The organism is Hyphococcus sp. D3-15, assembly GCF_055809375.1.
The window spans coordinates 2236727-2292768 of the sequence record NZ_CM147910.1 but is presented as its reverse complement, the minus strand read 5'-3'; the positions used below and the strand labels follow the sequence as shown (position 1 = coordinate 2292768).

Annotated in this window: 54 protein-coding genes (2 of these 54 running past the window's edge); 18 read left to right on the top strand and 36 right to left on the bottom strand. The window is 60.5% G+C overall.

What is annotated here, in order from left to right; translation table 11 throughout:
- Positions 1–467, top strand: the final stretch of a protein-coding gene (hpnH, locus tag AC0L8G_RS11320) for an adenosyl-hopene transferase HpnH (RefSeq protein WP_473384302.1). It extends 688 nt beyond the left edge of the window; the window shows 467 of its 1155 coding nt (coding positions 689–1155); the start codon falls outside the window, past its left edge; the stop codon is at positions 465–467.
- Here the strand turns inward: hpnH and AC0L8G_RS11315 are convergent.
- The 5 genes from AC0L8G_RS11315 to hpnC are packed head-to-tail and all read right to left on the bottom strand — an operon-like array spanning position 411 to position 4735.
- Complete coding sequence (locus AC0L8G_RS11315) at positions 411–1163, bottom strand: phosphorylase family protein (RefSeq protein ID WP_473384301.1); 753 nt, start codon at positions 1161–1163, stop codon at positions 411–413. The two genes, hpnH and AC0L8G_RS11315, sit on opposite strands and share 57 nt — an antisense overlap.
- 28 nt (positions 1164–1191) lie before the next feature.
- Complete coding sequence (locus tag AC0L8G_RS11310; protein ID WP_473384300.1) at positions 1192–1623, bottom strand: hypothetical protein; 432 nt, start codon at positions 1621–1623, stop codon at positions 1192–1194.
- Positions 1624–1645: 22 nt separating this feature from the next.
- Positions 1646–2926, bottom strand: coding sequence for a hydroxysqualene dehydroxylase HpnE (gene hpnE / locus AC0L8G_RS11305; protein WP_473384299.1), 1281 nt, complete (start codon positions 2924–2926; stop codon positions 1646–1648).
- Complete coding sequence (gene hpnD / locus AC0L8G_RS11300) at positions 2923–3822, bottom strand: presqualene diphosphate synthase HpnD (RefSeq protein WP_473384298.1); 900 nt, start codon at positions 3820–3822, stop codon at positions 2923–2925. The genes hpnE and hpnD overlap by 4 nt, the downstream gene beginning before the upstream one ends.
- 4 nt (positions 3823–3826) lie before the next feature.
- Positions 3827–4735, bottom strand: a complete 909-nt coding sequence (gene hpnC, locus AC0L8G_RS11295) for a squalene synthase HpnC (RefSeq protein ID WP_473384297.1) — start codon at positions 4733–4735, stop codon at positions 3827–3829.
- Positions 4736–4845: 110 nt separating this feature from the next.
- Here hpnC and AC0L8G_RS11290 point away from each other — a divergent pair, with 110 nt between their 5' ends.
- Positions 4846–5997 (top strand): glycosyltransferase, encoded by a 1152-nt coding sequence (locus tag AC0L8G_RS11290; RefSeq protein ID WP_473384296.1) that lies wholly within the window; start codon positions 4846–4848, stop codon positions 5995–5997.
- A gap of 28 nt (positions 5998–6025) precedes the next feature.
- Here AC0L8G_RS11290 and AC0L8G_RS11285 read toward each other — a convergent pair whose 3' ends face one another.
- The 5 genes from AC0L8G_RS11285 to AC0L8G_RS11265 form a co-directional block, all read right to left on the bottom strand.
- Positions 6026–6508: a universal stress protein gene (locus tag AC0L8G_RS11285; protein WP_473384295.1), complete on the bottom strand. Its 483-nt coding sequence runs from the start codon at positions 6506–6508 to the stop codon at positions 6026–6028.
- A 102-nt stretch (positions 6509–6610) separates the two neighbouring features.
- The gene (locus tag AC0L8G_RS11280) at positions 6611–7477 is read right to left on the bottom strand and encodes a phytanoyl-CoA dioxygenase family protein (protein ID WP_473384294.1); all 867 of its coding nucleotides are present in this window, start codon (positions 7475–7477) and stop codon (positions 6611–6613) included.
- Positions 7478–7519: 42 nt separating this feature from the next.
- On the bottom strand, positions 7520–8506 hold the full coding sequence (locus tag AC0L8G_RS11275) for an NAD-dependent epimerase/dehydratase family protein (RefSeq protein ID WP_473384293.1): 987 nt from the start codon (positions 8504–8506) through the stop codon (positions 7520–7522).
- The gene (locus AC0L8G_RS11270) at positions 8503–9573 is read right to left on the bottom strand and encodes a hypothetical protein (protein WP_473384292.1); all 1071 of its coding nucleotides are present in this window, start codon (positions 9571–9573) and stop codon (positions 8503–8505) included. The genes AC0L8G_RS11275 and AC0L8G_RS11270 overlap by 4 nt, the downstream gene beginning before the upstream one ends.
- Entirely contained in the window at positions 9554–10702 is a 1149-nt protein-coding gene (locus tag AC0L8G_RS11265) for a sulfotransferase family protein (protein WP_473384291.1), read from the bottom strand. The genes AC0L8G_RS11270 and AC0L8G_RS11265 overlap by 20 nt, the downstream gene beginning before the upstream one ends.
- Positions 10703–10970: 268 nt before the next feature.
- Here AC0L8G_RS11265 and AC0L8G_RS11260 point away from each other — a divergent pair, with 268 nt between their 5' ends.
- Both AC0L8G_RS11260 and AC0L8G_RS11255 read left to right on the top strand, forming a co-directional pair.
- Positions 10971–12758, top strand: coding sequence for an autotransporter assembly complex protein TamA (locus AC0L8G_RS11260; RefSeq protein WP_473384290.1), 1788 nt, complete (start codon positions 10971–10973; stop codon positions 12756–12758).
- Positions 12758–16564, top strand: coding sequence for a translocation/assembly module TamB domain-containing protein (locus AC0L8G_RS11255; RefSeq protein ID WP_473384289.1), 3807 nt, complete (start codon positions 12758–12760; stop codon positions 16562–16564). Before AC0L8G_RS11260 ends, AC0L8G_RS11255 begins: the two co-directional genes overlap by 1 nt.
- Positions 16565–16741: 177 nt before the next feature.
- On the opposite strand, the gene rpsI is transcribed toward AC0L8G_RS11255, so the two are convergent.
- From rpsI to AC0L8G_RS11235, 4 genes are all read right to left on the bottom strand, one after another.
- Complete coding sequence (gene rpsI / locus AC0L8G_RS11250; RefSeq protein WP_473384288.1) at positions 16742–17233, bottom strand: 30S ribosomal protein S9; 492 nt, start codon at positions 17231–17233, stop codon at positions 16742–16744.
- A gap of 3 nt (positions 17234–17236) precedes the next feature.
- On the bottom strand, positions 17237–17710 hold the full coding sequence (gene rplM, locus AC0L8G_RS11245; protein WP_473384287.1) for a 50S ribosomal protein L13: 474 nt from the start codon (positions 17708–17710) through the stop codon (positions 17237–17239).
- 280 nt (positions 17711–17990) lie between these two features.
- Positions 17991–18137, bottom strand: coding sequence for a hypothetical protein (locus AC0L8G_RS11240; protein WP_473384286.1), 147 nt, complete (start codon positions 18135–18137; stop codon positions 17991–17993).
- 26 nt (positions 18138–18163) lie between these two features.
- Entirely contained in the window at positions 18164–18295 is a 132-nt protein-coding gene (locus tag AC0L8G_RS11235) for a hypothetical protein (protein ID WP_473384285.1), read from the bottom strand.
- Between the two features lie 288 nt (positions 18296–18583).
- Between AC0L8G_RS11235 and AC0L8G_RS11230 the strand changes: the two genes are divergently transcribed.
- Positions 18584–19327 (top strand): sulfite exporter TauE/SafE family protein, encoded by a 744-nt coding sequence (locus AC0L8G_RS11230; RefSeq protein WP_473384284.1) that lies wholly within the window; start codon positions 18584–18586, stop codon positions 19325–19327.
- 184 nt (positions 19328–19511) lie between these two features.
- Positions 19512–20576, top strand: coding sequence for a hypothetical protein (locus AC0L8G_RS11225; protein WP_473384283.1), 1065 nt, complete (start codon positions 19512–19514; stop codon positions 20574–20576).
- 65 nt (positions 20577–20641) lie between these two features.
- Here AC0L8G_RS11225 and AC0L8G_RS11220 read toward each other — a convergent pair whose 3' ends face one another.
- The gene (locus AC0L8G_RS11220) at positions 20642–21679 is read right to left on the bottom strand and encodes a COX15/CtaA family protein (RefSeq protein WP_473384282.1); all 1038 of its coding nucleotides are present in this window, start codon (positions 21677–21679) and stop codon (positions 20642–20644) included.
- A gap of 75 nt (positions 21680–21754) precedes the next feature.
- On the opposite strand from AC0L8G_RS11220, the gene AC0L8G_RS11215 reads away from it, so the two are divergent.
- Positions 21755–21976, top strand: a complete 222-nt coding sequence (locus tag AC0L8G_RS11215; RefSeq protein WP_473384281.1) for a DUF2842 domain-containing protein — start codon at positions 21755–21757, stop codon at positions 21974–21976.
- An 82-nt stretch (positions 21977–22058) separates the two neighbouring features.
- The gene (locus tag AC0L8G_RS11210; protein WP_473384280.1) at positions 22059–22601 is read left to right on the top strand and encodes a DnaJ domain-containing protein; all 543 of its coding nucleotides are present in this window, start codon (positions 22059–22061) and stop codon (positions 22599–22601) included.
- Positions 22602–22604: 3 nt separating this feature from the next.
- Here AC0L8G_RS11210 and AC0L8G_RS11205 read toward each other — a convergent pair whose 3' ends face one another.
- The 3 genes from AC0L8G_RS11205 to AC0L8G_RS11195 all read right to left on the bottom strand — a co-directional run bounded on the left by AC0L8G_RS11205 (position 22605) and on the right by AC0L8G_RS11195 (position 24129).
- The gene (locus AC0L8G_RS11205; RefSeq protein ID WP_473384279.1) at positions 22605–23063 is read right to left on the bottom strand and encodes a hypothetical protein; all 459 of its coding nucleotides are present in this window, start codon (positions 23061–23063) and stop codon (positions 22605–22607) included.
- Positions 23064–23217: 154 nt separating this feature from the next.
- Entirely contained in the window at positions 23218–23814 is a 597-nt protein-coding gene (locus tag AC0L8G_RS11200) for a rhomboid family intramembrane serine protease (protein ID WP_473384278.1), read from the bottom strand.
- Positions 23815–23847: 33 nt separating this feature from the next.
- On the bottom strand, positions 23848–24129 hold the full coding sequence (locus tag AC0L8G_RS11195) for a BolA family protein (protein ID WP_473384277.1): 282 nt from the start codon (positions 24127–24129) through the stop codon (positions 23848–23850).
- A 72-nt stretch (positions 24130–24201) separates the two neighbouring features.
- On the opposite strand from AC0L8G_RS11195, the gene AC0L8G_RS11190 reads away from it, so the two are divergent.
- Together AC0L8G_RS11190 and cobS are read left to right on the top strand one after the other, a co-directional pair.
- Positions 24202–24837 carry a J domain-containing protein gene (locus AC0L8G_RS11190; protein ID WP_473384276.1) on the top strand — a complete coding sequence of 212 codons (636 nt, stop codon included), beginning with the start codon at positions 24202–24204 and terminating at the stop codon, positions 24835–24837.
- Positions 24838–24938: 101 nt separating this feature from the next.
- Positions 24939–25928 carry a cobaltochelatase subunit CobS gene (cobS, locus tag AC0L8G_RS11185; protein WP_473384275.1) on the top strand — a complete coding sequence of 330 codons (990 nt, stop codon included), beginning with the start codon at positions 24939–24941 and terminating at the stop codon, positions 25926–25928.
- A gap of 70 nt (positions 25929–25998) precedes the next feature.
- On the opposite strand, the gene AC0L8G_RS11180 is transcribed toward cobS, so the two are convergent.
- Positions 25999–27654 (bottom strand): zinc metalloprotease, encoded by a 1656-nt coding sequence (locus tag AC0L8G_RS11180; RefSeq protein ID WP_473384274.1) that lies wholly within the window; start codon positions 27652–27654, stop codon positions 25999–26001.
- A 204-nt stretch (positions 27655–27858) separates the two neighbouring features.
- Between AC0L8G_RS11180 and AC0L8G_RS11175 the strand changes: the two genes are divergently transcribed.
- The 3 genes from AC0L8G_RS11175 (at position 27859) to AC0L8G_RS11165 (ending at position 30793) form a co-directional block, all read left to right on the top strand.
- Complete coding sequence (locus AC0L8G_RS11175) at positions 27859–28428, top strand: hypothetical protein (protein ID WP_473384273.1); 570 nt, start codon at positions 27859–27861, stop codon at positions 28426–28428.
- Between the two features lie 119 nt (positions 28429–28547).
- A complete protein-coding gene (locus tag AC0L8G_RS11170) occupies positions 28548–29180 on the top strand; it encodes a porin family protein (RefSeq protein WP_473384272.1) in 633 nt (210 codons plus the stop codon).
- A 197-nt stretch (positions 29181–29377) separates the two neighbouring features.
- Positions 29378–30793: an amidohydrolase gene (locus AC0L8G_RS11165; RefSeq protein WP_473384271.1), complete on the top strand. Its 1416-nt coding sequence runs from the start codon at positions 29378–29380 to the stop codon at positions 30791–30793.
- Between the two features lie 383 nt (positions 30794–31176).
- On the opposite strand, the gene prfB is transcribed toward AC0L8G_RS11165, so the two are convergent.
- From prfB to AC0L8G_RS11150, 3 genes are all read right to left on the bottom strand, one after another.
- Positions 31177–32287 (bottom strand): peptide chain release factor 2 gene (gene prfB / locus AC0L8G_RS11160; protein WP_473384270.1). Its coding sequence is split into 2 segments (ribosomal slippage): positions 31177–32217 and positions 32219–32287, totalling 1110 coding nucleotides; the frame shifts between segments, so codons are not numbered across the junction.
- A gap of 85 nt (positions 32288–32372) precedes the next feature.
- On the bottom strand, positions 32373–34874 hold the full coding sequence (locus AC0L8G_RS11155) for a penicillin-binding protein 1A (RefSeq protein WP_473388855.1): 2502 nt from the start codon (positions 34872–34874) through the stop codon (positions 32373–32375).
- Positions 34875–35494: 620 nt separating this feature from the next.
- Positions 35495–36784: an N-acetylmuramoyl-L-alanine amidase gene (locus AC0L8G_RS11150; RefSeq protein WP_473384269.1), complete on the bottom strand. Its 1290-nt coding sequence runs from the start codon at positions 36782–36784 to the stop codon at positions 35495–35497.
- A 761-nt stretch (positions 36785–37545) separates the two neighbouring features.
- Between AC0L8G_RS11150 and AC0L8G_RS11145 the strand changes: the two genes are divergently transcribed.
- From AC0L8G_RS11145 to AC0L8G_RS11135, 3 genes are all read left to right on the top strand, one after another.
- Positions 37546–40296: an Rne/Rng family ribonuclease gene (locus AC0L8G_RS11145; protein WP_473384268.1), complete on the top strand. Its 2751-nt coding sequence runs from the start codon at positions 37546–37548 to the stop codon at positions 40294–40296.
- A 186-nt stretch (positions 40297–40482) separates the two neighbouring features.
- Positions 40483–41907 (top strand): M48 family metalloprotease, encoded by a 1425-nt coding sequence (locus AC0L8G_RS11140; RefSeq protein WP_473384267.1) that lies wholly within the window; start codon positions 40483–40485, stop codon positions 41905–41907.
- A gap of 55 nt (positions 41908–41962) precedes the next feature.
- Positions 41963–42805 carry a DsbA family protein gene (locus tag AC0L8G_RS11135; RefSeq protein ID WP_473384266.1) on the top strand — a complete coding sequence of 281 codons (843 nt, stop codon included), beginning with the start codon at positions 41963–41965 and terminating at the stop codon, positions 42803–42805.
- Here AC0L8G_RS11135 and ccmD read toward each other — a convergent pair.
- The 5 genes from ccmD to ccmA are packed head-to-tail and all read right to left on the bottom strand — an operon-like array spanning position 42802 to position 44989.
- The gene (gene ccmD / locus AC0L8G_RS11130) at positions 42802–42951 is read right to left on the bottom strand and encodes a heme exporter protein CcmD (RefSeq protein ID WP_473384265.1); all 150 of its coding nucleotides are present in this window, start codon (positions 42949–42951) and stop codon (positions 42802–42804) included. The genes AC0L8G_RS11135 and ccmD overlap by 4 nt on opposite strands.
- Positions 42948–43691: a heme ABC transporter permease gene (locus AC0L8G_RS11125; protein WP_473384264.1), complete on the bottom strand. Its 744-nt coding sequence runs from the start codon at positions 43689–43691 to the stop codon at positions 42948–42950. Before AC0L8G_RS11125 ends, ccmD begins: the two co-directional genes overlap by 4 nt.
- Positions 43692–43707: 16 nt before the next feature.
- Positions 43708–43890: a hypothetical protein gene (locus AC0L8G_RS11120; protein ID WP_473384263.1), complete on the bottom strand. Its 183-nt coding sequence runs from the start codon at positions 43888–43890 to the stop codon at positions 43708–43710.
- Positions 43884–44375, bottom strand: a complete 492-nt coding sequence (locus AC0L8G_RS11115) for a heme exporter protein CcmB (protein ID WP_473384262.1) — start codon at positions 44373–44375, stop codon at positions 43884–43886. The genes AC0L8G_RS11120 and AC0L8G_RS11115 overlap by 7 nt, the downstream gene beginning before the upstream one ends.
- Positions 44372–44989: a heme ABC exporter ATP-binding protein CcmA gene (ccmA, locus tag AC0L8G_RS11110; protein WP_473384261.1), complete on the bottom strand. Its 618-nt coding sequence runs from the start codon at positions 44987–44989 to the stop codon at positions 44372–44374. Before ccmA ends, AC0L8G_RS11115 begins: the two co-directional genes overlap by 4 nt.
- A gap of 110 nt (positions 44990–45099) precedes the next feature.
- On the opposite strand from ccmA, the gene ccmE reads away from it, so the two are divergent.
- Positions 45100–45546, top strand: coding sequence for a cytochrome c maturation protein CcmE (ccmE, locus tag AC0L8G_RS11105; RefSeq protein WP_473384260.1), 447 nt, complete (start codon positions 45100–45102; stop codon positions 45544–45546).
- Between the two features lie 5 nt (positions 45547–45551).
- Here ccmE and upp read toward each other — a convergent pair whose 3' ends face one another.
- Positions 45552–46187: a uracil phosphoribosyltransferase gene (gene upp / locus AC0L8G_RS11100; protein ID WP_473384259.1), complete on the bottom strand. Its 636-nt coding sequence runs from the start codon at positions 46185–46187 to the stop codon at positions 45552–45554.
- A gap of 74 nt (positions 46188–46261) precedes the next feature.
- On the opposite strand from upp, the gene AC0L8G_RS11095 reads away from it, so the two are divergent.
- Complete coding sequence (locus tag AC0L8G_RS11095; protein WP_473384258.1) at positions 46262–46708, top strand: nucleoside deaminase; 447 nt, start codon at positions 46262–46264, stop codon at positions 46706–46708.
- Between the two features lie 20 nt (positions 46709–46728).
- Here the strand turns inward: AC0L8G_RS11095 and leuB are convergent, their stop codons facing one another.
- The 8 genes from leuB to ilvD form a co-directional block, all read right to left on the bottom strand.
- Positions 46729–47766 carry a 3-isopropylmalate dehydrogenase gene (gene leuB / locus AC0L8G_RS11090; protein WP_473384257.1) on the bottom strand — a complete coding sequence of 346 codons (1038 nt, stop codon included), beginning with the start codon at positions 47764–47766 and terminating at the stop codon, positions 46729–46731.
- A gap of 4 nt (positions 47767–47770) precedes the next feature.
- A complete protein-coding gene (gene leuD, locus AC0L8G_RS11085) occupies positions 47771–48343 on the bottom strand; it encodes a 3-isopropylmalate dehydratase small subunit (protein WP_473384256.1) in 573 nt (190 codons plus the stop codon).
- Positions 48343–49773, bottom strand: coding sequence for a 3-isopropylmalate dehydratase large subunit (gene leuC / locus AC0L8G_RS11080; protein ID WP_473384255.1), 1431 nt, complete (start codon positions 49771–49773; stop codon positions 48343–48345). Before leuC ends, leuD begins: the two co-directional genes overlap by 1 nt.
- On the bottom strand, positions 49770–51368 hold the full coding sequence (locus AC0L8G_RS11075) for a 2-isopropylmalate synthase (RefSeq protein ID WP_473384254.1): 1599 nt from the start codon (positions 51366–51368) through the stop codon (positions 49770–49772). The genes leuC and AC0L8G_RS11075 overlap by 4 nt, the downstream gene beginning before the upstream one ends.
- A 120-nt stretch (positions 51369–51488) precedes the next feature.
- Positions 51489–52043 (bottom strand): acetolactate synthase small subunit, encoded by a 555-nt coding sequence (ilvN, locus tag AC0L8G_RS11070; RefSeq protein ID WP_473384253.1) that lies wholly within the window; start codon positions 52041–52043, stop codon positions 51489–51491.
- Positions 52040–53836, bottom strand: coding sequence for an acetolactate synthase 3 large subunit (locus AC0L8G_RS11065; protein ID WP_473384252.1), 1797 nt, complete (start codon positions 53834–53836; stop codon positions 52040–52042). The genes ilvN and AC0L8G_RS11065 overlap by 4 nt, the downstream gene beginning before the upstream one ends.
- Positions 53837–53859: 23 nt before the next feature.
- Complete coding sequence (gene ilvC, locus AC0L8G_RS11060) at positions 53860–54870, bottom strand: ketol-acid reductoisomerase (RefSeq protein WP_473384251.1); 1011 nt, start codon at positions 54868–54870, stop codon at positions 53860–53862.
- Positions 54871–54892: 22 nt separating this feature from the next.
- Positions 54893–56042 carry the 3' portion of a dihydroxy-acid dehydratase gene (ilvD, locus tag AC0L8G_RS11055; RefSeq protein WP_473384250.1) on the bottom strand. The gene runs 530 nt beyond the window's last position, so 1150 of the gene's 1680 nt are visible here — the last part of the coding sequence; the start codon falls outside the window, past its right edge; it ends in the stop codon at positions 54893–54895.

Sequence of the window (56042 nt, the reverse complement as noted above, 5' to 3'; positions counted from 1 at the left end):
AGCGCGGGCGCAAATGGAACCTGTCGCACTCATCGCTGTTCCTCAACTTCCTCGCGGGCAATGAAGAATATCTGTGCACGCCCTGGGGCTCGCCGACGCGCTCCGTCTTTGGCTGGCAAAAGCCATGCTACCTGCTCGGCGAAGGTTATGTCTCCAGCTTTAAAGAGCTGATGGAGACGACCGAGTGGGATCAATACGGCACCGGCAAATATGAGAAATGCTCAAACTGCATGGCCCATTGCGGCTATGAGCCGACAGCGGCCATGGACGCGGTGAAAAACCCGTTCAAGATGTTCAAGATCCCGAACATCTTCAAAATCCCGACCGAAGGCCCGATGGCGCCGGAAATCGATCTGACCAATGCGCGCCCGGCGGAAGACGTGCATGAAAAACTCGTCGAAGCCGAGATGTCAAAGATCGAAGCTGAGAAAAAGGCGAAGAAAGAGCGGGCCGAGGTCGCGGCGTAAGGTCTTCGTCGCGGCGGCGCTATCGCTGCCAAGTTTCATTAAATCCGGAAACTGTTTGGGGTCGCGTAACGCGGCCCCAAGTGTTTTTAGGACGCGCGTGGAACCGTCCGGCGCAACCGCGCCCAGCGCCGCTGGCGGCAGCGCCCGGTCCGCCGGGTCTGCAATGGCGCGAATGGCGAGAAACGGGGCGCCCGCATGCGCCGCCGCCCTTGCAGCCCCATGGCTTTCCATATCGACCGCGACCGCGCCGTGATTTTGAAACAAGGCCGATTTCTTCATCGCGCTGTCGATGATCTCGCCTGCGCCGAAGAGGGTTTTTAAAACATACCCTCCCCGCTCATTCCCGCGCAGGCGGGGATCCAGAGTCTTTTTCTTTACTGGGTCCCGGCTTTCGCCGGGATGAGCGGAGGTGATAGCCGCAAGCAAATATCTGTCAGACCCATAGATTGAGCCGTCATCGGCGATGATCGTCTCGCCGATGATGAGGTCGCCGGGCCTCAGCGCCGGATCGAGCCCGCCGGAAACGCCAACGGATATGATTGCGCTCGCGCCCTCGTTGCAGAAGTCCCGTGCAATCTCTTCGGCGCGCGCCGCATTGGCGCCGGAAACGCCGATGCGGATTTTAGACGCGTCGACGCTCGCCGACACCGCTTCCGCTTCGGATTTCAAGCCGCAAATGACGCCGATGAAAGCCATGGATTCACCTTCTGAATGCCTTCGCGGCCTAGCGCTGGCCCACCTTCATGGCGCTGAACGAGCATCTGCTCAGCACCTCAAACGCAACTTCCGGATCGAGCTGGGCCAGATAACTAAAATGCACGCGAAGGCGCCCTTGTTCATCCCGGAGATCACTCGGAATGCCCGGCTCATGACCAATCGGCCTTGCTCGCCATTGCCATTGCTGGGCGAGAACGGCGACCGGCTCCAGCGAGACACCGACCCATGTCGCATTGCCGCTGCCGATCGTAGGAAGATACTTCTGCTCTAAGATCGCATTAAATATCGCCGTCCAAGTCGGTTCAATTTTTACATGCAGCAGCTTTTCATGCGGCGCATCAAAATCGTCACCGGCCGCCACGCTATCTCTGGTGAGTCTGAGATCAAGTGCGATTTTCTTGTTACTCGCAAGCGAACCAAAAAGCTGAAACATGCTCATCACCTATGCCACAGAATAGCGCTTAAGCCTGCCGCGAGATGGATTTAAGCGCCAATTCAGCCGCTCGGTCGCCCGACCGGATCGATCCTTCAATCGTCGCGGGCACGCCCGTATCCGTATGGTCGCCGGCAAGGAAGAGGTTGCGCCACAGGGTCTCTTGCTTCAGACGCTTGCGCGCGCCAGCGGGCGACTGGTCCGGCGTCGCGCGTTTTTCGCGGATGACGCGCACGCGCTCATACTCCGTGTCGCCAAGATCAAGCGCCACTTGCGTTTCGCGCCAGATTTTCGAGACCACATCGTCATTAGGCAGATCATCGGTGCCGATCGCGTGCGAGGCGGAAGTGGTAAGGCTGATGACGTCGTCGCGCACAAAGGCCCATTGCCCGTCGGAACCGATCATCCCGATGAACGGCCCCTCGCCCAGCGCCCTTTTCGGGACCGGTTTGCCGAGGCGGTAATGAATATTCAAAATGCTGGCGTCGTCATCGGGTGGGTCCACATCGGGCAGCAAGTCCTTCAACCGCGTCGGCGGAATGGCGAAGATGACCTTGTCGCCTTCCTCCAGCGTCACAGTCTCGTCAGCAAAGTTGAGCGTTGTTACTTCGCCGCCTTCCATCCAGACGCTGCGCACCCGCGCATTGAGGCGCACGGTCCCGCCATGGGCGGTGATGAATTTCACCGCCGGATCGATAAAGGCATGGCCGAGACCGGTCTTGGCCGTCAGCGGAATGGACGCCTGCCCGCCCAGTAAAAATGTTTCGCGAATGACATGCCAGAGCATCTTCGCCTGTCCGATCTCAGGCGTCGTATTCAGGACAGCGAGCGTCAGCGGCTCCCAGAAGCGCTCATAGAGAACACTGTTCCTGTCGACCACATCGGCGACCGTCTTGTCGGCGCCGGCAAACGCAATCACGCCCGCCTTCACATAATCCATCACACCTGTATCGGGCACGCGCCATTGTTTGTCGAACACCCAGAACGGAATGAAGCCTTCATTGATGCGCACGGTCCAGCGTTGACCGGTTTTCACATCCACAAAGGGATACATGGCGAAGGGCGGGCCGGTTAGCGGGTCTTCCGCACCAATGCGGTTGAGATAAGACAGCGCCGACTTGTTGCCGGACATGATCAGGTGATTGCCATTGTCGATTTCGCGCTCAAGGTGTTTGTCATAGAATGTGCGGCAGCGCCCGCCCGCCTGGCCCGCGCCCTCATAGACCGTCACCGGCACATCATGTTCGATCAGGCGCACCGCAGCGGCGAGACCCGAAAGCCCCGCTCCAATGATATGTACACGGGTCATTGCGCCGGCGCCTCGCGGGTGAGTTTCGGCGCAATGAGCCAGCGGATAGCAATCATCGCTTTTTCAGCTTTTGAAATCGTCACCCGTGCTTGGCCATTGGCCCAGCCGCGCGCGCACATTTTATCGAGATAGCGCTCATAAACGCCCATCATCAACAGCGCCGGACGCAACACGCGCCAGTCGAGCGACTTTAACGCCGTGCGCGCGGCGGCGAATTTCGCTCGCGCCAGCTCGGCCAGTTCCGCGCGCACAGCCGGCAATCCCGGCGCGGTCGCAATCGTCTCCGGCGTCAGCGGGCATCCATGTTTTTCCAGTAATTCGCGCGGCAGATAGAGCCGGCCTTCTTCGGCGTCCTGCTCCACATCGCGCAAAATGTTGGTGAGCTGCAATGCATCGCCCAGCGAGATCGAAAAATCATCGGACGCCTTACCCTGCGGCGCGCCGAAAACCGGCATGGAAAGCTGACCCGCCGCCCCCGCGACGCGGCGCGTATAGGCGAGCAATGTTTCCATGGACGGCGCGACGATCGGACCTTCGGCGTCCATTTCCATGCCTTCAATCATCAACAGGAATTCGTCTTTAGACAGATGAAACTGTGTCACCGGCTCTAGCAAGGCGACGCCGGTCGGCGTTTGCGGCTCTCCCTTGAACAGGCGGTCGATCTCCGTGCGCCATGCGGCGAGGCCTGCGCGCTTTTCCTCGCGCGCGCCGCCTTCATCGGCGATGTCGTCCACTTCGCGGCAGAAGGCGTAAACCGCATACATGCCTTCGCGGCGCGGCCTGGAAAGGATGCGCATGCCCGGCCCGAAAGAGGTGTTCGACCGCTTCACCGTTTCTTCGGCGTGACGACGCGCGTCTTCCAGCGTGATGCTCGAAACATGCATGGGGGCGTTCATGGGTTTAATCCGCGCCCCTGCCCGCTTCGAAAAAACCGGCGACCGCCCCGCGCAGGCCAGCCGAAGCGAAGTCGAGTTTGCTGAGCGATACGCGCGTCGCCAGCGGGTCGCCCCTGCGAAGGCGCGTGATCAACCGGTCCGCAAGGCGCACAATGATCGCCGATTCCATGGCGAGATGTTTTGAGGCGAGCGCTGCGGGAAGTTTGCGCGCATCGAGCATCAACGCCTCGCAGCCATCGAGCATGCGGTCCATCACCGCGCGCAAGCCTTCGCTCAGGGCGGGCTTGTCGATGTCTTCAATGGCGCCGCGTTCTTCCGCCAGCCAGTCGGACAGCACATAGACCCGGTCGAGATCGCGTTTGTCCTCGCCGCAATCCTGCAAATGATTGACGATCTGCAACACCGTGCACAGCGCATCGGAATAGCGATAACCTGATTGATCCTCGCCATGCAGGTCGAGCAGATAGCGCCCGACCGGATTAGCGGAGAGCGCGCAATAGCCGAGCAATTCGTCCCATGTGGCGTAGCGATTTTTCTCGCAGTCCTGAATGAACGCCGCGATCAAATCCGAGCCATGTTTTGTGGTGACGTTTGTCTCCGCCATGCTGGCGCGCAGGGCGTAGGCCTTTTCATACTCGGCGCCGTAACCGGGCTCGCCGGTCAGCGCGCCGTCAAAAGCGCGCAGGCGTCTGATTTTCTCTTCGGGCGCCAAATCCGGGTTGTCGGCGATATCGTCAATCGCCCGGGCGAAATCGTAATATTTCGCCACATGGGGGCGCAGATGTTTCGGCAACAGGAAGGAGCCGACGGGAAAGTTCTCGTCCTTCGCCCCCTTGCCGGAGGGGGTTTCCGCGCCGCCCGGCGCGGAACTCGCGACAGGCGCGGCGGCGTTGATTTCCTGTGCACTGGACATAGCCCGCACCTTACGGATTTCGCTGACTTTTCCAAGGCGGAACACCGCCCGGAGCGGCGCTTTATAGCCGGCCCTTTGCGTATCAAGCGGGGCCGGGCTATCAGCGATGCATGTTGACCTTTATCGCATTTCTCGCGCTGGCCGCCTGGGGCTGGCTGACGCTCCTGCGGGGCGGCTTCTGGCGTGCGTCGCAATGGCTTGGGGATCCGTCTGCGCCGGCGCACTGGCCAGAAATCGTCGCCATCATTCCAGCGCGGGACGAGGCTGAAACCGTCGGCTCGGTGATCCGCGCCCATATGGCCGCCGACTATCCCGGCAAGTTCACCCTGCTGCTCGCGGATGACGGCTCGACCGACGCGACTGCGGATATCGCCTGCGCATCGGCGGCAGATTATAACCGCCCGTTTGAAGTCGTCACGGTTCCGCCCTTGCCCGATGGCTGGACCGGCAAGATCTGGGCGGTTGAGACCGGCCTTGCCCGCGCGCGCGAAATCGCCCCGGAAGCGAAATATGTTTTGCTGACCGACGCCGACATCGCGCTTTCCCGCGATGCGCTGTCGCGTTTGGTCGCGAAGGCGGAGAAAGAAAATCTGGCGCTGGCCTCGCTAATGGCGCGGCTCGATGCGCGCGGGCCCTGGGCGTCCTTTCTGATTCCCGCCTTCATCTATTTCTTCCAGAAGCTTTATCCCTTTCCGCTTGCAAACGACCCGGATGAAAATCTGGCGGCGGCGGCTGGCGGGTGCATGCTGGCGCGCCGCGATGCGATAGAAGCGATTGGCGGCGTCAGCGCGATAAAGGGCGCGTTGATCGACGATTGCGCCTTTGCAAAAGCGATCAAAGACCTGTCGCCGACGACGAAAATCTGGATCGGCCTGGCCAGCGACGAAGCGGTCAGCTTGCGCGACAATCGCGAGCTGTCGTCGATCTGGAATATGGTGGCGCGCACCGCCTATGCGCAGCTTGGATATTCGCCCCTATTGCTGGCGGGCGCCGTGTTTGGCATGGCGCTGGTCTATCTCGCGGCGCCGCTGATTATTTTAAGCGCGTTCTCCCATTGGAACTTCGCTGCGCTGCTTTACGCGGCGGGGGCGTGCGCGCTGATGGGCTACATCTATTGGCCGACCCTCAGGCTGTTCGGGCGCGCCCCATGGGAGGCCGCACTGTTGCCCGCTGCGGCCGCACTATATATGGCGATGACCGTCAGTTCGGCGTTGCGCCATTGGCGCGGCGAAGGCGGTCAGTGGAAAGGCCGGACCTACTAGGCCCCGCCCTTTTCAGGCCCAGACGTTTTCAGGTCTTGTGCTTTTCGGCGAAGGCCTTGGTCACGAGAAACACCGCACAAGGCGCCTCGCGCACCAGCTCCATGCTGGCGCTGCCCTGAAAAAGCGCGCCCCAGAAATTGCGTTGATGCGACCCGGTGACGATCACATCGGCGCTGATTTTCCGGGCATAGTCCGCAACCGCGTCCGGCGCTTCGCCGTCGAGCACCACGGCCTTGGCCGACGGCGCCATGCGTTCGGTCAATCCTTCAAGCTGGGCGACGCAATCCTTGCGGCCTTCACGGTGCTGATCCATCAGCGCTTCCGTCACGACGGCCGAATTGGCGCCAAGTTCGGCGGAAAAGCCCGGCGAGTTGGCGGCCAGCGGCGGCCATACGGTGACGATCTGCAATCCGGCGCCGTCTTTATGGGCGAGGCTTGCCGCAGCGCCCACTACGCCTTCCGCGAGATCATCATCAAGGTCAATGGCGGCGATAATCGACTTGAACTGCATAAGCATGCTCCTTTGTCTCTTGCCTGCAAGACACTCTACCTAAGCATCCCAAACCAAGATTAAACCACTCACGCGCAGGGCAATTTGATTATGATCAAACCGTCAGAATTCAAGCAAACGCTTGGGATGGCGGCCGTCTACATAGCCCATAAAGGGCGGATAGATTGAATAACCCAGCAATTCCTGCGCCCGCGGCGGCAGGTTTTTCGCGGTTTGCGGCGGCACGGCGAGCGACATGTTTTCAAGCGTTCTGGTCCAGCCCGCGCAATATTGCGGTGTAATGATCAGCCGGTCCTCATCAGACGTATTCGCGCCGCCGCGATGCCATAGCGTTCCCTTGGCGATCATCAGCGAACCGGCAGTCAGCACCGCTTTCATCGCATCTGCGCGCGCGCCCGGATTGCCCTCACGTCTGGCGGTCTTGGAAAAATCATCCTCTCCAATGGCGCCGTCGATGAATTCATCCGCCCACAGATGGCTGCCCGGCAGAATTTCCGTCGCGCCGTTGGTTTCGGTCGTGTCGGTGATCGCCCAGAAGGTGGAAACCCCCAGCGCTGGACGCGGGCGCGGCCATTTACAGTGGCTGTCGTCAAAATGCCAGGGTTGCGCGGTTTCGCCCGGATGCAAATTTATCGCGAGGCAGGCCGAGAGCAGGCATTCGCACCCGAGATCGGCCTCGACAAAGGCCATGGCCAGCGGATGAATCACCAGATCGGCGAAGACGGGCGATTTTCCCAGCATGGCGTAGACGCGGTTTGACTCGCGGCCTTCAAACTCGTTGCGTCCCTTGATGTTCTGACCGAGATGCGGCGCCAGCGCATTTTTGATTTCGTCCAGCTCGGATTGCGTCAGCACATTCTCGAAGATCACATAGCCGTCACGGTCGAACTGCGTGCGCCAGTCATCGAAACTGCGTCCGCCAAGCCATTTGGCAATATCGGCGTCACGGATGGTAAGGTTTGCGTTCATATCGCTCCTCGCCCCGCGATGATGACGCTTTTTTGTGACGGGTTAAACCGGTTTCAACAGTCCCTTGTCATTCGCCCAGTCCAGCATGGCCGCAAGCGCCGGTTCCGCAGGCGCCGCGCGCCAGTCGAGCTCGCGCGAGGCTTTTTCAGATGAGAACGAAACCTGCCGCCCGGCAAGGCGCACGCCGGTCAGCGGCGCCTTTGGCGGCTTGCGGGTAAATGTTGAAACCAACCCCGTATCAACAGCGCCGGCGGCGAGCGCGACCCAATAGGGCATTTTGGTTTTCGGCGCGGGGCGTCCTGACCGCGCTTCGATCAAGGACAGCAAGCGAACCATGGGAATATTCTCGCCCCCCAACAGATAGCGCGCGCCGCGCCGTCCGCGCTCGCGGGCTGCAATCAGCCCTTCGGCGAGACTATCCACCGGTACGAAATTCAAAATGCAGTCGATGTAAGCCGGCGTTTTTCCATTGGCGAAATCGAGGATCATTTGCGTCGGCGGCGTGATTGCGTCATCGCCCGGCCCGAGGGGTTCGGTCGGCAGCGCGATCACCGCGTCCAACCCGTCTTGCACCGCCGCCTCGACAGCGCGCTCGGCCAGCAATTTCGACCGCGGATAGAGGCCGAGCATGTCTTCCGGCGCCCAATGAAGGTCTTCATCCGCATTCGACGCGCCGATCGGCGTTTTCTCACCGACCAAAGTCGTCAGGCTCGAGCAATGCACCAGCCGCGCGGTCGCTTGTCTCGCCGCAGCAGCGACCAGCTTCGTTCCCTGATGATTGATTTTTTCAAACACCGAACTGTCGGGCGCCCAGAGCTGCGCATTGCCGGCCAGATGGAACACGCTGGCGACGCCCTCCATCGCGCTTGCAACCGCTTCTGCGTCCGTGATTGATCCTTGTACGTCATCTTCATGGGCGGGCGGCGCAAGATCAAAGCTCCGCACCCGTTCGCCGCGCGCGCGAAGTTTTTCAACCAGCGCCTTGCCGACAAACCCCGCGCCGCCGGTCACCAGCGTGACAGCGCTCATGAAGCCGCCTGACAGACCAGCAAGCCTTCATCGGTCACCGATCCGGCGGCGAGGCCTTGCTCGGTTTCAATCGCGACGGTGGCCGCGCTGAATAAGTCGCCCTTCGCGTCGTCAAACAAGATCTCGACCGCGCCGGATTCCGGCTCCGCCTTGACGATGCGCGCCGGGGCTTTGGCCATGCCGAATTTGCGGTTGACCATCAGCTTGATCATCGAAGGGTGGACCGCGGCAACGATGGCCCCATCCGCCGCGATGGTGAGATTATCCGGCCCGCCGGGAAGCGCGATGCGCGCATCTTCGGTGAACGCGTCGCCGCCAAGAAAAACCAGCGCTTCCTCTCGCGTCGCCGCCATCGCCAGCTTGTTATCTGCAAGACCAGTGATCCCGTTGGCGAAGGAGGCTTTTGAAAAAAGCTTCACCCCGCCGCGCTCGACGCCGCTGCGCTTTAGCCCGAAGACATTTTCCAGCGCGCCGCCAAAGCCGCAGGAGCCGTGATCGAAACTTGCGAGCGCGCCGTCCGCGTCTGCGACAACATTATTCGCGGCGCAATGCACCGGCTCGGGCTTGCCGACAAACACTTCGCCATTGGCGCCGATGCGCTGAAGTTGCGGACGCATCACCCATTTGCGCCCCTCGCGCAGATAGGTGCGGTTGATGAACAAGAGCTCGTGGTTCACCGCATCATAGGAAAGACCGTGCGGGTGCAATCCGCCGGTAAAGTCGGAAGGCGCCGCCAGCGAGGCGACGTTCAACGCCAGAACTTCCGGATTGAAAAGATCATCCAGCGAAACCGAATAGAGCCCGCCCTGCGGCAAAGCCTCGCGGCGCTTGCTCACGGCCTTTTCAACCGCGCGCCGGTCATAAGCGGAAATGAACAGGCGACCGTTATCTGCGTCGAGCGCGAAATCTTCTGCGCCGCGCAAGGCGTCGCCGCTCGCCACATCAATCAGGGCGACCCGTCGGCAATCACTGGCGGAATATTTTGCGGCGCCGATTTCTTCTTTGGCGCAGGAAGCCGCAAGCGGCGCAATCATAACAGCCGCCAGTTTACGCAGCGTTTTCCCCATGACGCGCCCCTTTGCCGTCTTCATCCCCAGCGGATTTCACCGCCTCGCGGCCCGGCCGCTGATAGTCCCATTTCTCGATAAAGGGCTTGAGACGCGCCTCTACTTTGGCCGCCGCTTCATCGGAATAGTCGAACTTATTCTTCTCGAAGCTCGCGATGGAGGCAAGATAGGATTCGAATTTAGGGCGGGCGGCGTCAAAGCCCGGCAGCGATAATTGCTCATAAATCCAGGCGATTGAGGCCAACGGGTCCGCATCGAGCTCGTCATAGCGCAGTTCCGCAAGCTGGCCGGGCGCCATGCCCTGCGCATCACGCAGATAGGCGGTCATCATGCGCTCATAGACTGACAGGATCGTCTCATCGATATCCACATGATCATATCCCTGCAGCGCGAACTGCTTCAGCAGCTTGGCGTAGAAATTCCGCATAGAGACGAAAACGTCATAGGGATTGCGGTGAATGTGAATGAATTTCGCATCAGGAAACATTTCCTTCAGCATGGCGAAGCGGCCCGTATAGACCGGGTTCTTGATCAGCAGCGGTTTCTCGCCCTGAAACAGATAGAGCTTGCGCAGAAAATAAGAAAACTGCTTGCGCCAGCTACGGATTTCCGCGGTCGAACATCCGTCGAAAAACAACCCGCGCGATACATTTTCCGCGAACGCCTTCGGGAAATAAATGCCGTGATAAAACGACAGATCCGACATATTGGCGATGGCGATTTCATCTTCCTGCGGGCTGGTCGGCGTCACCGGAATGTTGTCGATATAGCGGTGTTTGGGCAGCGCCTTTTCAAGCAGCGGATTGAAGACCCTGGCGATGCCGAATAGGTCCCATGGCAGCCCGGTCGCAACCGGCGGCACAAAACCCCAATCGCCGCTCTCGCACATGATGTTGTAAAGATGGGTCGTGCCCGAGCGCCAATGACCGAGGATGAACACCGGCGGCGGCATATCCTCAAGCCTCGGCAGCTTCGATTCCATGATCAGCTTTTCGGCGGTCGAAAACGGCCAGCGCCCCAGCCCGGCGAGCCCGATCGCCGCCCCGGCGAGCGGATGGCTGGGCAGGCCGGAACGGCCGATCACCGTCGCCAATGTTCCGAGATTTGCGCCGCTCAGTGGATGCGCCATGGAATGTTTCGCCTTTCGTCCTGTTGCCTTGATACGGGCTTAATCAGCGGGCATAGCGCAATCCTTCCGGACGGGCCAGAAGCGCGCAACCGGCAAATCGCCGCAAAGCCGCGCAAAATATGGGCTTTGGGCCAGTAAATGGGCGTAGAAAGGACCATTTCGAAGCACATGGTTAACCATGGCGTGACAGGGTGCTGGGAAACACCTCATGGAGGGAGCGGCCGGGGCCCGAACAGGGTCGCGGCGCAGGCGTGAATTGAGCGAGAGCATGTTGCGTTTCCAGCGGCGATCTTACTGGCGAGCGGCGATTTTTTGCGGGCTCGCCGCATGTCCAGTCGTCACCAGTCCCCCCGTTTCCGCCGCCCAGGCGGCGCCCGACCTTTCCTACAAAACGGAAATTGAAGGCGCCCCGAACGGGCTCAAGCCGAAACTCGAAATGATTTCGGAGTTGATCAAGGCGCGGCGCGACTATCCGACGGCCGCCGCCTTGCGCCGCGCTGCCCGCCGCGACGTGGAAGCCTTCGACAACGCCCTCTCCGCCGCCGGCTATTATGCGGGCAAGACCGACTTCACGCTGGTTCAAGATGAGCAAGGCGGCGCGCCGAAAGTGGTGTTTCAGATCACGCCGGGCGCCGCGTTCAAAGTCGTCGAATATGACATCCTGTTTCAGGACGAAGTCGAAGGCCGGCCGACCTCGCTCGAGGATGCAGGCGTCAAATCCGAAGGCCGCGCCGATGGCGCCAGCCTGCGCGATCTGCAGGACGCGTTTTTGACCCATCTCTGGAACAATGGCTATCCATCGGCGGAGAACATCAATCGCCGCGTCATCGCCAATTTCGAAACCGGCGAGGCGAACGCCGTCTTCGTTTTCAAGAGCGGGCCAAAGGCGCAATTCGGCGAACCGCGCGTTTCCGTCGACGGCAAATCCGATCCGAAATTCGTCGCGCGCATGAAGACCTGGAAAGCCGGCGAAGAATTCGACCGCGAGAAGATGACCGCCTATTATGACCGTCTTCAAAAAACCGCGCTCTACACAAAAGTCGATGTGCGCCCGGGACCGCTGGATGAAAACGGCGTCGCGCCGATTCTGGTCGAGCTTGAAGAACGCAAACAACACACGGTCGGCGCGGGTGTCTCCTATTCGACGGCGGAAGGTCCGGGCGGACGGCTGTTTTTCGAACATCGCAATATTCTCGGCCATGGCGAGAACGGGCGGGTCGAACTGCGCGGGTCGCAAATCGAGCAATCGGCTAATCTGGCCCTCACCCGCCCGATGCCGCGCTTTCGCGGCGACGCTTACGCCAATGCAGCCTTCACCAACGAAACCACAGACGCCTATAAGGCGCGCACGCTGGAGCTGTCGGGCGGCTTGTCAAAGAAATGGATGAAAGACCGGCTGGAAACCCGCGGCACGCTGGCGCTGGAGACATCGAATGTCCGCAATGATGGCGACGAGGAGCGGAACTATCTCGTCTCCCTGCCGCTATCGGTGATCTGGAATTCCGAGGACGACCTGCTCGATCCCTCCAAGGGATTCCGCAGCTCCTTCACCATCGCGCCTTATACGGGATCGAAAAACTTCACCCAGATGGATCTCGCCGCGCGCGGGCGCGTGCATATCGGCAAGAACGATATGGTGACGCTGGCGGCGCGAGCCGCATTAGGCGCAACCTACAATATCGGCTTTAGCGACTTGCCGCTCAACAAACGCTATTATGCCGGCGGCGGCGGGTCCGTGCGCGGCTACAGCTATCAGGAAGCCGGACCGCTCGACGCCGACAATGATCCGATTGGCGGACGCTCACGCATTGAAGGCGCCTTTGAAGCGCGGGTCAAAATTCTCAAGAACCTGCAACTCGCCGCTTTTACAGACGCCGGCTCGGTTTCAACGCGGTCCATTCCCGACTTCACCGACGAATATTTTATCGGTTATGGCGGCGGCATTCGTTATCTGACGCCGATTGGCCCGATCCGCGCTGACATCGCCTTTCCCATGGACAAACGGGCAACCGACAGCGATTTCCAGATTTACATCGCGCTGGGGCAACCATTCTAATGCGCCATATCGCTGTCATATCGCTCTATGCCCTCGCCGCGCTGGTTGCTTTGATCATCGGCTCCTGGGTCGCGCTGTTCTATACGCCGCCGGGTCGGGAGTTCCTTGAGGAGCTGGTTGAAAGTCAGATCAGCACGCAGCTCAACAGCGAGACCGATATTGGCGCGCTGAAGGGCGCGCTGCCCGGTCATATCATTCTCGATGGCGTGACGCTTTCCGACGGCGCCGGCCCGTGGCTGACCGCAGAGAAGCTGGAACTGCGATGGCGCCCCCTCGCCCTGATCGGCAAACGGATCATCATCGATGACGCGACTTTCTCTGGTGTGAAGCTGCTGCGCGAACCGCCGGAAGGCGAGCCGAAAGCAGAGGAAGCGCGCCAGCTCAAAATTTTCGGCGAGGCGCCGCATATCGACATCAGCCACCTTGTCATCGACAATTTCACAGCGACGGTCGACGGGGTTGAGCGCCGCATTGACGGCGAAGGCGCGCTTCGTCTCGATGGCCCCGCCATCGCGTTGCAGCTTGACCTCAACAGCGAGGAAGGCGCCGACAAGGCGGATATCCTTTTCGACAAGTCGCCGCAAAGCGGGCGCTTCAAGCTGGACGCAACCGTCACCGGCGAACCGGGCGGCGCGCTGACCACGCTGATCGGCCTTGAAGGGCCCTTGTCCCTTCGCGCGGCGGGCGACAGCCCGGTCGACAAAGCCGAAATGACCATTGAAGGCTCTATCGGTTTTTATGGCGACATCACCGCAAACATCATCACGGATCTCGACGGCTTTAACGGCGCGGATATCAACTTGCAGCTCGATCCCGGCGCGCGGCTCAACACGATCACAGAGCTTTCCGGCCCGGTGACGCTGGATGCGCGCTATGACGCGAAGGTTCGCGGCGGCGCCCTGACTATCCACAAGCTCACCTCTGCACTGGGCGAGATTGACGGCGCGCTCGCCTGGCAGGCGCCGCGCGGGTTTGTCAACAAACTGACCGCGAATTTGAATGCGCGACTGGCGGAGACCTATCGCCCGGAAATTCAGGACATCGCCGGCGACGAATTGGCGCTGAAGGCCGCGCTCGACTGGCGGCGCGACGATTACGCATTGGCCGGCACGCTTAGCGGTCCGCTGGCGACCTTGATCCTGCAAAAAGGCGCCACCGATTTGCGCAGCCGCGTTTCCGGAGAGGCCAGCTTCGCCGCTACGCCGCGCGACAATGCGCCGATCTGGCTGGAAAGCGGCTTTTCACTGGATGCAACGCTCGACGCCGATTTCGAAACCCTCGTGACGGTCAAAAAGGCGCGCGCGCAAATCGGCCTTGGCGCGCGCTTTACCGGCGACGGCGCCTTCAGCTTCGCCGATGAAGCGGTGACGCTGAAAGGCGACATCCTGCTCGCGCCTGCCTTCGTTGAAAAATTGATGCCCGGCGCGGAAGCAGCCGGCGACGTGACTGGCGATATCGATCTTGCCGGGCCGCTCGACATGTTCACGCTGACAACCGCATTTGAAACGCCGTTGCTGAAACTCAATGACAGCGCGTTGCCGCCAATGAATGTGGAAGCGGCGCTGTCCGGGCTGCCGAACCTTCCCAGCGGCGCGGTGAAAGCCCGCGCCAGCAATGGCGCGCCGCGGCGCCTCGATGTGCAACTTCGCGCTTCGGAAGACGGCGCGATCCGCATCCCGACCCTGTCTTATGGCGGGCGCGGCTTCTCGCTTGGCGGGACGGCGCGCATTGAGCCCGGCCGCCAGACCGTCAATCTCGATCTGCGCTATACGGGCGAGGAAGACGGCGAACCCTGGCCCGGGATCGCCGCCGCCGGAGATCTGTCGGCGAAAGGCGTGTTGTCGCGCGACGGCGCGCTGAACCGGATGGAAGCGACCGCAAACGCATTGCGCATCAATGACCTCCTGCTGACCGGCGCGCAGGTGACGGCGGAAGGCCCGCCGGGCGCCGTGCGGCTCACCGTATCCGGCGACGCTATTGAAACGCCGCAGACCGGCGTCATCGAAGCGCTTTCCGCGCGCGGCCAGCTGAATGCGCAGGGAGCGCCGACGCTTTCGCTCAACGCCTTTGAAGCGGTCATTCGCGACAACAGGGCGAGGCTGACCGAGCCCGCGCATTTCGACTTCAAAGACGGCGTCGATATCCGCAATCTCCGCCTAACTTATGGCCGGCAGGGCGTGATCTCGCTCGATGGCGGTTTCAGCGCGAGACGCTGGCGCGCCGACGCCGCCCTGACTGATGTGAATATTCCGGATGCGGACGGACAGGTGACGGCGACCATCGCCCTCGACACCAATGCGCAGACACCGGCAAGCGGCGAGTTCTATTTGCGGTCGCTTCTGCTCAACAATGAAGAAGCCTCCATCGACGGAAAATTCATCTGGGACGGCAAGACTTTCCGGCTTTCCGATCGCGGCGACGGCTCGGCGCTCGATCTTGATGTGCGCCTTCCCGCCCTGCTGCGCAAAACACCGAGCATCGCCATAGACACATCGGGCGACATGGCCGGGCGCGTGCGGTACAATGGCGACATTCAAGCCCTCGCCGCCTATATGCCGCCGGTGCTGCAAAGCATTGAAGGCGATCTGACGGCGGATTTCACCCTTGGCGGCAAGCTCGCGGCGCCTTCGGTTTCAGGCAGCGCCAATCTGACAAACGGCGCCTATACCGAAATCGAGTCCGGCTTTTCACTGGCGGGCCTGCATGCGGAGGCGCAAGCCAATTACGGCGCCGACGCCAGCACGATGAGCATTAAAGGCGGCGCGCGCGGCGCCGACCAGTCACGCGCCGACACCATCACTTTCGCCGGTGATCTTAAAATCGGCGACGCGTCAAATCTCGACTTCAAGGTGAAACTCGACGGCGCGGAACTATCGGCGCATCCGGTGAACCAGTTGCGCGCCGATGGCGACCTGACCGTTTCCGGCCCGCTTGATGCGCTGACTGCGAAAGGAACCGTGTCGATCACCGAGCTTGATGCGGAGATCGTCGCGCCGGAAACAACCGGGCTCGTCAATATCGAAGTCATCGCCTTTAACGAAAACGAGCCAGCCGCGCCGCAAGCGCTGGACCCGCCCAAAAGCGCCAGCCTCGATTACGACATTCATGTTGAGGCCGATGACCGGATCTTCATCCGCGGCCGCGGCCTTGAAAGCGAATGGGCGGCGGATGTGAACGCCGTCAATGGACGCGAGGCGCCGCTGGTGCTGGGCTCGCTCACCCTGCGCCGCGGCTGGCTCGATTTTTCCGGCCGGCGTTTCGACCTGACCCGGGGCGCGATTAATTTCGACCGGCTGGCGGCGAATAACCCGCAGCTCGATATTCGCGCCGAGCATCAGGCCCCGGACGGGGTGACCGCCGCCATCGTCATCTCCGGGCGCGCCGCCAACCCCGCCATCGCCCTGACCTCTACGCCCGTCCTGCCGTCGGAAGATGTGATGGCCCTCGTGCTGTTCGGAAAACCGGCGCAGGATCTGTCGGCCTTTGAATCGCTGCAGGCGGCCGAAGCGCTCGCCTCGTTAAGCGGCGTCGGCCCGTTTGGCGGCGACGGCATCACCGGAAGGCTGCGGCGCACAGTCGGGCTCGATCTGTTGAATGTGGACATCGATCCGGAAAATGGCGGCGGCTCGCTCACTGTCGGGAAATACGTTGCAGACGGATTTTTCGTTTCCGCCAGCCAGGATGCGGAAGGGCGCAATGGCTCGGTCTCGGTGAAATACGAGATCACCGACAACATCGTCGTCGAAACGGAAATCGAACAGGATGGCGACCAGACCGTGTCCGCCAACTGGAAGAAAGATTTTTAGGACAGTCCTGAAACAGGCCTGAAAAAGAAAACGCCGCCCTGGGGGACAGAGGCGGCGTTTTCGAGATAGTCGTGTCTGGACGGAATAAATCCATCCAGCGCGCAAGAAATGCAAATTACAGAGCCAAAATCTAGACCGCAAAGGTTAAGCTTTGGACAGTCAGGCCCTGAAACCCGCTTAGCGCTTGGAGAATTGGAAGCTTCTGCGGGCTTTTTTCCGGCCGTATTTCTTACGCTCGACGGTGCGCGAGTCACGGGTCAGGAAGCCGCCTTTTTTCAGGCTGGTCCGCAAAGAAGGTTCATAATAGGTCAGCGCCTTGGCGATGCCGTGACGCACGGCGCCCGCCTGGCCTGAAGGGCCGGAACCGGCGACGGTGCAGACCACGTCAAACTGGGTGGCGCGATCGGTGGCGATCAGCGGCTGCTTGATGATCATCTGCAAAACGGCGCGACCGAAATAGTCTTTCTGGTCTTTGCCGTTGACGGTGATCTTACCGGAGCCGGGCTTGATCCAGACGCGGGCGACGGCGGTTTTACGTTTGCCGGTTGCGTAGGCGCGGCCGAGGGAATCGATCTTCGGCTCGGGCAATTCAGCGACTTCCGGCGCTTCTGCGATGACGCCGGCTTCTGCGGCGGCGTCTTTCAGACCTTCAAAAGATGTCGTGCTCATGGCTTATGCGTCTTTCTTGTTCTTAACGTTCATCGCGGCGACGTCGAGTTTGACGGGCGTTTGCGCCTCATGCGGATGCTCCGCGCCGGCATAGATGCGCAGATTGGTCATTTGCGCGCGGGCGAGCGATGAATCCTTCGGCAGCATGCGCTCAACGGCTTTCATCAGCACCCGCTCAGGATGCTTGCCGCCAATCAGCTTTTCCATGGTGCGTTCTTTGATGCCGCCCGGATAGCCGGTGTGCCAGTAGAATTTCTTGTTCGCCATCTTGTTGCCGGTGAAGACAACTTTATCGGCGTTGACGACGATGACATTATCGCCGCAATCCACATGCGGGGTGTAGGCCGGCTTGTGCTTGCCGCGAAGGCGCATGGCGATGATCGAGGCGAGACGGCCGACAACGAGGCCTTCAGCGTCAATCAAAATCCAGTTCTTCTGCGCTTCCGCTTCCGCCGGCTTCATGGCGTAGGTTTTCATGGGTCTGGTTCCTGCGGGTCTTGGTTCAAACTGTCGGACGGGGCTCGCGCCAAAGCGCGCTCCGCCACTGGAAGCCGGGCAGGTACCGCCCTCTCCCGTTTTGGTCAACACCTTTGCGAGAAATATATAGAAAACAGGGCGCTATTTATGTGGTATTATTTTACCGCGTCATTTGAGGCTGGCTGAAAGCCCCGGAAAACGCCAAGGGAGGCCGCATTGGGCCTCCCCCGCCAGTGACGGCCAGCCGGGACCGGATCTCCCCCATAGCGGGATCCGCGCCCTAGGACTGGCTGTCCTTGTCCGTCATTGCTTGCGCATCGGGCGCCAATAGCGCCGCATCCGCCTCTTCGTCATCGTCCTGGGAATAGGCCGGCGTAAAGGCGAGCCCGGCGGCAAGCGCCATCGACAGGAGAAAATCCAACTTCACAACAATGCTCCTATCGAGCTTGCAGCTTACTTTTTCTTGTCCGGTTTCGCGCCCGGCTTCGGCGCTGGTTTTGCGTCCGGCCGTTTGATGTCGGCGGGTTTTGGCTGACCGGCAGGGGTCGGCGCCGCCGCTTTGGCGCCGTGGGCTGTGGTGTCCATGGTGGAATGTCCTGTTAAAAGCGGCGCTCATCGCCGCCGCCTGCAAATCTAATATTAGTTTCTGTAGGGAGGAATGAATTCTTGGACAGAATCGCCTCCGGCGCGTAAATTTAATGTTGCGCGAACGGCTTGACACCGGCGCGCTTGCTGGCGCCGAAACTTACGCCCGCTTTAGCATTTATCGCTTGCTATTTGTTTCTGTAGAAACCTTTTATCATGGCCGCGGAAACGCCCTTTTTTAAGGGTAAACCGGTTGTCCGCCACAGGCGGCTTGGACAGGGGCTTAGATTGATAGACGACGCATTCTTCTGGTTTGTGCTGATCGGGTTTTTCGCCCAGCTTATCGACGGCACGCTGGGCATGGCTTATGGCCTGTTCTCCACCACCGCGCTGGTGGCCGTGGGCATGCCGCCCGCCGTCGCCAGCGCCAATGTGCATGTGGCGGAGTTGTTCACCACCGCCGCATCCGGCGCGTCGCATGCGAAAGTGCGCAATGTGGATTGGGGTTTGTTCCGCCGCCTCGCCGTTGCGGGCGCGCTTGGCGCGCTGCTGGGCGCCTTGCTGATCAGCTTCATTCATCTCGACGCCGCGCGCCCGCTTATCGCGGTCTATCTGTTCTTGATGGGCGTCATCGTCATCCGCAAAGCCTTCATCCCGCCGCGCGCGCACAAGCCGGTGGGCAAGGTGCGCCTGCTCGGCTTTGTCGGCGGATTTGTCGATGCGGCGGGCGGCGGCGGCTGGGGGCCGGTCGTGGTCTCGAACCTGATCGCGAGAGGCGGCGCGCCGAACAAGATGATCGGCACGGTCAATCTGTCGGAATTCGTGGTGACGCTGGCGGCGTCCCTCGCCTTTCTCGCCGCGCTCGGGCCAAGCTTCGGCAAGGCCGCGCTCGGCCTGTTGATCGGCGGCCTGGTCGCCGCGCCGATCGCCGCCATGCTGGTCAAACGCGCCCCGCGCCGGGCCTTGCTGGTGCTGGTCGGCGCCGCGATCTGCCTCACCAGCCTGTGGAGTCTGATCACGGCGTTGCGGTGAGCACGCGCTGACGCGCCTGAACACAGGCAACCGCCCTTGACCCGACCGGCGCTGCGCCGGATGGTGCGCCACGCCTTTGCAATGCGTGTTTGCGACCGAATTCCGGTCGCTGCAATTTTTCGGCGCTCCCGGTGACGGCAAAGCGGGAAAGCGCCGAGATATCTGAGTGAAAACGGAGTCGCGAATGCGCCTTACCGCCCTGATACTCGCCGGCTTGCTCTTCACCACCGCCTGCGGGCGCGACGCATCTGCGCCTGAAACCAGGGCGCCGGAAGTCCTGACGGTCTCCGCGCCGGTGAGCGATGAATTGCCGGGCCTGCCGGGCGCCGCGACGGGGATCGCCTTCTGGGACCATCCGACGCTTTCCTTTAACGGCGTGATGATCGTCGCCACGAAAGCGGGCGTGGTTTCCTATAGTATGGAAGACGGCAATGTGGTCTCGCGCATTGGCGGTTTCGCCGCGGAAGGCGTGGCGACCGGATATCTCGGCGCCGGGCGCCAGGCGGCGGGCTTCATCGCCTTTCTCGACAGCGCGGAAAACACTTTTCGTTTTTACGGCGTGGACAACAACACGCGCGCCTTCCTGCCGCTTAACGCCGGCCCGGTAATTCGCGGCGCCGTGCGCGATTTCTGTCTTGGCCGCGCGCAGGACGCTACGGCGCCATCGCTATTTGTCGTGCAAAAAGGCGGCATACAGACCTTCAATCTCGCAGCCAGCCCGGAAGGCGTAGAGGTTGAAAGCCAATCCCAGATCACTGCGCCGGACAATCTCGTCAGTTGCGCTATCGACCTTGACGGCGCCTTGCTCGCCGCCGCCGATAATGGCGACATCTACAAGCTTGCGGGCGATGACGGCTTCGCTGCGCCTTTCGCGCGCAGTGCGGCCACGTCACCGGGCGCCATCTCGGTTCTCGCCGCCGCCGACAGCGACGACCCGTCCGTCATTAGCGGCTTGATCCTGCTCAGCGGACTGGAAAACGGCGCCGTGCATGTCTTCAACCGCGACACCGGCGAAGCGCTGGGCGCTGTCGTGCTGGAGGGCACGGATGATCTGCCGGCTGTCGGCGAGGCGCAATCTTGGCGCGACCGGCGGCAATCTCGGCGCGCTCTATCGCAATGGCGTGGTTGCGTTCGGCGTTGCGGGCGCGGAAGGCGAAGCGGCGATCCGCCTTGCCCCCGCCAGCACGGTAAAGAATGCATTGTCGCTGCCGCTTGGCGAGCCCGTATCGCCGCGCGGCGAAGCGACTGACACGCCTGCGTCGGATCTGATCATTCCGATCAGCATCGTCAATCCGGAATAGACGAAAAGCGCTGTTATCCGCGCGCGCCATGGGCGGCGTATAGCGCCGAAGCCAATACGATCAGCGCGCCCGCCTGATGGGCGAGACCAAGCGCAATCGGCGTCGCCGCCAGCACCGTCCAGATCCCGAGGACGATCTGCAGACCGATCGCTGCGAGAACAAGACGCGCGCGCGATTCATATCCGCCCTTGCGCGCGGCGAGATAAAACCAGACCGCGCCGGCCGCGAGCAGATAGGCGCCGATGCGGTGATTGAACTGAACCGCCGCCATGGTTTCGAATGCATGGTTGAAACTCGGCGCGCCGTTGAAATAGCCGTCCGGGAAGAACTTCCCGTCCATTAGCGGCCAGGTGTTGAAGGTGCGCCCGGCGCGCAGGCCCGCCACAAAGGCGCCCAGCACCATCTGCGCGAACACCCCGCCCGCCAGCGCCAGCGCGCCAATGCGCAGCTTGCCCGATACGGCGTGTTTCTGCTGCGGCCATAAATCCAATACGAGCCAGAACATCGCCGCAAACAGGATCACCGCAAGGGACAGATGCGCCGCCAGCCGGTACTGGCTGACATCAACCCGGTCCGCGAGCCCCGACGACACCATCCACCAGCCCAGCGCGCCCTGCATCCCGCCAAGCACAAATAGCCCCGCGAGCTTGATCGACAAATTGCGGGTCAGTTGTTTCGTGGCGGCGAAAAAGATCAACGGGAACAAAAACGCGAAGCCGATGCCGCGACCGAGCAATCGGTGTCCCCATTCCCACCAATAGATCTGTTTGAACTCGGCAAGGCTCATCCCGTAGTTCACTTCCTCATATTCCGGGATGGTTTTGTATTTCTCGAATTCCGACATCCAGTCCGCCTCGCTCAAGGGCGGGATCGCGCCGGTCACCGGGCGCCATTCGGTAATCGACAAACCGGAATCGGTGAGCCTTGTCGCGCCGCCGACAATCACCATGGCGGCGGTCAGCGCGCACATGATCAACAGCCAGATCGCCACGCGACGGGACTGAACGGCAGAACGGTTTTGCGGCGCCGGAGAAGAAGTGCTAGAGGCCATGGCCGTCCTTTAGGCTATTCCAGCCTTTTCCGCCCGCGACCCCGCGTCGCGCCCACCCCGATCCAACGGTCGATTATGAGCCCGCGCTACAAAAAACTGATCGGTTTCGCCGTCTTCCTGCCGGCGCTGATGCTGTATTTCTTTGGCGCGGCGGCCTTGGGCGAGCTGGTGCCGAAATTCCAGTTGTTAAAGGCCGCCTATTTTCTGATCGCAGGCGTCGCCTGGGCGTTCCCCGCCCATTATCTGATGAAATGGATGGAAGCCGAACCGCGCCGGAAAGACGGACCGAAGGGTTAATTTCCGCCAAAGGTTAATCTGGCAAGCCGGTTGCAAGTCCCCCTGTAGATTTCCGCCAGATGGAGGCGGCACGGGGATGACAATGAGCGCCTTCGACACAAAGCAACGGACTTTCCGGCACCGCAACGAAATCAACATCAAGCTGGTGATGTCGAATAGCGACAAACCGGTCGCGGCGACGATGTTCACCAGTCTCGGCGAGCGCGCCTCCGACTTGCTTAACGACTCGCGCGCCTTCCTGCCCGTGCGCCTTGGCTCCGGCGAAACGATCATCGTTGCAAAGACCCAGATCGCCTCGATCATGGAGAATGAGGGCGGCGAGGAAAGCGCGAAGTCAAAGCTTCACGGCGAAGACTTTTCCGGCGAGCCAAAGCTTCAGGACAAAGCCCTCAAAACCTTCGACGCATACGCCACCCTGCGGGTCACGCCGGCCGCATCCAATGATGAAATCCGCACCGCCTATAAAGCGCGCATGAAAGCCGTGCACCCTGACCGGCTCGCCTCTCTCGATCTTGATGAGGAGATCGCCAAGGCCGCCGTTCTGGCGACGCAAAAGGTGAATTACGCCTATCAGAAAATCATGCGTGATCGCGGCGCCCAGCCGCAAACCGACCGCATGGTCTAGGCGCTAATTCGTCCGGCAATTATACTGGTTCCATTCCGGCTGTGACGCACAATCCGGCAGCCCCGGATCACCCTGATCGCGCGACATGAAGAACGCGGCGAAGGCGATCAGCAGCAATCCGATCGCCACAAGAATCAAAATCGGCGTCGATGTATGCGGCCCATGCACAATGCCGAGTTCTTCCTCGTCATCGTCGTCCTCATCATCATCGGTCTCGATCGTCACGCGTGCAAAGCTCGGCGCAAGCTCCGGCGCACGCACAAAGGAGCGCTCATCCTTGCCCGGCGCAGCGGCCAGCGAAGATTTTGCCGCGGGCTCATTTGAGGCGGGAATGGCGAAGTCCGGCGTTGCGGTGTCGGGCGCGCGAAATCCCGGCGCCTCGGAATCATTCGAACCGAAAGTTTGTCTTGTTGTATCCTGATTGTCCGACGGCACCCCGTCCGGAAGCCTGATACGGCTCATTTTTACGCCCCCCATACTGTCGCGGAGAGACTATACCATTCAGGGCGGAGCTGGGAAGTTTGGCGCAATAAATTCGCCCTTACGCGCAGCTCCGCGAGATCTGCTCAAACGCCTGTATTCACGAATGTTTTTACAAACAACCTAAGGTTACCCCTCAACTGAAAATCTGGGTCACCACCTGAGGCATCATCAGAACCGTCAGCACGACGCCCGCGACCGCGCCGGCGAAATGCGCTTCATGGGCGGTGCGGCCGCCATATCGGCCCATCATGTTGGCTGAGATCAGCAGATAGCCAACGCCGTACAGGATCGCCGGAATCGGAATGGGGATCAGGAAAAAATAGATCGGATATAACGGCGCGAAGAGGCAAAAGGACAGCAGCACGCCGGAAATCCCGTCCGATGCGCCCAGCGACGTATAGGTCAGATTCCCGCGATTCACATAAAACGAAACAATGCCGCTGGCCAGCACGGCGCCGAAATACACCACCAGAAATCCATCTGTACCCAGAAGTTCTTCGACCGGCGGACCGAAGAAAAACAAGGTCATCATGTTGAACAGGAGATGGAAAAAATCTCCGTGCAGAAATGACGAGGTGAAGACGCGATAATGCTGCTTCGCGTTCACCAGCGCACCCACATTAAATGCGTAGGAGCCGATGAAGCTACGGTCGAATTTCAGGCCGTAAATGCTGGCGATCAGATTGGCGATAATGAGGGCGTATGTGGCGGGCGCGCCGGGGAGTTCCATGCCGCGATTATTCCTTGGCGTTGCTTATTGAGATCACGCGGAAGTCGCCGCTTCGTCGGGCGTCAGCGTTTTCATGGCGAGCGCATGGATGGGCCCGGCCAGTTCTTCGCGCAAGGCCTGATTGACGAGACGCTGGCGGGCGACGCGCGACAATCCCTCAAAAGATGCGGACACGATTAGCAACCGGAAATGTGATTCGCCGCCTTCGCGCGCGCCAGCATGGCCCGCATGAAGATGCGATTCATCGATCACCTCGAGCTTTTCCGGCGAGAGCGCTTTCGACAATTTGTCGTGAATTGAATCGGAGACTTGCATGTCCCCAGTCACACCATAAAGGCCACAGACGTCAAGATTGTGTCAAGACGCAACCACCATCATATTAGGGCCATGGTAGAGAAAAGTTACAAACCGCGGCACGGCTTTGACATCCGTGTCAAACCGCCGGGCAAGGCGAAAAAGGCAGCGAAGTGGGCGGAGCCCACCGATCAGGCGTGCGCTGCGCCCGATTGCACCGAGAAGGCCGCCTGCAGCCTGCCCAAAAGTCCGCGCGAGCCGCGCGAGCGTGTCTGGCTGTGCTTGAGCCACGCCCGCGATCACAACCGCAACTGGAATTACTTTGACGGCCTGTCCGAGGACGAGGCCCAGAAAGTGCGCGAGCAGAGCCAGTATGGCGATCGCCCGACCTGGTCCATGGGCAAGAATGACCGCGCCCGTGCCGCCGCGAACGCCCGCGGGCCGGCGGATATGGACGACGCCTTCGGCATGATGGCCCAGGAGGCCAAGGTTCAGGCCGATGCGCGCGGCCATTATCGGGGCGGCAAACGGCTCACCAAGCTGCAGGTCAACGCCTTCGACACCATGGCCCTGCCCTATGCGGCCACGGCCTCTGAGATCCGCCGCCGCTATGCGGAGCTGGTCCGCCGCTTCCATCCTGACTCCAATGGCGGCGACCGCAGCGCCGAAGAACAGCTCGCGGAAGTGGTGAAAGCCCACACAATCATGAAGAAAGCCCAGTTTCTCTAAGCCTGGCGCCGCGATATGTGGCGCCTTGGACCCTTGTCATCGCGCGCCTTTCAGGCGAGGGTCCGGCGCGAGTGCAGTGCAATAGACAAAGAGCGCCCGCCATGGCCGTAATTACCGACGACACCTTTCTCGACGCCCCCGACAAAACCGTCTCCTCCAAAGAGGTATTCGGCGTCGAAATGGATATCGAGATCCCCGCTTTTTCCAAGCCGAACTCCTATGTTCCCCCGCTCGACCCGGCCTACCGGTTCGATCCGGAGACGACCATGGCGATTCTCGCGGGGTTCGCCCGCAATCGCCGGGTCATGGTTCAGGGCTATCACGGCACCGGCAAATCGACCCACATCGAGCAAGTGGCGGCGCGGCTAAACTGGCCCTGCATCCGCATCAACCTCGACAGCCATGTCAGCCGGATCGACCTGATCGGCAAGGACGCGATTGTCGTCGAAAACGGCGTCCAGGTGACGGCGTTCAAGGAAGGCATCCTGCCCTGGGCGTTTCAGCGCCCGGTCGCGCTCGTCTTTGACGAATATGACGCCGGCCGGCCGGATGTAATGTTCGTCATCCAGCGCGTGCTGGAAGCGGAAGGCCGCCTGACCCTGCTCGACCAGAACAAGGTGCTGACGCCGAACCCGTATTTCCGTCTGTTCTCCACCACCAACACAATCGGCCTTGGCGACACGACGGGGCTTTATCACGGCACGCAACAGATCAACCAGGGTCAGATGGACCGCTGGTCGATTGTCACCACGCTCAACTATCTCGACCATGATGAAGAGCTGGAAATCGTCATCGCCAAAGTGCCGCTTTACGATTCCAAACAAGGCCGCGAAGCGATCGACGCCATGGTGCGCGTCGCCGATATGACGCGCAACGCCTTCATCGCCGGCGACATTTCGACAGTGATGAGCCCGCGGACGGTGATCACCTGGGCCCAGAACGCCGAGATCTTCCAGAATATCGGCTACGCTTTCCGCGTGACCTTCCTGAACAAATGCGACGAGCTTGAACGCCCGACCGTGGCCGAGTTCTATCAGCGCGCCTTTGGCGAAGATCTGCCGGAAGCCGCGCCACAGGTTTCCGTCGCCTAGGCGCAACCCCATCACCCAATAAAAAGGCCCGGCATCGCGACCGGGCCTTTTCTTTTTTGGTGCTGCGCGCCTAGTGATTCCAGGCAGACAGCTGCGGGTGGCGTTTTTTCCAGTAGTTCTTGTGATGCGGGCGGCCAAGCTTGCCATCGACGCTATAGACCGCGAGCTCATAGTCTCCGGCGCGCAAAGAGCCATTGCCGGTTTCATCCAGCGGAAACTCATCAAGCACGCCGTCGCCATTGAGATCGATATAGACGATGTTCGGCGCATCGACCTCGATCACATAAATGCCGGTTTCCGGCAGCTCCTGATCGAAGATCAGCGGGTCGAAAGGCTCAAAGGTCTGGATGTTCGAGGCGACTTCCGTCCGCGTGCCGTCCCAGTTGACTTTCGACAAACGCATGGCGCCGATGATCGGATCAGCGAAACGCGTGTCTGAAAAGGACACCAGCTCCACATTCACGAATTTGCCCTTCTTGCCGAAAAACTTGTACTCATCCACTTCTCCGGTCTCGGAAAGATTGCCGGCGATCACAAGCCCGTCCGCATCAAGGCGCTTGCCGGCGTTCTCGCCTTCGACCAGCGTGTTCGGCACATAGAACGGCAAAAGCGGCAACACCTTCGGGCGGTGGCCCCAGCTGAAGAAATCTTCCTCCAGCACGCGCGACGCATTACGCGCCAGCGACAGCTTCACCGCCGAGCGCTCGGAGAAAAAGCGGTCCGTGGTGACAGACCCTTCCAGCGACAGCCCGACGCTCGCGCCCGACGCCATGGTGTGCAGGATCGTTTCCGATGCGTTTTGCGGCCCCGTGAAAACCGGCACGAAAGAGTTCGGGTCAGGAACGCCGGTGTCCGGCAGGCCGTCGCCCGGTGCGCCAATCGGATCGTGATGACGTAGGCCCTGAATATGGCCAAGCTCGTGGGCCGACGTATTCGCCGACTGGCTGACAATCGCCTCTGACAACAGGGCCGACAGATCACCGCCGAAATCGGCGGGGTCGAGGCCGGAAAAGCCGATCAGCAATCCGCCCGACGGGTCGAGCTGCGCCAGAAACTGCCAGAAGCTGGCGTCGGCGAAGGCAAGGTCTGTCTTTGTCTGATTGCGGAAGTCGATATTCTCCGCCTGACCAAACAAAATACTGACGCCGCCGGATGGCGTGAGCCTCACATTGCTGCCGGCGCTGCAATCGAGCGGCGCATCATTCAAGCCGATCAGCAAGGTTGAATATTCCCCGACCGTCGGTTCGGTCTGGGTGAAATGATAATTGAATTTTTCATAATCCGCTTCGATGCGCGCTTGAATGGCGTCGCGCTCTTCCGGCGAATAGACATAATCGTCGAACACGCCGAACAGCGCGCCGGTGGTGAAGCACACCGGAAAAGTCGGCGCGCCGCCCGCGTCAAAATCCAGAAACACGACTTGCTTGTTTTTGAATTGATAGGCGTTGTAGCTGCGCCGCCAATGACGAAAGGCGGGAATGGATGCGTTCCCGGCGCCGCTCGCCAGCGCGGCGCGCTCCGCACGGTCAGCATCGAAAAACGCCGACGCATCCGCCTCGCTCGCAAAGGCGGGCATGCCGCAGCCTTGCAATCCGCAATCGTCGGACTGAATGCGATATTCTGTGATCGCAAAATTTTCCTGCGCGCTCGCGCCCGCAGCAAGCGCCAACACGGAAGCGCCCGCCGCGAAAGCAATTTTAGCGCAAATTCGTCCGGTGTTTCTCATGTCTTCTCTCCCTTCAAGACAATAAACAAAAGAAATATGTGGTGATATTTTACAGAACAGATGCGCCAAGTCTGACATGTTCGGAACACCATGTCATGTCAGATTAAAATTAGTTTTTCCGCAATTTTGCACAGCTGCAATCAAGTGATGATCAGTTTGTGAATGTGAGTTTCATTCCGCTCTATTCATTGCTAGAGTGCAAATATGAAACGCGCCCTCACCGCCGCCGCGATTTCCTGCACGCTCGCCGCGCCGTCCCTCGTTTTTGCGGCGCCTTCCTGTCCTGATCAGACAGCATCGGCGGATATGTTGATCGCTCGAACGCAAACCATTGTGCTCGCCGAACCCATTGCGAGCGCCGCGACGCTGGCGGCGCCGAAGCCGGATTTGCGCGCCATACAAAACAAAGCGAAAGAAGGCGCCGACAAGGACAGAGCGACGGCGCCGCGCCTGCCGATTCAACTGTTCCAGATTCTCGAATTCATAAAGGGCGAAGGCGAATTTGAACGGGTCTCGCTCGCCACAAGCCTCGCCGAGCACGAAAATCCATCGGTCTCGCCCGATCATGATGATCCTGCATTCTGGAAAGATGGCGCCGGTCGCGGCGTGCTGACGAAGGATTGCGGCGTGGTTGCGGATTTCGAACCGGGAGCGCACTATCTGCTTTTTATCGGCGCGCCCCATGTCAAAGCCTATGAAGCCGTCCCCACCGATGACGACCCGTGGCTGCTTTATGTGCGCGAGCACGCGGCCAAACCGGACGCCCATCGCTAAACACGGCGTCCGTTAAGATTTTGGCAACTACATGAACCTTTGGAAGGAATGGAACCGCTTCGGCGCGCGCCTGTTGGCGGTGCAATAGACGATCTATTGCAACCTCCCGGAGGAGTTCCATGAGTAAAAAAACAATCCTGATTTTGGGCGCCGCTTCATTGCTGACCGCAGGCGCGGCCCATGCGCAGAACTATGGCGCTGAGGAATCGCTCGGCCCCTATATCTCCGCTGGCTATAACAATTTCGACTTTGACGAAGAGCTTGGCGGCAATGCGAATGTCAGCGCGGTGACGGCGCGCGGCGGCTGGCAGTTCTCGCGCTATTTCGCCATTGAAAGCGACATTTCATTCGGCATCGATAATGGCGAATTCGACTATGACGGAAGCGAGGACGATCTCGATTTCGACGACAATGACGATGACGATTTCGATGATGTGATCGCCGGCCCCGGCGATCTCGGTCTCGACTATCTTGTCGGCGGCTATGGCCGCGTCATCTTGCCGGTGAGCGACAAGTTCGATCTGTCGGCGCGGGCCGGTTACGCTTTTGCGGAAATCGACTCGACCGTGCAGACGCTCGGCGGCAATGAGCTTGTCTTTGGCGGCTCTGATGACGGCCTCGCCTTCGGCGCATCCGCCGCCTACGACATCACGGAATCATTGTCCCTGCGCGCTGACTACACCCATTACGATTTCAGCAACGCCAATGCGGAAAGCTTCGGGCTTAATCTTGAAGTGAAATTCGGGGGCTGACCGTCTCTCTCCCTCCCTGGTCACCCCCTGCGGCGGCGCATCCCCTTTATGCGCCGCCGCTTTTTGCGTGAGCTCTCACCGACACTGGCTTTTTCGGCGCTCCAGACGTCTATATCTGGTAAGGTGAACTGCGCCCCATTGGCGCCGCGCCGCCTGGCGGCAAACATGCCGTTGAATTCAAGGAGGGGATCCAGCCCATGCATCGAGCTCTATTGTCTCTACTCGCCTTTCTTCCCGCCACCGCTTACGCCGATGACGCCAAAGTGCTTTCCGGCATTGATGCGCGCTATGACGAGACCGCATCCGTCGCGCGGCAATTATGGGAGTGGGCCGAAGTCGGATACAAAGAAGAACGCTCAAGCGCATTGCTGCAATCGAAGCTGAGCGCCGCCGGCTTCACGGTCAAAAAAGGCGTCGCGGACATTCCCACCGCCTTCATCGCCGAATATGGCAAGGGCGGCCCGGTGATCGCCATCCTCGCGGAATTCGACGCCCTGCCCGGCATCAATCAAAATGACAGCGCCACGCGCGCGCCCATCGACGGCAAGGGCGCGGGGCACGCCTGCGGGCACAATCTGTTCGGCGCGGGATCGCTCACCGCCGCCCTCGCGGTGAAAGACTGGCTCGAAGAAACCGGCACGCCGGGACGCATCCGGCTTTACGGCACGCCCGCCGAAGAAGGCGGCAGCGGCAAGGTCTATATGGTGCGCGCCGGCCTGTTCAACGATGTGGACATCGCGCTGCACTGGCATGCGGATGACGAAAACTCCGCTGCGGCGCGCACATCGCTCGCTAATCGCTCGGCAAAATTCCGCTATCGCGGCGTGTCCGCTCACGCAGCCGGCGCGCCAGATCGCGCGCGCTCTGCGCTGGACGGGGTTGAAGCCTTCAACAACATGATCAATCTGATGCGCGAACATGTGCCGCAACAAACGCGCATCCATTACGTCATCACCAATGGCGGCCTGGCGCCGAATGTCGTGCCGGATTTCGCCGAAGTCTTTTATTATGTGCGCCATCCCGACGCGGCGATGGTGGACCAAATCTGGACGCGGATCGAAGACGCAGCGCGCGGCGCCGCACTGGGCACAGGGACGCAGGTTGATTGGGAAGTCATTCACGGCAACAACCCCTTGCTCGTCAACGAAACGCTGGCGCGGACGATGGATGAAAAACTGCGTGCGGTCGGCGGCGTCACCTACACCCCGGCGGAGCGTAAATTCGCCGAAAAAATCCGCGAGAGCTTTGACAATCCCGGCGCCAGCCTTGAAAGCGCCGCGGAAATTCAGCCCTATTCGCGCTCGCTCGGCTATGGCTCCACCGATGTGGGCGATGTTTCCTATGCGACGCCGACGGTCGGCGTGCGCGCCGCAACCTGGGCGCCCGGAACATCCTCGCATTCATGGCAGGCGGTCGCCGCGAGCGGCATGTCCATCGGCTTTAAAGGCGCGCAAGTCGCCGCCAAAGCAATGACCCTCACCGCGATTGAATTATACGAAAACCCTGAACTGCGTGACATGGCGCGGGCGGAGTTCGATGCGGCGCGCGGCGAGAATTACAAATACACATCGCTACTTGGCGATCGCGACCCGCCGCTGGATTATCGCGACTGAGGAAACAAAAAAACACGCGAGCGCTGTGCTGCGCCCGCGTGTTTTCGCATTCATTCCTAGCCAGCATCACAGACTGCATATTTATGAGTGTGTTCTGTTGCGTGGTCCGGAATTCATGTCAGGTCAGTTGGTGTTTCGTTCGAAAACAAGTCTCCTTGTTGCGTCCATCCAAATGATTGTCGGTACAGGGAGGGAATTAGTACCTACAAGGAGTATCGAATATCGAAAGCATGCAACCGTCAATTGAAAACGGCGTTAACCATTTTCACATTTTAATACTTTGTTAATAATCTGGCGCACATCCACACAGGTTACGCATCCGAAACATTCCTGCTTCGCACACGCAAAATCGCGAATTCGCCCGAAATCGGCGCCGCAGCCGGTTAGCTGGCTTCCCCGCCGACCCGCTGGGCCAGCGCAGCGCTCATAAACCCGTCAATATCGCCGCCAAGCACCGCGTCAGGGTCCGTATGCTCCACCGCCGTGCGCGTATCCTTGACCAGCTGATAGGGTTGCAACACGTAAGAGCGGATCTGATGGCCCCAGCCAATATCGGTCTTTGACGCCGCAGAGGCTGCTGCTGCTTCCTCGCGTTTTTGCAGCTCAACCTCATAGAGACGGGCGCGGAGCATGTTCCAGGCGGTTGCGCGGTTTTTGTGTTGCGAGCGTTCATTCTGACACTGCACGACGATGCCGGTCGGATTATGCGTAATCCGGACCGCGCTGTCGGTGGTGTTCACATGCTGGCCCCCGGCGCCGGAAGCGCGGAACGTATCGACGCGGCAATCGCTTTCATTGATGTCAATGTCGATCTTGTCATCGACCACCGGATAAACCCAGACCGACGCGAATGACGTATGGCGGCGGGCGTTGGAATCATATGGCGAGATGCGCACCAGGCGATGCACGCCGGATTCCGTTTTCAGCCAGCCATAGGCATTGTGGCCCTTAACCTGGATGGTCGCGGATTTAATGCCCGCTTCCTCGCCCGGCTGCTCTTCGATGATGTCGACCTTGTAGCCCGATTGCTGCGCCCAACGCACATACATGCGCAACAGCATCGACGCCCAGTCATTCGATTCGGTGCCGCCGGCGCCGGGATGAATCTCCACAAAGGCGTCATTGGCGTCCGCCTCGCCGGACAGCAGCGCTTCGATCTCCGCTTTTTGCGCGCGCGCATGCAGATCGGTGATCATGGTCTGCGCCTCGTCGAGACTCGCCTCGTCGTCTTCCTCCCACGCCATTTCGGCAAGGCCTAAAAGATCGTCGAGTTCGGTCTGGATCGCACCGACGGCGTTCATCTGGTTTTCCAGCGCCGTGCGTTTTTGCATCAGCGCCTGCGCCTCTTCAGGCTTGTCCCAGAGTTTCGGGTCTTCGGCTTTGGCGTTTAGCTCTTCAAGCTCTTTTTCTGACTTATCCCAGTCAAAGACGCCTCCTCAGCAGCGCGAGCGACTGCTTGATTTCGTCCGTGAGCGCATCAATTTCGGCGCGCATATCCGTCTCCTGATCGCCGCCCATCCAAACCGAAGCCGGATGCGCGGATAAATGTTGAAAGGCCACCTATATTAGGATCGCCGCCCTAGTAAAGCCCGTTGAGGTCATCCTCGCCTTCCTCTTTCGAGGGGGCGGCGCTCAACAGCGGATCGAGCGAGAAATCATCTTCAAGCGAGCGGCTGCGATTGGGATCGTCTTCCGCCTTGAAGGCCTCAAGAATGACATTGCGGTCGCCGGGACCGGCCGGCTTGCCGGTTTTCGCGTTGACCCGCACCAGCCGCACGCCCGACGGCACCCGGAAGGGAATGCCCGCCGTGTCCTTCAACGCCTCGACCATGAAGTCAGCGAAGATCGGCGCGGCGACGGAGCCGCCCGCCTCGCTCTGGCCCAGCGTCTGCGGCATGTCGAAGCCAACATAGATGCCGGCCGCAAGGTCGGGCGCGAAGCCGACAAACCATGCGTCCTTATAGTCGTTGGTGGTGCCGGTTTTGCCGGCGAGCGGTTTGCTCGTGGCGCGGCGCACTGCGGACCCGGTGCCGCGAATGACGACGCCCTCAAGGATCGAGGTGATCTGGTAGGCGGTGCGCGGATCCATCACCTGACGACGCAAATCGGGCAATTGCGGTTCCGACTGGCCGGACCAGACTTCCACATTGCAGCCCACGCAGGGGCGTTCATCGCGCTTGTAGATGGTCTTGCCGGTGCGGTCCTGAATCCGGTCGATAAACACCGGATCTACGCCCTTGCCGCCATTGACGAAGACGGAATAGCCCGCCGTGATTTTCATCAGGGTGGTTTCGCCGGAACCAAGCGAGATGGCGAGCTCGCGCGGCAGGCGGTCGGAAAGATTGAAGCGCTCAATATATTCCATGATCCGGCCAATGCCGAGATCCTGCGCGAGGCGCGCGGTCATCGCGTTGCGCGACTGCTCGACGCCCAGACGTAAAGTCGACGGGCCGTAATAGCGGCCTTCAATATAGTTGCCCGGCCGGTACCAGCTATCGAGACTTGGCGCCACGAAGGGCGCGTCGAGAACGATGGAAGACGGCGTATAGCCGCTATCGAGCGCCACCGAATACACAAACGGCTTGAAGGTCGAGCCGGGCTGACGCTCAGCCTGCACCGCGCGGTTGAACTCCGACATCTGGAAGGAGAAGCCGCCGACCATGGCGAGCACGCGGCCCGTATGCGGGTCCATGGCGATCAGGCCGCCATTCACCGCCGGCGCCTGACGCAACGCATAGGCGTTTTCCGGCGTCGGCTTGGCCTTCGCATCCGCCGCCGCCTTTTCGCCCTTCGGCAAAGTTGCGGCTTCGTATTTTTCTACATAGACGACATCGCCGCGCGACAGGATATCAGCGACCGACACGACTTCCTCGCCGCGATTATTGGCGGAGATATACTCGCGCGCCCATGTCATCAGCTCGAGCGGCAGGACCGCGGTCTCGCCGTCTTCAAACCCGATCTGCGCTTCGCGCGCACCGGCGGCGAGCACCAGCGCCGGACGCCATGGCGCCATGTCGTCGGACACTTTGCGGGCGTTTTTCAGATCGTCGACTTTATCGCCGAAGACTTCGACCCACTCATCGCCGACATCGATCTTGTCGATGGCGCCGCGCCAGCCATGACGCTGGTCATATTCAACCAGCCAGCGACGCAAGGCTTCGCCGGCTTTTTTCTGCAAATGCGGATCAACCGAGGTGCGCACCGCGAGACCGCCATCATACAGCGCCTCAACGCCGTAAAGATCGACGATCTGTTTGCGCACTTCCTCCGCGAAATATTCCATGGTCCAGTCGCGCGCGCCGAGCGGCGGCGCCACTTGGGCGCCAAGCGGCAGCGCTTGCGCTTCGCTTGCTTGCTCCGGCGTGATCCGGCCATCATCGCGCAACCGGCCGATGACCCAATTGCGCCGCTCAACCGCCTTCGCCTCATTGGCGATCGGGTGATAATTGCTCGGGCCTTTGGTGATCGCGGCGAGATAGGCCGCCTCTGCGATCGTCAATTCATCCAGCGACTTGTCGAAATAGTTGAGTGCGGCGGCAGCTACCCCATAGGAGCGATTGCCGAGGTAAATTTCATTGAGATAGAGCTCAAGAATGTGGTCCTTGGTGAAGGTCCGCTCCATCTTCCGTGCAATGAGCATTTCACGCAGCTTGCGTTCGACTTTTTGCTCGCTGGTCAGAAGGAAGTTCTTCGCCACCTGCTGGGTGATCGTCGAGCCGCCTTCAAGGCGGCGTCCGCGCAGGATATTGCCCACATTCGACATTTGCGCGCGGACCAGGCCGCGGAAGTCGAGACCGGCATGCTCGTAAAAGGATTTGTCTTCCGCCGACACGAACGCATATTTGACGTGATCGGGCATCGACTCGATCGGCACGAACAAACGCCGCTCGCGCGCAAATTCCGCCACCAGCGAACCGTCACCTGCATAAACCCGTGTCGTCACCGGCGGCGCATATTCCGCCAACTGTTCGTAAGCGGGCAGCCCCTGCTCAAGCTTGTAGAGATACCAGGCGGAGAAACCGGCGACGCCGATCAGGCCCAGCGTTGCGGCCGCGAAGCCGAAGCCAAAGAATTTCAGCACAGAGACCGCCAAGTTTCCGCCACCACCGCCACCGCCGGAAACGGGCGCTGCGACAGGTTCAGGCGCGGGCTCCGCCCTGCGCTTAGGCGCGGCGAGCGGCTCAGCAGGCTCTTCGTCAATCTCGTCATGGAGTTCGTCCGCTTCACCCAGGACGACTTCCTCGTCATCGGGGTCTTTGTCCGGGTCTTCAAAAATCGACTTGGAATCAATCTTGGGCGGCTTCGGCTTTTCCGCCGGCGCGTTTTTGCGCGTGAACATATCGTCTTCGATAGGCTCTTCCGGCGCGGCTGCTTTTTTCGGCGCGCGCGGGGCGTCTTCACCGGCGTCGCCAAAGGACAGGCGCTCGCCGCCCGATGGCGGCGTCATTTTCGGTTTGTCGTCTGAATGATCGCTCATCTGTCTGTACGCTCGCCTGTACGCTTTCGTCTTACGCGTCGTCTGCACGCTTGCGGCCGCTGATAGTCGCCGACCGCAATTCAGCCCAAAAGCGCTGACCCTTCCATTTCCCCAAAGCCGCCGAGGCGCAGCTTCTCGCGTTCATCCCCGCCCTTTTACCGCATAATTTGGACGGCAGCGAGGCGCAATAGCCGCATATATCCCTTATTTTGGTAAGGTTTAGCTTACTGTCCGGCGACGGGCGCAAGCTGTGCGTGACGTTGCAGCGCCTCAGCCTCGAAATAGGCGTCGATCAGATCGGCAACCGCCGTCATGGTCCGTTTGCGCCAGACCGGCGAGGTCAGATTGGCTTCATCCTTGGCATTGGAGATAAACGCCATTTCCAGCAGCACCGCCGGCACGCCGGCGCCGAGCAGCACCCGCAGATCGCCCTTGCGGTGTGTGCGGTTCAAAAGCGGCGTCTTGCCGGAGAGGTTTTCGATCAGGATTTCCGCGAATTTCGAGGATTTGGTCATCGTCGTATCCTGCGCCTTGTCGAGCAGGATGTCGCTGATCGCTTCATAATCATTGAGGGCGACATCGTAAACCTGGTAATTGCCTTCAGATTTCGCCAGTTTCGCCGAGCGTACCGTGCCTTCTTCCGACAGCGTATAGACCGAGCTGCCACGCACTGCGTGCTGCGCGATTGCATCAGCATGCAGCGAAATGAACAGATCGGCGTCGGCCCCGCGCGCCAGGGTCTCGCGCTCGTCCGGGCGAATGGTTTCGTCTTCATTGCGGGTCATCACGACGGTATAGCGTCCGCGCGCCGTCAGAATGTCTGCCAGCTCCTTGGCGGCGGCGAGCGTCACAACCTTTTCCAGCGTGCCGCTCTGGCCTTGTGCGCCGGGATCGCGCCCGCCATGGCCGGGATCGATCACCACGATCTGCTTGTGCTCTGCGGCGTCTTTCGCGTCATTCTTGTGGCTTGGCGCCGGCGGCACGGAAAGGCTGGCGACCTCGCTGGCGGACGGTTCCGCAGGGCCCGGCGCGCCCGTCGGGGTCGTCACCTGCTCGATAATCGCGGCGATATCGTCCTTGCGGGCTGGCAGGCTGGCCAGAAACGCCGCCTTGTCCGCCGTCACAAGATCGATGACCAGACGGTGCTTGGCGACGCCGCCGCCCGGCTCAAGCACGAATATGTCTTTTATTTTCGCAGATTTTTTCAGGGAAAACACAGCGCGCGCGCCAGCGCCGCCGGATTTCGAGAAATTGACGGCGGTGACATGCCCCATGCCCGATTTCGCCGCCAAAGCGCCATCAAGGCTCGTGAAATCGACGAAAAGCCGCCCCTCGCCCAGCCCGTCGCCGGAAATCCGGTAATCGGGCGCGCCCTTTAGGTCGAAAACGATCCTTGTGGCGTCGGGATTCGGCCCGAAGCGCACATCCAGAAGTTCAGACGCGTGGGCCATGCCGGAAAGCGCCAGGGCGCATAGCGCTGGCGCGGCCACGAAACGGGTCGCGGCGAATCTCATAAGTCTTTGCGCCGATTTAAAGAATCCGGCCATGTTACCCATCCATACGCCCGCACCAACACGCTTTCGCGCGCCGCCGCGATGAACGCCGCCAAGTATCGCCCCGGAACTCCCCGGCTTGATCTCTAAAGGCGGCATCTTGATTACGCCAGCGTTAACGCCGCGTTAATCATTCAATCGATTTTTACATGCAACACTGAGTCGGTGTTAACCATGGGTTTTCTTTTTCCCCGCACTCATGGCATGGTGAAAATACACTTGCGCCCGGCCCGGCCATCGGTCACACCGCAAGTTGTTGATATCTGGACGCGCAGGGCCCATCTATAGGGCGACCGAAGGGACCCAGATCCCTGCGCATATGAAGAATTTTTCAGGAAACGGCGGATGATTTCGTCTTTCCAGAAACTTGACGCCGGCAGCTCCCCCAGCCGGCCCGCGATTCCGGAGATTTCCGGCGGCGCGAGGAGCAAAAAGCGACGCCCTGGGCAAGACAGTCGGGGCGGCAAAAAATACGGCGCAATGCGCCACAAGACCCAGGCGCAAGCGCGCCACAAAATAACCGCCGGAATTCCGGCACAAATAACCGCCGGATAACCGGCATGGAAAACAGCTTTCGCTGATGACAGTGACCGCCCATATGATCTCCCCCGCCGCCAGTCCTCGTGACTGCCAGGCGCGCGGAGCCGAGCGCGCGCGTCCCAACCAGCGATCCAACACAGCCAATGCGCCGGCCAAGCCGCCGCATTGCGGAGCCTTATTCAATGACCAAAAAAATGCTGATCGATGCGGCCCACCCGGAAGAGGTGCGCGTCGCGGTGCTCGACAACGGCAAAGTCGAGGACTTCGACTTCGAATCCGCCGCCCGCAAGCCGCTTAGAGGCAATATTTACCTGGCGCGCGTCACGCGTGTCGAACCATCGCTGCAGGCGGCCTTTATCGAATATGGCGGCAATCGCCATGGCTTCCTCGCCTTTAGCGAAATTCATCCTGACTATTATCAGATCCCGGTCTCCGACCGGCAGGCGTTGCAGAAATCCGAAGCGGAAGTCGCGGAGCTCGCAGCCCAGCTCGAGCTTGCCTCCGGCGGCGATGATGATCATTTCGATGATGATGAACGCGGCAGCGGGCGCGAAGACGACGATCACGACCATGATGATGACGATGACAACTCGAAGCGCCAATCCGCTGCGTCGGACGACGACGCCTCATCCGATGAGTCTGATGCCGATCCCGTAGACGAAATCGAAGCGGACCCTTCCGATTCTGAAGATGAGGAAGAGGAAGAAGAAGACGGCGAAGAAAATGAAAATCTTCGCGCGTCGGTAAAGATCGAAGACGACCAGGACGAAAGCGCTGACGAAGATGCTTCCGAAGGCGACGCCGCCGAGGCGAGCGCGGAAGAAGCCGAGAGCTCAGAAGACGAAGCCGTTGAAGCTGACGCTGACGCAGAAGACGAAACCGTCGAAGCGTCCGGCGAAGAAGACGAGCCGGAAGAAGAGGAAGAAGCGCCCGAGACCAAGCGGTCCAAGGCGAAAGAGCGTGAAGCGCTGTATGAGCGCTACAAGGACGCCAAGCGCCGCCGCGCCCAACTTCTGCGCAATTACAAAATCCAGGAAGTCATCAAGCGCCGCCAGATCCTGCTCGTGCAGGTGGTCAAGGAAGAGCGCGGCAATAAAGGCGCGGCCCTCACGACCTATATGTCGCTTGCCGGCCGCTATTGCGTCTTGATGCCGAACACCGCTCGCGGCGGCGGCATTTCCCGCAAGATCCCGCATTCAACAGACCGCAAGCGCCTGCGCCGCGTCGTCAACAGTCTCGAAGTGCCCCAGGGCATGGGACTGATCATCCGCACCGCCGGCGCCAAGCGCACCAAGGTCGAGATCAAGCGCGACTATGATTATCTTCTGCGCCTGTGGGAGAACATCCGTAGCCTGACGTTAAAATCAATCGCGCCTTGCCTGATCTATGAGGAAGCGAGCCTGATCAAACGCGCCATCCGCGATCTTTACGACAAGGACATCGGCGAAGTGCAGGTCGAGGGCGAGAACGGCTATCGTGAAGCGAAAGACTTCATGAAAATGCTGATGCCGAGCCATGCGAAATTTGTGCAGCCCTATAAGGGCAATGCGCCGATCTTCCTGAAGCACGGCGTCGAAGCCCAGCTCGACGGCATGTATCACCCGACGGTTCGGTTGAAGTCCGGCGGCTATATCGTCATCCATCAGACCGAAGCGCTGATCGCGATCGACGTGAACTCGGGCCGTGCGACGCGCGAGCGCAATATCGAACAGACTGCGCTGAAGACGAATATCGAAGCCGCGCACGAAGCCGCGCGGCAATTCCGCATGCGCGACCTCGCCGGTCTGATCGTGCTCGATTTCATCGACATGGAAGAGCAGCGCAACAACCGCAAAGTCGAAAAGGCGCTGAAAGACGCGATCAAAAATGACCGCGCGCGCATTCAGCTCGGCCGCATCTCGAATTTCGGCCTGCTTGAAATGTCGCGCCAGCGCCGCCGCTCCGGCATCGTCGACGGCACCACCCAAACCTGCCCCACTTGCGCCGGCGCCGGCGCCATTCGCTCCGCCGAAATGGCGGCGATCCGGATCTTGCGCGCCATTGAAGGCGAAGCGGTCTCCGGCAAGGTTGGCGTACTGGCAGTGCACGCATCGCTCGACGTCACCGTCTATGTGCTCAACCATCATCGTGACTGGCTGAAGCGCATTGAAGATCAGAACGGTGTCACCATCCAACTCATCCCGGACACCGCCCGCGCCGGCGACGACTTCACCCTCGAAAAGAGCGGCGTCCCGCGCGAGCGCAAGGACGTTCCGCAAGTGATCCGCGCCGACCAGACGGAGCTTGTCGAAATCGAAGCCGCCCCTGAAGCAGAGGCGGAGGCCGCCGACTCCGATGGCGAAGATCGTGAAGGCGGAGAGCGCAAAAAACGCCGCCGCCGCCGCCGCCGCAAGGATGGACCGCGCGACAATGCCGAGGCCCGCGATGGCGATACGCCGAGCGAGACCGCAAGCAGCGAAGAAGGCGGCGACGAAGAAAAACCGCAACGCGAAGCGCGTGAAGGCGATGGCGAGGAAGACGATCAGTCGCGCCGCCGCCGTCGTCGCGGCCGCCGTGGCGGCCGCCGCAACCGCCGTAATCGCGAAGAAGGACAGGAAGACGCGTCCGCCGAGAATGGCGAGCAGGCGTCGGCGGAAAAAAATTCCGGCGAGAGTAATGATGCGCCGGAAAGCCCGTCCGGCAGCACTGCGGACGCAGCGCCCGAACCGGCCGCCGAGGCCCCGCCGGAACCAGTTGTAGAAGCAGAGCCCGATACGGCGCCTGAATCCGCAAACGGTCATGATGCAGCGCCGGAAGCGGAAAAAGCCGTCGAAGCGCCTGAGCCGGCGCCGGAACCTCAGCCCGAAATCCCGGCAGAGGTGGCAGCGACGCCGAAGCCCGCCGAAGCGAAACCGCGCAAAAAGGGCTGGTGGAACCGGGGCAGCGATGCTTAACCGGACGCAGAGCCGCTAATCCCTTAATTTCACCTCACAAATGCGGCGCCAGACCGGCGCCGCATCTCGAAATCGCCGCAAAGCGGCTCTATGATAAAGCGAGTGCAGGCTCTGGGGGGCGTGCAAGAGGTTCAGATGGCGGCAAGTCGTTTCGGGTTGCGTATAAAGAAAGCGTTTTTTGGTTTCATGGCCGCTGTTTTTGCAGCGGCGCCCATTAACGCGAGCGCGCAAGGCATTTCGGTTCTGCGCGATGCGGAGATCGAGAAATTTCTCGACGATCATTCGCGGCCGATCTTCGCGGCGGCTGGGCTGAATCCAAGTTCGATCCAGATCCTCATCATCAACGACCAGACCTTCAACGCTTTCGCCGGCGGACGCTATATGGGCGTCAACACCGGCATGCTGACCTTCGCCGAAAACCCCAACCAAGTTGAAGCGGTGATCGCGCACGAAGCCGGCCACCTTGCGGGCAATCACTCGGCGCGTTCAGCGGAAGCCATGGCCAATGCCAGCCGGCCAATGATCCTCGGCCTGTTGCTCGGCGCCGCCGCCATCGCCGCCGGATCGCCGGAAGCGGGCATCGGCTTGCTTGGCCTCGGCCAGAATGTCGCCATGGCCGATTACCTCGTTTACAGCCGCAGCCAGGAAGCGACCGCCGACCAGTCGTCGATCACCTATCTCGACCGCCTTGGCAAATCGACAAAGGGCGCGATGGATCTGTGGGCCCGGATGCGCAATTACCAGATCATCACCGGTCAGCGCGCAAACCCGTTCCTGCAAAGTCACCCGCTGGCGAATGACCGTTACGCCGCGCTGGCCGAGCGCGCGCAGAAGTCGCCCTATTTCGAGGTGAAAGACAGCCCGGAAGAAATCGCACGTCTCAGACTGATCCAGGGCAAGATCAAAGGCTTTCTCTACGACCCCAGCGAAACCCTGCGCGATTATCCGTTATCGGATCAATCGGAGCCGGCGCATTACGCCCGCGCGGTCGCCTATTACCGCCATTCCGACATCGACAAAGCCCTTGCGGAGATCCGTGAATTGACCTCCTCGCGGCCGGACTATCCGTATTTCCATGAGCTGGAAGGACAGATCCTGTTCGAATATGGCCGCACCGATGACGCGATCGAACCCAACCGCAAAGCCGTCGCGCTGCTGCCGGAAAATGCGCTGATGCGCGTCGGACTGGGACGCGCCCTCCTCGCCAGCGGCGATCCGAAAACCGTCGAGGAAGCCGTGATGCAGTTGAAACGCGCCACTGTTCTCGAACCGGATAATGGCTTCGCATGGTTTGAGCTGGCGCGCGCTTACTCCGAACAGGGCGATACGGCGCGGGCCAATCTCGCAACCGCTGAATCGCGCTACAATAGCGGCGCGCCGATGGATGCAAACCAGTTCGCCCGCCGCGCCTTGCCGGGGCTTAAGCGCGGCACGCCGGAATGGCGCCGCGCCATGGACATTATCCTTGCAAGCCAGCCCGCAGAGGGCGCGCCGCCCCTGCCCTCGTCAGAGCCAACGGGCGATGTCGGCACATTGCCGCCGACGCCGCAGGAACCGCAGAAAAGACCCGACGTTCCTGATCCGGTCATTGTCGACAACAATATTCGCTAACGCACTCATGTCATTTGCGCGCGGGGGGCCCGGCGCTGAATTTAGGAGACCATCGATGCTGAACTCGAAAGTCGCCACCGGCGCTGCGCTCGCGGGCGCGTTTGTTCTCGGCGCCATCGCGGTTGCGTATTCTTCTGCGCAACAACAAGCGGAAACCCCGGTCGCCGATGCGATGTCCCATGCGCCGAAAGCGAAAGTCACCACTTCCTTTTCCGATCTGGAAGAAGAAGAAATCGGCGAGCTTGTGCGTAACTATTTGATGGACAATCCGGAAGTCATCATCGAGGCGGTGAACAAATACAGCCAGGCGCAACGCATGGCCGCGGAAGAACAGATGAAATTCGCTGCTGTCGAAAGCCTGCCGGCCCTGCTCGATGCGCGAACCAGCTTTGTCGGCGGAAAAAATCCGGACAAGGCGAAAGTCGCCGTCATCGAGATGTATGACTATCACTGCGGTTATTGCAAAAAGGCCGCCGGGCTGATGAACGATCTGGTCAAGAAAGACTCCGACGTGAAGATCGTCTTCCGCGAATTGCCGATCCTGCGCGAAGAGTCCGAATACGCCGCCGAAATGGCCCTCGCCGCGCGCGAACAAGGGAAATTTCTCGAACTGCATTTCGCCATGCTTGATGCGTCTGGCGTGCTCACTGAAAAGCGCGTCGACGACATGGCCAAAAAACTCGGTCTCGATGTTGCGAAGATGAAAGCGTCCATCGAAAAGGACAACATCCCGCAGATGATCAATGACAACCATATGATGGCGTCAGCGCTCGGCGTTGAAGGCACCCCCGCCTTCATCATCGCCGCAGTGGACGGCTCTTACGTTGAAGTCGTTCCCGGTTTCGACGCGAATATGGTTCAAGAGAAAATCAAGGAAGCCAAAGCGGCGACGCGCTAATCGGCGCGCTCGCGCAGGCGCTTTTCCGCCGCCTCCGCCTTGCGCAGCTCGCGCATGCGCCAGACGATCAGCGCGCCAAGCGCGATGATCGACACCGTGTAACAGGTCAGGACGTAAGGCGTCGTGTGGGCGCTGAAATCTATCATACCGCCTCCGCAGAAACAGGCCGGCTCGGTGCGCGCGCGGCGCGCGCTTCCACACGCTGGCGCGCCAGCGCGGCGCGCATGCCGGCAAATACAAGCCAGGTGAACAACGCCGTATAAGCGATGATCATCGCGAAAAGCGGCGTCAGCATGCTCGGATCAATGCTCGGCCCGCCGGCGCGAATAATGCTCGCGCTTTGATGCAGGGAATTCCACCAGTCGACCGAGAATTTGATGATCGGTATATTGATGAAGCCGACAAGCGCCAGAATGCGTGCAAATCTTGCGGCGCGCGCGGTTTCGGGCACCGCCTGCCACACCGCCATATAGCCGAAATAAATGAACAGCAGCAGCAGCATGGATGTCAGCCGCGCATCCCACACCCACCAGGCGCCCCAGGTCGGCTTGCCCCAGACCGCGCCGGTGAACAATGCCAGCGCGGTGAACACCATGCCCGGCGCAGCGGCGGCGCGCGCCGCCACATCCGCCAGCGAATGACGCCAGACAAAAGCAACGAGGCTCATCAGGGCGATGAAGCTGTAAGACGCCATGGCCATCCATGCGGCGGGCACATGCACATACATGATCCGCGCGCTGTCGCCTTGCTGGTAATCGGCAGGCGAGAAAAACAACCCGACAACCACCCCGAAGGCCGCGCACAGAACGAAGACGCCGCACGCAATCGGTCCGGCGACGCGGGCGAAGGCTTCGAATTTCGCGGGATTGGAAAACCGGCTCCACATGAAACGGACGTCGCTCCTATTCCAGACTAACGCGCAGGGCGGCAATGGCGAAGGCGGGCGTCGCCGCCGCCATAAACAGGCTAAGGGCGCCCAAAATCAAGGTCTCGGGCGAAGCCAGTCCGCCGCCTGCGAGAAACGCTTTCGCCGCCATCACCCCGAACACCAGCACGGGCGCGGTGAACGGCGCCGCAATCACCATGGCCAAAAGCCCTCCGGCGCGAAGCCCGCGCTCAGCGCGGCGGTGAGAATGGCGATGAATATAAGCGCCGGCGCGCCGATAAGCAGCAGCGCGGCTAGCCCAACGCCCTGATCGAATGAAACGCCCAGCATGGTCAGGAAGAACGGCGCGGCGACAATCATCGGCAGCGCGGCGGTGAGCGCCAGCAATCCCGCCTTGGCGCACCAATAGGGCATGAGGCTCGGCTGCTCCGCAGCGATCGCGCGCAGGGAGCCATCCGCCAGATCGCTTTCAAACAAATCCGCCGCCGCAAACTGGACCGCCAGGGCGGCAGCCAGCCAGATCGCCGCCGGCGCGGCGGCAGCAAGCGCGCTCAAAGACGGACCAAAGGTGATGCCGGCGAGCGCAGTGAACACCGCAAAGAAAAACAGCGCATAAAACCAGCCGCCGCCGGAGCGGAAGGCGAGCGCGATGTCGCGCGACAGAATGGCGAGACCGAGCTTCATCGCATCAGCTCCACGCGCTTGAAGCCTTCGCCCAGATCATCATGGGTCGCGACAATCGCGATGCCGCCGCGCGCCAGATGATCATCGATCAGCTTGCGGATGATTTTGACGCCATCCCGGTCGATCGCCGCGGTAGGTTCATCGAGCAGCCAGACCTCGCGCCGGGCCAGCAAGGCGCGGGCCAGATCAATCCGGCGGCGCTGGCCGGCGGAAAGGCTGCGCGCGCGCAAATGCGCAAAGGCCATCGCATCGACCGCTTTCATCGCCGCCGGCACATCGCCGCCGCCATAGGCGCTCGCCCAGAATTTAAGGTTCTCTTCCGCGCTCAGCGCCGGTTTTACGCTCGCCTCATGGCCGAGAAAGAAAATGCTCCCTTCGGGCGGCCGCTCGCTTTCGGCCTCGCCTTCGCGCCAATTGACGGCGCCCTCCGCCGGACGGATCAACCCTGCAAACATGGACAGAAGGCTCGATTTGCCCGACCCGTTCGGACCGAAAAGTTGCAGCCCCTCGCCGGGCGCCAGATCAAAGCTCACCCCGCGCACGACCGCCGTCCCGGCGCGGTCGCACCCGGCCCCGGCGGCGGAAACACTGATTGCGCGGCGATATTGCTCCATGGTCCAAGGGTTTACGGTAATTCGCCCCCTTGAGGATAGGCGGCAGGCCCGGCAAATGGCGCGACCAAAAGGCGTTTGTCCGGCCCCGCGCTCCGCGCTACATAGGCGTCATGAAACCAATCCACCGGAACCGGCGTTTGGGCCTGATCGCAGCGGGGGGCGTTCTGTTGACCGCCGCCGCCTGGCTCGCCTTCACGGCGCTGCAGCGTAACATCGCCTATTTTTATACGCCGAGCGAAGCGGCGGAAGCCGCGATTGCGCCGGAGACCCGCATCCGCCTCGGCGGGCTGGTGGAGACCGGCAGCCTCGATCATGGCGACGGCTTGCAAATCAGTTTCCGGGTGACCGACGGCACGGCGACCGCGCCCGTCACCTATACCGGCATCGTGCCGGATCTGTTTCGCGAGGGGCAAGGCGTCATCGCCCAAGGCGCATTCAATGCGGAAGGGGTTTTCGTCGCGCAGACGATCCTCGCCAAGCATGATGAAAATTACATTCCGAAAGAACTCGAAGGCATCACCCATGAAGTGAAGCCCGACGCGCCGCTTACCAATTAAGCGCGTCAGCCTTTGGTGCCATAAATCCGATCGCCGGCATCGCCGAGCCCCGGCAAGATGTAGCCCACATCATTCAACTCGCGGTCGAGCGACGCGGTGATGATAGGAATATCCGGATGGGCTTTTGAAAATTTCTCAACGCCTTCCGGCGCGGCGACGAGACAGAGAAACTTCATCTGCTTCGCGCCCGCTTCTTTCAGTTTGTGGGCGGCGGCAATCGCCGTATTGCCCGTCGCGAGCATCGGATCGACCATGATCACCACCCGCTCGCCGAGCTTGTCCGGCGTTTTAAAATAATAGGAGATGGCGTCGAGCGTTTCGTGATCGCGATAGATGCCCACATGCCCGACGCGCGCCGACGGCACCAGATCGAGCAGCCCATCAAGCAATCCATTGCCGGCGCGCAGGATCGACACGAAACATAGTTTCTTGCCTTCAAGATAGGGCGCCGTCATTTTCTCCATCGGCGTTTCGATCTCGATTTCGCCAAGGGTCAGGTCCTGCGTCACCTCGCAGCCAAGCACGAACGCCACCTCCCGCAGCACCTGCCGGAACTGCGCCGTGGATGTGTTTTTATCCCGAAGGATGGTCAGCTTGTGCTTGATCAGCGGATGATCAACGACGGTGAGATTGTCAGACATGGTCCCTCGATTGTCTCCATGACATTTCATCTTTATCAATCATGCGGTGAGGCTTGTCCATCAGGAGACCTGCGATGCTGAATGATTGGGATCACCAGTTTATCCAACGCGCCTTTGAAGAAGCAAAGAAAAGCTATGATGAGGGCGGCTTGCCCATCGGTTCGGTGCTGGCGCGCGGGCCCGATCTGATCGCCGCCGGTCATAATCAGCGGGTGCAGCAGGGCGATCCGATCGCCCATGGGGAAATGGATTGCCTGCGCAAGGCCGGGCGCCAAAAGAGCTATCGCGACCTGACGCTGTATACGTCGCTATCGCCCTGCATGATGTGTTCGGGAACCATCGTGCAGTTCAAGGTGCCGCGGGTCGTCGTCAACGACACCAAGAATTTCGGCGGCAATGAAGATTTCCTGCGCGAACGCGGGGTTGAGGTGATCGACGTCGCGCATCCGGAGTCGCTTGAACTCATGGCGCGGTTCATCCGCGAAAAACCGGAATTGTGGAACGAAGACATCATGGAGTGAGGCCGGAACGCGGTCTGGGCTCAGATCAACGCCGCAACCGCATCCGTGAACGCATCCGTATTGTCCTTGCCGCCAATGTCGCCGGTGCCGCGCCCCGATGCGAGCGCTTTTGAAACAGCCGCTTCGATGGCGTCCGCAGCCGCGCCCTCATTCAGGCTGTATCGCAACATCATTGCGGCGCTCATGATCGCACCGGCGGGATTGGCCTTGCCCTGCCCCGCAATATCCGGCGCGGAGCCATGGATCGGCTCGAACAGGCCGCGCGTTCCCTCGCCTAACGAGGCCGACGGCGCCAGGCCAATCGATCCCGACAGCACGCTTGCTTCGTCGCTTAGAATATCGCCGAAAAGGTTTTCGGTGAGGATCACGTCATAATCCGCGGGCGCCTGAATGAGCTTCATCGCCATGGCGTCAACCAGCATATGGCTTAGCTCTACATCGCTATACTCTGCTTTGTGCAATTCGATGACGGCGCTGCGCCACAGACGGCTGGTCGCCAGCACATTCGCCTTGTCCACGGAAACGACGCGGTTCTTGCGCTTGCGCGCCGCCTCGAAGGCGATGCGCGCCACGCGGGTCACTTCGTCCCTGGTGTAGACGCATTCATCGGTCGCGCGGGTCTCTCCTTCTGTGCGATCGCCGAAATACATCCCGCCCGTCAGTTCACGGACGATCAGCATATCAACACCGGTCACGCGCTCATCGCGCAAGGGCGACAAGTGCTCCATGCCCGCCGCAACGCTTACAGGCCGCAAATTGGCGTAAACGCCGAGCGCCTTGCGCATTTCCAGAAGACCCGCTTCGGGACGACGCTTGGCGCCATCCCATTTCGGACCGCCAATTGCGCCAAGGAAAATCGCGTCGGCCCCAAGGCAGGCTTCTTTGGTTTCCTTGGGAAACGGATCGCCCATGGCGTCAATGCCGGCGCCGCCGAAAAAGCAATCCTGATAATCGAGCGAGAGAGAAAACTTTTTCGCCGCCGCGTCCAGAACGCGCTTTGCAGCATTGGCGACTTCGGGCCCAACCCCGTCGCCGGGCAGAAATGCGATTACGGCCATTTTTTTATCTTTCGTAGGCTTCAATATCTGGCAGTTGATTCAACAAATGCCCCAGCGGATCAACCCCGTCGAGAAGGCAGCGCCGGGCGAACGCCTCCATGGCGAAACCGGCCTTCTGGCCTTCGCCGAAGCTGACTTCACAGGTCTCAAGATTAATCGTGACTTCCGCGCCCGGCGCCGAGAGCAGTTTTTTATGCGTCGCCTCATCGACCTCGACCGGCACCAATCCATTTTTTTGCGCATTGCTTTTGAAGATGTCAGCAATGTCGGAGCTGATCACCGCGCGAAATCCAAAGTCAGAAAGCGCCCAGGGCGCATGTTCGCGCGATGAACCGCATCCGAAATTCGATCCCGCCACCAGAATCTGATGGGTCGCCGGATTAACACCGTTGAATACGGATGAGTTTTTCGGCCGGCCATCTTCATCGTAGCGCCAGTCGTAAAAGGCGGATTTGCCGAGACCTTCCCTTGACGTGGTGGTGAGGAACCGCGCCGGGATAATCTGGTCGGTATCGATATTTTCCTGCGACAGCACGACCGTGCGCGAGGTCAACGCCTTGAACGGATCAAAGGACATTACGCGCTCTCCTTTGCAAACAGGAAGGGACGCGGGTCCGCGATGTGGCCTTCAATCGCTGACGCCGCAGCGGTTGCGGGGCTGGCGAGCACGGTGCGCACCCCCTTGCCCTGACGGCCGATGAAATTGCGATTGGACGTGGAAACCACAAGCTCGCCCGGCGCGCCCGCATCGCCGTTCATGGCGATGCACATGGAGCAACCCGGTTCGCGCCACTCGGCGCCCGCCGACAGAAACACCTCATGCAGTTTTTCCGCTTCAGCAGCGCGCTTCACCGCCTCTGAGCCCGGCACGATCAACGTGACAACGCCGGGCTTCACCTTGCGGCCGCGCATCACCTGCGCCGCCTCGCGCAGATCCTCTAGCCGCGAATTGGTGCAACTGCCGATGAATACGCGATTGACCGCCGCATCCGAAAACGGACGGCCCGCATTGAACTTCATATAGTCGGCGGCGTGATGCTCCGCATCCGTATGGGGTTCCGGCGCGATCTCATCCACCGGCGCGGCAGCGTCGGGCGACACGCCATAGGTGATCATCGGGCGGATCTTCGTTGCGTCGACTGTCGCTTCCTTGTCGAAATGCGCGCCTAGGTCCGTTTTGAGTTCGACCCAATCGGCCAGCGCTTCATTCCAGGCAAGGCCCTTTGGCGCAAAGTCGCGGTCTTTCAACCATTCGTAAGTGGTGTCATCGGGCGCCACCATGCCGGAGCGCGCGCCCGCTTCAATCGACATGTTGCAAAGCGTCATGCGTCCATCCATGGACAAATTGCGCACCGCCTCGCCGGCGAATTCGATGGCGTAACCCTGCCCGCCATCGGCGCCGATCTGCGCGATCATAGCGAGCGCCATGTCCTTGGCGCCGACGCCTGCGGGCAGCGCGCCCTCGAAATTCACCCGCATGGATTTCGGCTTGCGCTGAAGCACGCATTGCGTCGCCAACACATGCCCGACCTCGGTGGTGCCGATGCCGAAAGCGAGCGCGCCAAAGGCGCCATGGGTCGATGTGTGACTGTCGCCGCACACGATAGTCTTGCCGGGCTGGGTCAGGCCAAGCTCCGGCCCGATCACATGCACGATGCCGCGGCGCGGATCGCCGAGCCCCAGCAGCTCAACGCCGTGTTTTTCACAATTCTCGATCAGCCGCTCAACCTGGCTTTTCGCTTCCGGCGTGGCATAGGGCAATTCGCCTTTGGCGTTCGCCGGCAAAGTCGGCGTCGAATGATCGAGCGTGCCGAATGTCTTGTCAGGCCGGCGCACCTTTACGCCGCGTGCATCCAGCACCGAGAACGCCTGCGGAGACGTCACCTCATGAATAAGGTGGAGGTCGATATAAAGCACCGCGGGCGCGTCATCCGTTTCGTCAACGACGACATGGCGCTCCCACAATTTATCGAACAAGGATTTTGGTTCTGATGCTGACAAACTCATGACGCCGCTGCCTCACCGGAGAAAGAAACTGCGCCGGCGCGAATCGCCGCCGCCTGATTGATCGCCGCTACAAAGGCCGCAACGGCGGCGTCGGCGATGTCCACTTCCTTGCCTTTACCGCTGAAATCGCGACCATCCACCGTGACCACGGCGTCAGCGCGCACAACGCCTTCCTCGGCAATATGGCTCAGATCAAGCGTCTTGATGACGCCGGAGACATCCGTGATGGCGCAAACAGCGGCAAACGCCGCATCAATCGGGCCCGCCCCTTCATGGGTCACTGTGTGCTGATCGCCGCTATCATGCTCCAGCGTGATCCGCGCATATGGCTTGGTGTTTTCTTCAATATCGATATGCAGATTAGCGCGGCGCATGCGCCAAGGCCCGACGCGGCCATCGACAATGGAATTGCCGGTGATCAGCTTCACTAGTTGCGCGTCGGAGACCTCGCGGGTTGTGTCCGCAAGTTTTTTGAAGGCCGGGAAAATATCCTCGACCTTTTGCGGCGAGATTTTAAAGCCCAACGCTTCCGCGCGGGCGCGCACCGCATGTTTGCCCGAATGCTTGCCCAGAACGATGGAATTGGCGGGCATGCCGACGGCCTCGGCGTCCATGATTTCGTAAGTGCGTTTATTCGCCAGCACGCCGTGCTGATGGATGCCGCTTTCATGGGCGAAAGCGTTCTTGCCGACAATCGCCTTGTTGCGCGGGATCGGATTATGGGTGACACGCGAAAGCGCCAGGCTCGCCGGATAAATCTTGGTGGTTTCGATCTGCGTGCCCAACTGGAAGAAATCGCGGCGCGTCGCCAAAGCCATGACCGCTTCTTCCAGCGAACAATTGCCCGCGCGTTCGCCAATGCCGTTAATCGCGCATTCGATCTGGCGGGCGCCGCCGCGCACCGCTGCCAGCGAATTCGCAACCGCCATGCCGAGATCGTCATGACAATGCGTGGAGAAAGTCACCTTTTCCGCGCCCTTCGCATTTTCCGACAGAAAGCGGAAGAGTTCGGTGATTTCCTCCGGCGTCGTATAACCCACCGTATCGGGAATATTGATCGTCGTGGCGCCGGCTTCGATCGCCGTGTTCACCGTTTCGATGAGATAATCCCGCTCCGTGCGGATCGCATCTTCCGGCGAAAACTCCACCTCATCGCATAACGGCACAGCCATAGCGACAAGACGGCCGATGCGTTCGACAATCTCGTCCTTTGTCATCTTCAGCTTGGCTTCGCGATGGGTCGGGCTGGTGCCGATAAAGGTGTGAATGCGCTTGCGCCGCGCAGGCTCCAATGCGCGCGCCGACGCCTCGATGTCTTTTTCATTGAGGCGCGACAGCGAGCAGATCGTCGGCCGCCTGATCTCCGTGGCGACAGCGGAAATCGCCGCGGAATCGCCGGGCGAGGCCGCCGCAAATCCCGCCTCGATAATATCCACATTCAATGCTTCAAGCGCGCGCGCGACGGTCAGCTTGGCGTCCGTCGCCATGGAAAAACCCGGCGCCTGTTCGCCATCGCGCAAGGTGGTGTCGAATATTTTGACGTGGCCGCTATCTGGGCGTTCTACGTCGCTTGCATCTGTTTCTGTGTTGGTCACTTTCGAATTCCTTCATGCTGTTCCTATGGTTCGCCCATTTTTATCGCGCGGCGATTTCACCGCGCGGGGCTAAGGAGCAGGCTCGATAGAAAATTCAACAAATGACGCAGCAACATGAGTTTAGTCCCTTTCAACGCCGCGCCGGATTGACAGGACGCCGGTGCGCGACACTTCTGACAAGCCCAATGGCTTCATCAGATCGATAAAGGCGTTGATTTTCTCGCGCGCGCCGGTGATTTCAAAAACAAAAGACGTATGCGTCGTATCGAGCGCACGGGCGCGGAATATATCCGCCACGCGCATCGATTCCACCCGCTGATCGCCTTCATTGACCACTTTGACAAGCGCCAGTTCACGCTCCAGCGCATCGGTCTCCGCCGTCACATCGATGACCCGGCGTACCGGCACCAGCCGGCCGAGTTGCGCCTTGATCTGTTCGATTTTTGACGGCGTGCCGCGGGTTACGACGGTGATGCGCGAAGTGTGTTTCTCCACATCCGTTTCCGCAACGGTCAGGCTCTCAATATTGTAGCCGCGTGCGGAAATCAGGCCGACCACGCGCGACAGCACGCCCGGCTCGTTATCGACGATGACGGCGATAATGATCTCGCGTTCAGCGCCTTCATCGCGCGTGACCGGATAGACCGACTGAGATTGCGGCGTGGGCGCGTTCATACCAACGTCTTTCCCTGTTCGCTGACGGAGTCTTCCTTGATCTCTCCAAACAGCATTTCATTGTGGGCGGCGCCCGACGGAATCATCGGGAAGACATTTTCTTCCTGGGTGACGACGCAATCGAACAGCACCGGTTTCGGCGACTCGATCATCTCGATGATCTTCGCATCCAGTTCATCCGGCGTCGTCGCGCGAATGCCATGACCGCCATAGGCCTCGGCGAGCTTCACGAAGTCCGGCAGGCTCTCAGAATAGGAGTGCGAATAACGTCCGCCATGCAACAGCTCCTGCCACTGACGCACCATGCCGAGATAGGCGTTGTTCAAAATGAAGATCTTGATCGGCAGATCATGCTGCACCGCCGCCGACATTTCCTGCATGGTCATCTGCACCGACGCGTCGCCGGCGATATCAATGACCAGCGCATCGGGATGGGCTGCCTGCACGCCAAGCGCCGCCGGCAAGCCATAGCCCATGGTGCCAAGTCCGCCGGAAGTCATCCAGCGATTGGGCTGGTCGAAATGAAAGTACTGCGCCGCCCACATCTGATGCTGGCCGACCTCGGTTGTCACAAAGACATTCTTGCCGCGGGTCAGCTCATACAGACGCTCAACCGCATGTTGCGGCTTGATCACATCGGTTGAAGGCGTGAATTGGAATGAATTACGGGCGCGCCAGCCTTTAATCTGCGCGAACCAGTCATCCATGCGCGCCTTGTCATGGGTTTCGGTTTTATCGCGACGTTTCCACTCGTCGAGCATCGCCGCCATAACCGCGCCCGCATCGCCGATAATACCAATATCGACCGGCACGTTTTTGTTGATTGATGACGGGTCGATATCGATATGGATCTTGCGCGAATTGGGCGAGAACGCATCAAGCCGGCCGGTCACCCGGTCGTCGAAACGCGCGCCAATCGCGACCATCAGATCGCAATCATGCATGGCGTTGTTGGCTTCACAGCTGCCATGCATGCCGAGCATGCCTAGCCAATTGCGGTCCGACGCAGGAAACGCGCCGAGCCCCATCAAGGTCGATGTGACCGGAAAGCCCGTCGCCTTGGCGAGTTCGCGCAAGATTGAAGAGGCTTCAGGCCCGGCATTGATAATGCCGCCGCCCGTATACAAAACTGGCCGGCGCGCATGACGCATCAGATCGACAGCCTGTTCGATCTGATGTGCGCTGATCTCCGGCGTGACGATGCAATTGCGGTTCTGCGCATCGGCGCGCGCCGTATAGAGCGCAGACTCGAACTGAATGTCTTTCGGAATATCGATCAGCACCGGACCGGGACGGCCATTGCGCGCAATATGAAATGCTTCATGCACCGTCGGCGACAGGCTATGGGCTGACCCGACGAGATAGTTATGCTTCGTACAGGACCGGGTGATCCCGGTCGTGTCGCATTCCTGAAACGCGTCCGTGCCGATCAGAGGACGCGCGACCTGCCCGGTGATGCAGACCACAGGAATGGAATCCAGCAACGCATCGGCGAGGCCGGTAACGGCGTTGGTCGCGCCGGGACCCGACGTCACCAGCGCGACGCCGACCTTGCCCGTTGAGCGCGCATAACCTTCCGCCGCATGCAAGGCGCCTTGTTCATGGCGCACCAGAATGTGGCGGATGGTGTTGCGTGCAAAAAGCGCGTCATAGATCGGCAGCACGGCGCCGCCGGGATAGCCGAAGATCACTTCGACCCCCTGCTCCTCCAGCGCATCAAGGAGTAGTTCGGCGCCCGATTTTGAAATCGTGGTCGCCGGCTTTGTCGCTTGTTTTGCTTCGGAAGCAGTCATGACGGTCTCAGGTCCTTTTGGCCTCAGTTTTCTTTAGTGTTTGCGCCCGGCTTCAACCAGGACATGCGCGCGCGCAATTCCTTGCCGGTCTTTTCGATCGGATGCTCAAGATCAGCACGCAGCATCTGGTTGTAACGAACCTTGCCGGCCTGATTTTCAACGATCCAGTCATGAGCGAAGTTGCCGTTTTGAATATCGGTCAACACTTCTTTCATGCGCTGTTTGGTTTCCGCATTGACGACGCGCGGGCCAGAAACGAAATCGCCGTATTTCGCGGTTTCGGAAATGAAGTCATGCATGCGCGTAATCCCGCCCTCATAGAAGAGGTCGACAATAAGCTTCAGCTCGTGAAGACACTCATAATAAGCGATCTCCGGCTGGTATCCCGCTTCCACAAGCGTTTCGAAACCGGCAATGACGAGCTCTGACGCGCCGCCGCAAAGCACCGCTTGCTCGCCGAACAGGTCGGTCTCGGTTTCTTCGCGGAAAGTCGTTTCGATCACGCCTGCCGACGCGCCGCCAATCAGGCTCGCATAGGCCAGCGCCTTGTCCTTGGCCTGACCGGTCGCATCCTGATGAATGGCGAACAGGCTCGGCACGCCGCGGCCGCGCTCATATTCAGAACGCACCAGACCACCCGGGCCTTTCGGCGCGACCATGATCACATCCACATTGGCCGGCGGATTGATGCGGCCATAAAGAACCGTGAAACCATGCGCCATCAAGACCGCGTCGCCATCATTCAGATTCGGCTCGATCTGGTCTTTGAAAATCTCTTCATGGGTCATGTCCGGCGTCAGGATCGCAATCAGCTTCGCCTGGCGCGATGCTTCCGCAACGCTCGCCACTTCAAGACCGTCTTCAGCGGCGCGTTTTGCGCCCGGACCGTCCGGGCGGACGCCGACGATCACTTTGCACCCTGAATCATGCAGGTTGAGCGCATGGGCGCGGCCCTGGCTGCCATAACCGATGACTGCGACGACATCGTTTTTCACGACCGCCGGATTCGCATCATCTTCCGTATAAACTCTCATCTTTCAAAATCCCTCTTGCCGTTTACTCGTTGAATGATTGGATGGTGATGGCGCCTTTCGACGCCGAAGAAACCAGTCTTGCGTATTTATCGAAAACGCCGCCCATAAGGTTGGGTTTTCTTGGTTTGAACGCCGCGCGGCGCGCATCCCAGTCGATATCCGCGTCGATCCGGCGCGCTTCTGCGTCGATGCGGATCTTGTCGCCTTCTTGCAGCAATCCGATGGGACCGCCATCCGCCGCTTCCGGCGCCACATGCCCGATGACGAAGCCGTGGCTCGCGCCGGAAAAACGTCCATCGGTGATCAGCGCCACTTTGCCGGCGAGGCCCTGGCCCGCAACGGCGGCCGTGACCGCAAGCATTTCGCGCATGCCCGGCCCGCCTTTCGGCCCTTCATAGCGAATGACGACGACATCGCCTTCCTTGATCTGGCGTTTTGAGATCGCTTCGAACGCAGCTTCCTCGCCTTCGAAAACCCGGGCGACGCCTTCAAATGGCTTGTCCGCATAGCCGGCCGTTTTCAAGACTGCACCTTCCGGCGCCACATCGCCATACAACACGCGCAGTCCGCCCGTTTCTTTGAACGGGTCGCTGACCGAGTGCACGACCTTCTGGCCGGGCGCTTCCTCCGCTTTGGTGAATTCTTCAAACAAGCTTGTCCCGGAAACCGTTGGCGTGTCGACGATTTTGCCGCCTTCCATGAGCTTCTTGCCGAACAGGCGCACGCCGCCGGCGGTGTAAAGATCTTTGGCGAGAAACTGCCCGCCCGGTTTCAGATTGGAGATTACCGGCGTGGTGCGCGACAACTCGTCGAACAAATCGATCGAGAACGGCACGCCCGCTTCGCCTGCAATCGCCGTCAAATGCAGCACGGCGTTGGTTGATCCGCCCGATGCGACAACCGATGTCGCGGCGTTGCGCATGGATGCTTCGTTGATGAAGTGCCGCGCCGTCTTGCCTTCCTTGACCAATTGCGCCGCAAGCTTGCCGCAACGCACGCCTTCGGCCGCTTTTTCCTCCGCAATCGCTGGCGGATCGCCTGCGCCAATCGGCGCCAATCCCAGAAATGCGAGGGCCATCGCCATGGTGTTGGCGGTGAATTGTCCACCGCATGCGCCCGCACCGGGGCAAGCCGCGCGTTCAATCTGATCGAGCTCTTCGTCGCTCATGTCG

What these genes read in the sequence shown, in the direction of transcription:
- AC0L8G_RS11315 (WP_473384301.1), bottom strand. Translation starts at nt 1,163, where the DNA reads ATGGCTTTCATCGGCGTCATTTGCGGCTTGAAATCCGAAGCGGAAGCG.
- AC0L8G_RS11310 (WP_473384300.1), bottom strand. Translation starts at nt 1,623, where the DNA reads ATGAGCATGTTTCAGCTTTTTGGTTCGCTTGCGAGTAACAAGAAAATC.
- hpnE (WP_473384299.1), bottom strand. Translation starts at nt 2,926, where the DNA reads ATGACCCGTGTACATATCATTGGAGCGGGGCTTTCGGGTCTCGCCGCT.
- hpnD (WP_473384298.1), bottom strand. Translation starts at nt 3,822, where the DNA reads ATGAACGCCCCCATGCATGTTTCGAGCATCACGCTGGAAGACGCGCGT.
- hpnC (WP_473384297.1), bottom strand. Translation starts at nt 4,735, where the DNA reads ATGTCCAGTGCACAGGAAATCAACGCCGCCGCGCCTGTCGCGAGTTCC.
- AC0L8G_RS11290 (WP_473384296.1), top strand. Translation starts at nt 4,846, where the DNA reads ATGTTGACCTTTATCGCATTTCTCGCGCTGGCCGCCTGGGGCTGGCTG.
- AC0L8G_RS11285 (WP_473384295.1), bottom strand. Translation starts at nt 6,508, where the DNA reads ATGCAGTTCAAGTCGATTATCGCCGCCATTGACCTTGATGATGATCTC.
- AC0L8G_RS11280 (WP_473384294.1), bottom strand. Translation starts at nt 7,477, where the DNA reads ATGAACGCAAACCTTACCATCCGTGACGCCGATATTGCCAAATGGCTT.
- AC0L8G_RS11275 (WP_473384293.1), bottom strand. Translation starts at nt 8,506, where the DNA reads ATGAGCGCTGTCACGCTGGTGACCGGCGGCGCGGGGTTTGTCGGCAAG.
- AC0L8G_RS11270 (WP_473384292.1), bottom strand. Translation starts at nt 9,573, where the DNA reads ATGGGGAAAACGCTGCGTAAACTGGCGGCTGTTATGATTGCGCCGCTT.
- AC0L8G_RS11265 (WP_473384291.1), bottom strand. Translation starts at nt 10,702, where the DNA reads ATGGCGCATCCACTGAGCGGCGCAAATCTCGGAACATTGGCGACGGTG.
- AC0L8G_RS11260 (WP_473384290.1), top strand. Translation starts at nt 10,971, where the DNA reads ATGTTGCGTTTCCAGCGGCGATCTTACTGGCGAGCGGCGATTTTTTGC.
- AC0L8G_RS11255 (WP_473384289.1), top strand. Translation starts at nt 12,758, where the DNA reads ATGCGCCATATCGCTGTCATATCGCTCTATGCCCTCGCCGCGCTGGTT.
- rpsI (WP_473384288.1), bottom strand. Translation starts at nt 17,233, where the DNA reads ATGAGCACGACATCTTTTGAAGGTCTGAAAGACGCCGCCGCAGAAGCC.
- rplM (WP_473384287.1), bottom strand. Translation starts at nt 17,710, where the DNA reads ATGAAAACCTACGCCATGAAGCCGGCGGAAGCGGAAGCGCAGAAGAAC.
- AC0L8G_RS11235 (WP_473384285.1), bottom strand. Translation starts at nt 18,295, where the DNA reads ATGGACACCACAGCCCACGGCGCCAAAGCGGCGGCGCCGACCCCTGCC.
- AC0L8G_RS11225 (WP_473384283.1), top strand. Translation starts at nt 19,512, where the DNA reads ATGCGCCTTACCGCCCTGATACTCGCCGGCTTGCTCTTCACCACCGCC.
- AC0L8G_RS11220 (WP_473384282.1), bottom strand. Translation starts at nt 21,679, where the DNA reads ATGGCCTCTAGCACTTCTTCTCCGGCGCCGCAAAACCGTTCTGCCGTT.
- AC0L8G_RS11215 (WP_473384281.1), top strand. Translation starts at nt 21,755, where the DNA reads ATGAGCCCGCGCTACAAAAAACTGATCGGTTTCGCCGTCTTCCTGCCG.
- AC0L8G_RS11210 (WP_473384280.1), top strand. Translation starts at nt 22,059, where the DNA reads ATGAGCGCCTTCGACACAAAGCAACGGACTTTCCGGCACCGCAACGAA.
- AC0L8G_RS11205 (WP_473384279.1), bottom strand. Translation starts at nt 23,063, where the DNA reads ATGAGCCGTATCAGGCTTCCGGACGGGGTGCCGTCGGACAATCAGGAT.
- AC0L8G_RS11200 (WP_473384278.1), bottom strand. Translation starts at nt 23,814, where the DNA reads ATGGAACTCCCCGGCGCGCCCGCCACATACGCCCTCATTATCGCCAAT.
- AC0L8G_RS11195 (WP_473384277.1), bottom strand. Translation starts at nt 24,129, where the DNA reads ATGCAAGTCTCCGATTCAATTCACGACAAATTGTCGAAAGCGCTCTCG.
- AC0L8G_RS11190 (WP_473384276.1), top strand. Translation starts at nt 24,202, where the DNA reads ATGGTAGAGAAAAGTTACAAACCGCGGCACGGCTTTGACATCCGTGTC.
- cobS (WP_473384275.1), top strand. Translation starts at nt 24,939, where the DNA reads ATGGCCGTAATTACCGACGACACCTTTCTCGACGCCCCCGACAAAACC.
- AC0L8G_RS11180 (WP_473384274.1), bottom strand. Translation starts at nt 27,654, where the DNA reads ATGAGAAACACCGGACGAATTTGCGCTAAAATTGCTTTCGCGGCGGGC.
- AC0L8G_RS11175 (WP_473384273.1), top strand. Translation starts at nt 27,859, where the DNA reads ATGAAACGCGCCCTCACCGCCGCCGCGATTTCCTGCACGCTCGCCGCG.
- AC0L8G_RS11170 (WP_473384272.1), top strand. Translation starts at nt 28,548, where the DNA reads ATGAGTAAAAAAACAATCCTGATTTTGGGCGCCGCTTCATTGCTGACC.
- AC0L8G_RS11165 (WP_473384271.1), top strand. Translation starts at nt 29,378, where the DNA reads ATGCATCGAGCTCTATTGTCTCTACTCGCCTTTCTTCCCGCCACCGCT.
- AC0L8G_RS11150 (WP_473384269.1), bottom strand. Translation starts at nt 36,784, where the DNA reads ATGAGATTCGCCGCGACCCGTTTCGTGGCCGCGCCAGCGCTATGCGCC.
- AC0L8G_RS11145 (WP_473384268.1), top strand. Translation starts at nt 37,546, where the DNA reads ATGACCAAAAAAATGCTGATCGATGCGGCCCACCCGGAAGAGGTGCGC.
- AC0L8G_RS11140 (WP_473384267.1), top strand. Translation starts at nt 40,483, where the DNA reads ATGGCCGCTGTTTTTGCAGCGGCGCCCATTAACGCGAGCGCGCAAGGC.
- AC0L8G_RS11135 (WP_473384266.1), top strand. Translation starts at nt 41,963, where the DNA reads ATGCTGAACTCGAAAGTCGCCACCGGCGCTGCGCTCGCGGGCGCGTTT.
- ccmD (WP_473384265.1), bottom strand. Translation starts at nt 42,951, where the DNA reads ATGATAGATTTCAGCGCCCACACGACGCCTTACGTCCTGACCTGTTAC.
- AC0L8G_RS11125 (WP_473384264.1), bottom strand. Translation starts at nt 43,691, where the DNA reads ATGTGGAGCCGGTTTTCCAATCCCGCGAAATTCGAAGCCTTCGCCCGC.
- AC0L8G_RS11120 (WP_473384263.1), bottom strand. Translation starts at nt 43,890, where the DNA reads ATGGTGATTGCGGCGCCGTTCACCGCGCCCGTGCTGGTGTTCGGGGTG.
- AC0L8G_RS11115 (WP_473384262.1), bottom strand. Translation starts at nt 44,375, where the DNA reads ATGAAGCTCGGTCTCGCCATTCTGTCGCGCGACATCGCGCTCGCCTTC.
- ccmA (WP_473384261.1), bottom strand. Translation starts at nt 44,989, where the DNA reads ATGGAGCAATATCGCCGCGCAATCAGTGTTTCCGCCGCCGGGGCCGGG.
- ccmE (WP_473384260.1), top strand. Translation starts at nt 45,100, where the DNA reads ATGAAACCAATCCACCGGAACCGGCGTTTGGGCCTGATCGCAGCGGGG.
- upp (WP_473384259.1), bottom strand. Translation starts at nt 46,187, where the DNA reads ATGTCTGACAATCTCACCGTCGTTGATCATCCGCTGATCAAGCACAAG.
- AC0L8G_RS11095 (WP_473384258.1), top strand. Translation starts at nt 46,262, where the DNA reads ATGCTGAATGATTGGGATCACCAGTTTATCCAACGCGCCTTTGAAGAA.
- leuB (WP_473384257.1), bottom strand. Translation starts at nt 47,766, where the DNA reads ATGGCCGTAATCGCATTTCTGCCCGGCGACGGGGTTGGGCCCGAAGTC.
- leuD (WP_473384256.1), bottom strand. Translation starts at nt 48,343, where the DNA reads ATGTCCTTTGATCCGTTCAAGGCGTTGACCTCGCGCACGGTCGTGCTG.
- leuC (WP_473384255.1), bottom strand. Translation starts at nt 49,773, where the DNA reads ATGAGTTTGTCAGCATCAGAACCAAAATCCTTGTTCGATAAATTGTGG.
- ilvN (WP_473384253.1), bottom strand. Translation starts at nt 52,043, where the DNA reads ATGAACGCGCCCACGCCGCAATCTCAGTCGGTCTATCCGGTCACGCGC.
- AC0L8G_RS11065 (WP_473384252.1), bottom strand. Translation starts at nt 53,836, where the DNA reads ATGACTGCTTCCGAAGCAAAACAAGCGACAAAGCCGGCGACCACGATT.
- ilvC (WP_473384251.1), bottom strand. Translation starts at nt 54,870, where the DNA reads ATGAGAGTTTATACGGAAGATGATGCGAATCCGGCGGTCGTGAAAAAC.